Raw genomic sequence first — 50,759 nt, 5'->3', positions numbered from 1 at the left:
CCACCGCAGCCCGCGCATCCGCCTGCGTCGCCCCCGCAAACGACCCCAACACCGCACCATGCCGATGCGGCTGCACCACATCGACCCTGGCACCGCCACCCGCGGACTGCACACCGCCGATGGTCTGGGTGAGGTCCAGGTGGTCCGCGGCCTGCCGCTTCAACTCGGCTTCCAGCCGGGCGCGTTCGGGACTTCCCGGAGCGTAGGAGTGGATCGGCTCGTTGACCGGAGCCGGGACCTGCGTGACGGCGTCCATGGAACTGCCCTTCGCTGGTGGAGTGTCGGATCGGTTCGGGGTGACGAGGGAGCTGCCGCGGCGGCCGGCACTCGGGCGGCCCGCCGGGGCTCAGCTCGCCGGCAGGAACGAGCGCAGGAAGAACGCCACGTTCGCCGGGCGCTCGGCCAGGCGCCGGGTGAAGTAGCCGTACCAGTCGGTGCCGAACGGCACGTAGACCCGCACCTGCTCGCCGGCCTCGGCGAGGCGGCGCTGCTCCGGCTCGCGGATGCCGTACAGCATCTGGAACTCGTAGGAGCCGGGCACGCGTTCGTTGCGCAGCGCGAGATCGAGGGTGATCGCGATCAGCCGCGGGTCGTGGGTGGCGACCATGGGGTGCCCGCCGCCGGCCATGAGGATCTTGAGGCAGCGCACATACGCCAGGTCCACCTCCCGCCGGTCCTGGTGAGCGACCGAAGCCGGCTCGCGGTAGGCGCCCTTGACCAGGCGCACGCGCGAGCCCTCCACTGCGAGTCTGCGGCAGTCCTCCTCGGTGCGGAACAGGTACGACTGCAGCACGGCACCGGTGCCCGGGTAGTCCTTGCGCAGTTCGTCGAGGATCGCGAGCGTCGAGTCGACGGTGGTGTGGTCCTCCATGTCGAGCGTGACCGTGGTGCCGGCCTTCGCCGCGGCCGCGCAGACCGGGCGGACGTTGGCGAGTGCGAGCTCGTGCCCGTCGGGGCCGAGTGCCTGGCCGAAGGCGGACAGCTTGACGGACACCTCGACGCGCGGGCCCGCGCCCAGCGGAGCCGCCGCGGCCAGCAGCGCGAGGTACGCATCCCGGTTGGCCTCGGCCTGGGCCGGGTCGGTGATGTCCTCGCCGAGGTGGTCGATGGTGACGTCGAGGCCCGCATCGGTGAGGTCGCGGACCGCGGCGAGCGCGTCGGGGAGGCCTTCGCCGGCCACGAACCGGTCGACGACGGGGCGGGTGACCGGGGCGGTCGCGACGAAGTCGCGGAGCCGGTCGCTGCGGGATGCGGTGAGCAACATGCGGCCGAGCACGAGAACCTCCGGAAGGCGTCGCCGATCCTGGCCGGCCGGGGGGAGGCGGCGGTCGGCCGCCGGGCCCGGTCGGGGGACGCCGGTTCGGCGTCCGGAGGGACCGTACGTCCGGTGCCGGGCTGCGCGATATGGACCGCAGTCGCGTTTACGCTCTCCTTTCTTGTACATATGTATGAAGGAAGTCCGCAGGTCAACCGTCGGGTCGGCAGCGAGAGGAGGCGGGCATGGCAGGGCAGCGGGAGTACCAGCGCCTGGTCGAGGAGGTCGCGGTGCTGCTCGGCGCGCCCGCGACGCTGGAGGACCGCGACTTCGTGCTGGTCGCCTTCGCGGCCCACGAGGGCGACCTGGCCGCCGACGACGTGCGCGCCCGGTCGATCCTGAGCCGCCGGTCGGCGCCGCAGGTGAAGGCCTGGTTCGAGGGCTTCGGCATCACCCGCGCGACGGGCCCGGTGCGCATCCCCGCGGACCCGGACACGGGCGTCCGCGCGCGGCTGTGCCTGCCCGCCCGGCACCGCGGGGTGACGTACGGATACATCTGGCTGCTCGACCCGGGCGCGGACACCTGGCCCGCCGAGGACCTGGACGCCGCCTTCGCGCTGGCCGGCCGGGCCGGCGACCTGCTGGCCGAGGAGGCCCATGCGGGCGCGGAACTGGGCGACCTGCTGCGCGACCTGGTCCACGGCGTCGACGAGGCGCGGGCCGCGGCCGTGCTGGAGGCCGCGGCGGCAGGGATGGGCGGCAGCGGAGCGCTGTACGCGCTCGCCGTGCTGCACGACAGCCCGGCAGCCCTCCCGGACCCGCTCAGCGTGCACGCGATGTCCCACGTCGTGGCCGCGTATGCGGACGAGGCCGGACGCGGGGAACTGGTCGCGCTGATCCGCTCCGCGCGTCCGGCCGCGGAGACCGCGCGGCGCATCGCCAAGGGCCGCCGATCGGCCCGTGCCGGAGTCTCGTCGGACGTCCGGGACCTGGCGTCCGCAGGGCAGTTGCTGGAGCAGGCGCGCGCCGCGGCGCGGACCGCGGCGGCGTTCCCGGAGCGGGCTCCCGTGGCCGCGTGGGCGGAGCTGGGCCCGTACCGGCTACTGGCCCGGCTGCCGGCGGCGGATCCGGCCGTGGCTCCGCTGCTGGCCCCGCAGCACGCGGAACTCGCCCGCACCGCCGAGGTCTACCTCGACCACGCGGCGCACGCCACGCAGGCCGCCGGGCTGCTGGCGATCCACCGCCAGACGCTGTACTACCGGCTCTCGCGCGTCGAGGAGCTCACCGGCCTCGACCTGGGCAACGGCGAGCACCGCCTGCTGCTGCACATGGCCCTGAAGGCCGCCCGCCTCAACACGCCGCCTCCCGGCGCCGCTCCTCGGGAGCGCCGTCCCTGATCCGGTCGCCGGCCCGGTCCGCGCGCCGCCGCCGGCTTCCGGGGCGCAGCCAGGCGAACCGGCGCCGCCTGGGCGGCGGCCGGACCGGCTGCATGGCGGCGAGCTGGTCGATCAAGGTGGACATCTGGGCGCGGGTGCGGGTCGCCAGCCAGTCCTCGGCGGACCCGGTCACCGGCGGCAGTTTCGGGTCCGTGAAGCGCTCGATGCGCGCACCCATGCCGCCTTCCCGGTCGTCGAGTCCGCGGAGCAGCGCCTTGGCCTCGGCGACCTGCTCGTCCGTGGCCGGTACCGCGAAATCGTCCAGTGCCAGGGCCCGTTCGAGGTGCCAGGCGGCGTCGCCGACGGCGTTCCGGTCGGGCTGCTTGAAGTAGAGCGTGTGCGGGGAGGCGATCATGAGGCGCCACGGCTTGTTGCCGAGGATCGGGACGTCGAGGATGCCGCTGCCGAACAGCGGGGTCAGCGGTCCGCCGAACCAGTCCCCGAGAGTGCCGAACCACCGCGGCCACACCGGGAACCACAGGTTGGTCCAGCGGACGACGGCGAACGGTGCTGCGTCGTTGAGCACGCGGCTGTCGTGCCAGCGGTACGTGAACGGGTGCTTGCCGGGGCTCCGCAGGGGCGGACACGTGGGGATCTCGCCGCGGCCCACCCGCTGCCTGAACTTCTCGCGGTTGCCGGTGTAGAGGATGTCTGCGAAGTACATCGGCGTACCCACGCTGACGAAGTCGCTGATGCGCCAATTGCTGCCGTGCGCCCTTTGCCCGTACCAGAGTTCGCGTTGCGTCCGGCGGTAGGTGCGTACATGCTCCGGGTCGCAGATGCCCGCGGAAGCGTCGGTCGTGAGGACGGACGCGGCCTGGTCGAACGCGGTGAGGCCGGCCGGCTCGCCGACGGCGTGCTCGCCGGACTGGTTGTTCATCCGGCCCCACAAATAGCAGATGCCGTCGTACGCGATGTACGCACCGAGGCTGTGCGCGACGATGACGATGCGCTCGTAGCGGCGCTTGCCTGCGTACCTGGCCTCGTGCAGCCGGGTCAGCATCTCGACGAAGCCCTTCCGGATGTCCCGGCGGACCGCGTACGAACGGGGCGAGGTGTCCAGGTAGCGCACCACGTCCACGAAACTGGTCGTCACCATGTTCGGCACGATCGCGCCGAGCCGCCCGAGGGCGAACGTCAGGACGGCGGCCAGCGCGCCCGCTCCGGCGACCCCGGCGACGAGCGAGGTGAGCGTGCTGATGTCGGCCGGGTCCGCGACGAACCACCAGGTGAGCGCGCCGGCGATGATCGCCCAGAACAGCGCCCACACGAACCGCAGGCCGTTCGGCACCCGCCAAGGCAGCCGGACGAGCAGCTTCTTGAAGATCGGCCACATGTCGCCGAAGCGGTTGCCCTGCATGAGATGGGCCCAGTGGTACTCGAAGAAGTCGGTCTGCGGGCGGTTGCCCTCGGCCGGGGCCACGAAGCGCCGCGACTCGAACGAGTCGGTGACGATGTCGGCCCGCGAGTAATACGTCCGACGCCCGTCGGCACCGGGCGGCAGGCCCGCCTGCACGAATCCGGTCAGCGCGTCCAAAGGACGCTGCTCCCCCATGCCGTGGACGATGACGACCGCCTGGCGGCCGTCGCGCTTCGGCACCGCCGCCTGCGGTGCCGCCTTCGCTTTGGATGCCCTGTGCGGCCGCGGCCTGCGGCCGCCGCCCAGGCCCCCGGCCTTGCCGTTCCCCGTCATCACGGTCTCCGCTCGCTGCTCGCCGCCGCGGTCACCCCGAGATGCAGATCAATTATCTTCCGGATTCGGGAAATTCTTAACACTTTGTCCGAATCGTTGTCTGGGCGGCGACACCTTGCAGCCCTGGCGCGCACGCGATGCAGACGCGTCCGACTTTCGTGCCCAAGACGGAGAAGACGCAGCGAATCGACGTCCGGTTCCCTCGCAAATGACGTGCTTTCTCTCACAGTTGCCGCAAGCAACGCGGCCGCGGCGGAGATGCGTCAGGCGGGTGTCGGAAGCGCGGACAACACGCAGAACGGGGGACGGCAATGTCCGAGAGGGACCACTCGGCCGGGGACAACGGCGCAATCGCAGGCCCGGCCACCACCACGATCTCCGTCACGGCCACCACGGCCGCCGGCCGGGCATCCGGGACTTTCCGGGGCCTCCCGGCCTCCCGGACCTCCCGGGTCTCGCAGGCGGCCCGGGCGGCCCGGGCAGGCCGGACAGCCCGGTTCCGGGCCCGCCGGCGCACCGCCTCTGTGGTGGCCGCCCTCGCCGTCGCGCTCGTGGCGGTGAGCGGCTGCACCGGGGACGGCAAGAAGGACGGCGGCGCGTCGGCCGGATCGTCCGCAGGGGTGTCCGGTGCATCGGACTCCCAAGCGGCAGGCGCAAGTTCGGCACCGGCAGCGGCGCCTGCGACTCTTGTCATCACTCCTGCCGACGGCAGCGCCAAGGTCGCACCGGGCCTGCCCGTCATGGTGACCGCGCAGGGCGGGACGGTCGGCTCGGTGATCGTCAAGGCCGAGGACGGCAGCCTGGTCGACGGCAACATCTCCGACGACGCCGCATCGTGGCGGACCAGCGGCGCCCTGCACACCAACACGAAGTACACGGTGACCGCAACCGCGACCAACGCCGCGGGCGTGGAGACCAAGAGCACCGCAGCGTTCAGCACCGCGCAGGCCGGCAAGACGATGACCTACCAGGTCAATATCTCCGGACTGGGACGGATGGGCGTCGGGATGCCGGTCTCGGTCACCTTCGACACTCCGGTCAAGGACCGCGCCGCCGTCGAGCGCGCCCTCTCGGTGACCGCCGATCCGCCGGTCGCCGGGTCGTGGAGCTGGGTCAAGGACCGGAACCTGGCCGACGGGCAGCGCATCGACTTCCGGCCCCAGGAGTACTGGAAGCCGGGCACGAAGATCTCCTTCTTCGCCGACCTGGACGGCGTCGACACCGGCGGGGGCCGGTTCGCGATCCAGGACGTCAAGGCCGACGTCACCGTCGCCCGCTCGCTGGTGGCGACCGTGGACGTCAAGACGCACAAGATGACGGTCGTCGAGGACGGCAAGCCCGACTCGGTCATCCCGATCACCGCGGGCGAGCCGGGACGCGACACCTGGAACGGCACCATGGTCGTCATGGACCGCAACTCCAGTGTGTACATGGACTCGCGGACCGTGAACTACGGCAACGAATACCAGGGGTATTACAACTGGGCGCTTCACACGACCGCTTCGGGCACCTACGTGCACGAGAACCCCAGGGCGATCCAGTTCGCGGGCAAGCAGAACATCACGCACGGCTGCGTCGGCCTGGCCGCGGACGGCACCGCCAAGAAGTTCTACGACCGGGTCATCGTCGGCGACGTCATCAAGGTCATGAACTCCGCCTCCGCGACCGTCGAGGCCGGCAACGGCTACGGCGGCTGGAACGTGGCCTGGGACAAGTGGCAGGCAGGCAGCGCGCTCGCCGCCCGATGACCGGGACGCGGGGTCCTGCGGCCGGCTCCCCGGGCCGCAGCACCCCGACGCCCGGCCGGGCAGCCCCCCTGCCCGGCCGGGCGAACCGATCGGCTCGCCCGGCACGACCATCACGACTGGTACGCCCGGCACGACCAGCCTGACCGGCCTGACCGGCTCGATCGGCCGTTCAGAACAGTGCATCCGGTTCGGCGGTCTCCCGCGGCAGCACCGGCACGGCCGTTGCGGCTGCGAACTCGGCTTCTCCGGTGGCCGGTTGCAGCGCCCACCCGGCCAGCAGCCGGCTGTCCACCAGGACCAGCCGCGCGGACCCGGCCCCCACCGCGAGGTAGAGGTCTGACCCGATGACGCACGCCAACCGCCCGGCGATCACCGATCCCGGGACGAGCGGCGCAAGTTCGGCATCGGGGCGGATTCCGGCGTCCGGCAGGCCGTACGCGGCGGCGTGGTCGAGCGGCTCCTCGAAGCGCCGGGCCAACGAGTCCGGCCATCCGGGCAAGTCCACGGTCAGATCCCGCACTTCGCGCAGCGCGGCCAGCCGCTGTTCTGCGGTCCCCGGAGCGAACCGGGCCAGGCGCTTGACCCGGGTGGCGACCCGGTCCGGGAGTCCCAGTGCCGTGCCGAGCAGGTGCTCGGTCCGGCGCGCCGCCATCAGCGGGCCCTCGGCCAGCGCCACCGACGCCAGCGCACCCTGCTCCCACAGCCGGGCGTTGCCGCGTTCGGCGGCGGTGATGCCCACCTTCACCGTCCCGGCGCCGTGGTAGGCCAGGTAGACCATGAAGGGCCGCGGATCGTCGACCCGGGTGTCCGCGGCGATCGACGACGAGCGGTCCATCGCCTGGCAGTCCGGGCACATGCCGCCGAGCACCTTCGCCGGGAGTTCCGCACGCAGCGCGCAGGCGATCCGCCGGCCGCCGCGCCACACACCGCCGCAGAGCCGGTCCGCACCGACCGCGAACGCCAGGCGCCCGCCGCGCTCCAGCGGACTCGGCGCCGGCTCTGCGTCCGATACCGCGGACGCATCCGATGGACCGGTACGCACCCAGGCGAGCGCGGGACGGCCGTCCGCCCATCGGATCCCCCGGGGGCGCCAGGCCCCGACCTCCGTGCCGCCCACTGTCCGCCCGCCGTTCTCGCACTGTCCTCGCGCTGTTCGGACACTACGCACTCGGACCCCCGCGGTCACTCCGGTCCCCGCAGTAGCATCCCTGCCGAACCCGATCCAAGGAGTCCCCCCATGCCCAAAATCACGGCAATCGCCCTGCTCAAGGCCGCTCCCGGCGCCGAGGACAAGGTCCGTGCCCAGGCCCTGTCGCTGGTGGAGCCGTCGCGTGCCGAGCCCGGCAACATCTCGTACACCGCGTACATGAACCCGGAAGAGCCCGGTTCGTGGATCGTGTTCGAGGAGTGGGCGGACCGCGCCGCCTTCGAGGCGCACCTGGCCAGCCCGCACCTGACCGCCGCCCTGGCCGCCGGCCCGGACCTGCTGGCCGGCCCGCCCGCCGAGCACGTCTTCGAGGCCGGCGCCTGACCGGCCCGGACCGGAGCCGCCCGGGCTGCGCCCGATGCCGCGCAGCCCCGGGCGGCTGCCGCACGGGGCAGGTACTCCCGCCCGATACCATCGCAGTCCTATGAGCGCCACGATCGTCGTCAAGGACCTGTCCGCCGGCCACGGGGACCGCGTCCTCTTCTCCGCACTCGATCTCGTGGTCGCCCCGGGCGACGTGGTCGGCCTGGTCGGCGCCAACGGCGCGGGCAAGTCGACGCTGCTGCGCCTGCTGGCCGGCCTGGCCGAGCCGGAAGGCGGCTCGATCGCGCTGAGCCCGCCGACCGCGTCGGTCGGGCACCTGCCGCAGGAGCCCGAACGGCGTCCCGGCGAGACGGTCCGCGAGTTCCTCGGCCGCCGTACCGGTGTCGCGGCCGCGCAGCTGGCGTTGGACACCGCGACCGAGGGCCTGGTCGAAGGCCGCGCGGGCGCCGACGACGAGTACGCCGTCGCGCTGGAGCGCTGGCTCGACCTGGGCGGCGCGGACCTGGACGAGCGGGCCGACGAAGTGGCCGCCGACCTCGGCCTGACGGTCGGCCTCGACCAGCCGATGACCTCGCTGTCCGGCGGCCAGGCCGCCCGGGCGGGCCTGGCCTCGCTGCTGCTCAGCCGGTACGACGTCTTCCTGCTCGACGAGCCGACCAACGACCTCGACCTGGACGGCCTGGACCGGCTGGAGAAGTTCGTCACCGGCCTGCGTGCCGGGACGGTGCTGATCAGCCACGACCGCGAGTTCCTCACCCGCACGGTGACGCGCGTGGTCGAACTGGACCTGGCCCAGCAGCAGATCCGCTCGTACGGCGGCGGCTACGAGGCGTACCTGCAGGAGCGCGAGGTGGCCCGGCGCCATGCGCGCGAGGAGTACGACCAGTACGCGGACACCAAGGCCGCCCTCGAGGAGCGCGGCCGCATGCAGCGCTCGTGGATGGACAAGGGCGTCAAGAACGCGCGGCGCAAGGCCGGCGACAACGACAAGATCGGCCGCAAGATGCGGTCCGAGTCGAGCGAGAAGCAGGCCGCGAAGGCCCGGCAGACCGAGCGCATGATCGAGCGGCTGGACGTGGTCGAGGAGCCCCGCAAGGAGTGGGAGCTGCGCATGGAGATCGCCGCCGCCCCGCGGGCCGGCGCGGTGGTCGCGACGCTGCGCGGTGCGGTGGTCCGGCGCGGCGACTTCACCTTCGGGCCGGCCGAGCTGCAGGTCGACTGGGGCGACCGGATCGCCATCACCGGCCCGAACGGGGCCGGCAAGTCGACGCTGCTGGGTGCCCTGCTCGGCCGGGTGCCGCTGGACGAGGGGCAGGCCTCGCTCGGGCCGGGTGTCGTGGTCGGCGAGATCGACCAGGCCCGCGGGCTGTTCTTCGGCGAGGCCAAGCTGCTCGACGCGTTCGGTGCCGCGGTGCCGGAGATGTCCCCCGCGGACGTCCGGACGCTGCTCGCGAAGTTCGGGCTCAAGGCCGACCACGTGCTGCGCTCCGCGGCGACGCTGTCGCCCGGCGAGCGCACCCGCGCCGCGCTGGCGCTGCTGCAGGCCAGGGGCGTGAACCTGCTGGTGCTCGACGAGCCGACGAACCACCTCGACCTGCCCGCGATCGAGCAGTTGGAGTCGGCGCTGGCGTCGTACCACGGGACGCTGCTGCTGGTGACGCACGACCGGCGGATGCTGGATGCGGTGGAGACGAACCGCCGGATCACGGTGACCGCGGGCCGCATCGGCGATCATTGAGCACGCCGCACGCCGCGCACGCTCCCCCGCACTTCCGCACTTCCGCACTTCCGCCGAACCCGTACCGACAAGCGACCGAGGATCATGAACCGCCGTACCGCGAAGAAGCTGTCCAACAAGCTGGTCCTGGCCGTGCACATGGCCGACATCGAGGCGGTCCGCCTCCTGCTGCGCGCGGGGGCCGACGCGGACCGCCCGGACGCGGACGGCACCACGCCGCTGTACGCCGCCGCGGTGCGCGGCGATGCGGAGATCGCCGCGATGCTGCTGGACGCGGGCGCCGACCCCGACCGGGAAAGCGGCACCGGGGACGAGGGCCTGCCGCTGTGCGGCGCGGCCGCGTGGGGCCACGACGACGCGGTCCGCGCGCTGCTGGCCGGCGGTGCCGACCCGAATGCGCGCGAGGATGGCGGGTTCGGCCGTACCGCGATCCAGTGGACGACCACGCCCGGTTACGAGATGCCGGAGACGCGGCAAATCCTCAAGGACGCGGGCGCGTTCATCCCCCTCACGCTGCTCTGACCGCCCCGGCGGTCAGTCGCCGAGTGCGGTGACGTACACCCAGGCGCCGTCGAGGCGGACGAACGTGCTGTGCTCGTCGACCGCGCCTTCCCGGCCCGCCTCGCGGAACCGGGCCCGGAACCGCACGGTGCCCTCGCTGTGGAACGCGCCGCCGCCGCTGGTCTCCAGCACCTCCAGGCCGAGCCAGCGGGTCTTCGGGTCCAGCTCCAGGCGCTCCGGCCGGGTGTCCGGGTGCCAGGTGCGGAGCAGGTACGCGGCGTCGCCCGCCACGAAGGCGGAGTAGCGCGACCGCATCAGGCGCTCGGCGCTCGGTGCGGTCCCCTCGCCGCGGTGGAACCGCCCGCAGCAGTCGCCGTAGGCGGCATCGAGCCCGCACGGGCATGCGGCGCCGTCGGCGGGCGGCTGGATGCGCGGCGCGGCCGCCGCGTTCCCGGGCTTGCCGGACCGGGCGGGCTTTGCGGATTTCGCAGACTTGGCGGTCTTGGCGGGCTTCGCGGGGGTGTGGCGTCGGGACATACGCCCATTATCGCGTTGTCGCGTTACGGGCCGGCGGCACCCGGCGGGCCGCGCCTGCCGCTCAGTGCGCAGTCCACCCGCCGTCCACCGGCAGCACCGCACCGGTCAGGTACGAGGCGGCCGGGCCGGCCAACAGCAGTGCCGCACCGTCGAGTTCGGACGGATCGGCCCATCGGCCCGCGGGCACCTGGTGGGCCAGGAACGCCTTGACGTGCGGGTCGTCGTCCACGCCCTCGTTGAGCGGGGTGCGGAACGGTCCGGGGGCGAGCGCGTTCACGCTGATGCCGGTACCGGCCAGTTCCACGGCCAGGCTGCGGGTGAACTGGACGACGGCGCCTTTGCTGGCCGCGTAGCCGGTGCGCCCGGCGGCGCCCACCAGCCCCAGGGCGCTGGCCAAGGTGATGATGCGGCCGTATCCGCGGGCGCGCATGAGCGGGACGGCGGCCTGGCAGGCCAGGAACGTCCCGATCACGTTCACCTCCAGGCAGTGCCGCAGGGCGGCCACGTCGAGATCGCCGATCTCGCCGCGGGCCTGCACACCCGCGCTGGTCACCAGGATGTCCAGGCGCCCGTGCTCCTCGGCGACCGCGGCGAACAAGCGCTGTACGGAAGCCTCGTCGGCGACGTCGCAGGCGATCCCGGTGACCGCGGCCCCGGTCCCGGCGGCTATTTCCGCGGCCGCCTCGGCACACGCGTCGGCGCGTCGGCTCGCGACGACCACGGCAGCCCCGGCCCGGGCCAGCGCACCCGCGATGGACCGGCCCAGACCCGCCGATCCACCGGTGACGACGGCGACTTGGCCGGCCAGGTCGCCGGCCGCCCCCGTACCGTGCCCCGCCGCGGCCGCCGTCCGCGCCGCTGCCGATGCACCCGCCGGCCTGCCCGCCGATGCACCTGCTGATGCCCCTGCTGACATCGCTGCCTGCGTCATTGCCGCCCCTCCGCTACCGGATCCGCATCCGTCCCCGCCCGGCAACTTGATCATGGGCGGGTGCGCTGCGCACCTGTATTTGGCGGGAGGAGCGCCGCACGCGCCCCTGCTTCCTTGTCCTTTGCCGCTCTCCCCTGTCCCGTGCGTTCAGAGGAGCCCGTCGGCGCGCAGGATGCGGACCGCGCGGACCGTCTCGGCGCCGCGCCACTCCATGGACCCGGCCGGCGAGATGCGGGCGTACTCGACCGTCCAACCGCCGTCCTCCTGCTGCCCCGCCAGGAGGCGCTGCAGGTCGGCGGCGACCGCGGCGTCCGAGAACAGCGCACGGGCGGGGCCGCCCGGGAACGGGGCGAAGTCGAGCGGGCGCAGGTATTCGTTCTCCGTGCCGCCCTCGACGTGCACGAGGCCGTCCGCCGGGAGGTGCGCGCCGAGTCCGCGCAGCAGGTCCGCGGCTTCCGGGTAGTCGGCGTGCACGGTGTCGAGCAGCCGGACCGCGAAGGCGAACTCCAGGGCCTGCGGCGCCTTCCCGGTCTCCAGGCGAGCGGCCACCTCGGTCAGGCAGTACCGGGTGGCCCGGCCGAGCCAGGGGTGGACACGCAGCGCCGGGTCGTGCGCCGCGGCGCGGTGCGCGGTCGCGGCGACGATCGAGGTCAGCTGCAGCGACGACGCGGACGGGTCGCCCCATCCCCACCACGGCGCGCAGCCCGCAGGTTCGGTGATGGGCAGGGCGAAGGGCAGACCACCGTCCGGCCGGGTGACCCCGTCCAGCCATGCGCACAGCTCGGCAGCCTGGTGCGGGGTCGGTCCGCCGAGGTCCTCGAACGCTTCGAAGGCGTGCAGGGCCGCGCCGACCTGGCTCTCCGGCGAACGCAGGTCGCTCTCCAGGCCCCAGCCGTAGCCGCCGTCCGGATTGCGGTAGGCGTCCACGGCGCTGAGCAGCTGCCCGGGGGCGAGGGTACGGCCGAGGAAGGCGTGGAAGCGGAGCCGGTCGAGCTGGCGCGCGTGGGTGGCCATGAAGTCGGAGGCCGCGGACAGGATCTCCGCAGAGGACGCAGAGGACGCAGAGGACGGGAAGGACGCAGCGGAGCGGTCGGAGCGCGGGGCACTGTTCATGCGGTCCAGCGTGCCCCGGGGACGGCATGCAGTCTTGAACGTTCCGGCCGCGTCCGCCGGGCGTGTCAGGCCGGCCGAGACCCCGCATCAGGCTCGGAGGGTGACGCGCACGCGATGCCGGTGATGCCACGCCGCGGCCCGGGCGGGTTCGGGGCGCAGTGCGTCGCGCAGTGTGCCGTCCGGGAGTTCGGTGTGCCCTTCGCGGGCGATCAGCATCCCCAGCCGCTTGGGCGGTGCGGGGTCTCCGAGGGTGCCGCGGCCCAGTGCGGTGAGCCGGAGGTCGGCGGGCAGCCGGACGTACCCGTAGAAGACCGAGCCGGTGAGCGCCGCGAGGCCCGACATGAGCGGCAGCAGGGCGGACAGCAGGCCGAGCGGCACCGCGTGGTACGGGATCCCGGCCGAAACCGCGGTCGCCGCGATCCCGAACACCGCGGCCCCGCCCGCGAACGCCAGCGCCCCGGCACCGACCGCGCAGGCCCGCATGCGGGCGACCTGGCGGCGCGGCGTCAGGAGCCCGCCGCGCACCAGCCGGTCCTCGGCCGCGCGGACCGTGGGCGTCCTCCCCAAGGCCCGGGCCAGTTCGGGGAACGGCGCCGCGCGCCGACCGTGCAGGGCCTCCAGCACCGCGCTCTGCGCGGGACCGTCCGGCTGCAGGTCGCCACGCACGGAGAGGCATCCGTTGTACGCGCAGTCCAGGTCGCCTTGTTCGTACAGCTCGGCCACCACCGCCTCGGCCGCCCGCCGCCGCCCGCCGTGCAGGAGCGCAGTCTCCAGCAGCCCCATCGGCCGGACCTCCGGGCCGTCCCCGGGCCCGGCCAGCAGGCGCCGGCGCTTCCCGCACACGACCGCCGCCAACACGGCCAGCGCCGCGAAGTAGACGGCGGCCGCCAACACCATCGTCCCCACAGGTCTTCCCCCAGACATCCGTACTACCGGTCCATCCGCACACATCTGCCGGCCGCTGCCTGCCGCTGCTCGCCGCGTCCTGTACTTGCCGTCATGCCCAAGCCCGGCATCGGATGTACCGGCATGGACGGTTCCGCGGCACAGGTCGGTTTCGCCCTTCCGTCCACGATCCCGCGGACCTGTGACACCGGAGAGCTCCGCCCCCTCGTTCGTGTTGGATTGCGGGATGACGCAGACCACCGACCAGCCCTTGGCGCGGGTGCGCGACGCCGTACGCCGGACCGCCGAACTCACGCGCGGCCGCGTGGCGTCCGGTACCGGGCATAACGACGCGGACGACACCGAGGGCACGATCGGCACCGACGGCGCGATCGGCTTCGACCCGCTGCCGCTGCTGGCCGCCCTCGACCGGGCGGGCGCCCGGGTCGCGGCCATCGGCCAGGTCGCCGGGATCATCCACGGATCGGCCGAACTCACTGGCGACCTTGACCTGTTGTGGGACGGCAGTGCCGCGCAGGCGGCCGCCGTCGCAGCCGCACTCGCGGCGGTCGGCGGAATGCTGGTCGAGGACGACGGGACCATGGTGCCGCCCACCGCAGCGGCGATGCGGCGGCCGAAGTGGGACTACGTCACGCCCACGGCCGGCGGCGACCTGTGCACCCCGGAACTGCCCTGGGGCGCCCTGGACGTCGCGGCGTTCCTCGCCCGCGCCGAGCAGGCCGAGGGCCTGGACGGCACCACGATGCATTTCCTGCGGCGCACCGACCTCGTGGCGATGCGGCGCGCGGTCGGCCGCCCCAAAGACCTGCGCCGAGCCGACGAACTGGATCGCCTGGCGGCGGCGGAGACGGCGGAGAAGGAGGGAAAGAAAGGGAAGGCGGACTAGGACGGTCGGTCTTGCGGGGGCGGTCCGGCCTCGCCCGACTGCCAGACCCAGGCGGCGATCCCGACGCGGTTGCGGGCGGCGAGCTTGGCCTGGATGTTGGCGACGTGGGTCTTGGCCGTGCCGGCGGTGATGAACAGCGCCTCGGCGATCTCGGCGTTGGTCCGGCCGTGCGCGACGAGCCTGGCGATCTCGAGTTCGCGTTCGGTGAGCGGCCCCGGACCGTCCGCCGGGCCGGGCTGCGGAGCCGCGGCGCTCGTCTCGGGTCCGGCGGCGGCTCGCAGTTTCGCAGCAGGCCCGCCGGCCAGGCTGCTGAGCAGGCGCACAGTGATCTGCGGGCTGATGAGCGTGTCGCCGGCCATGGCCGCGCGGACCGCCTCGATGAGGAGCGCCGGGCCGGACCGCTTGAGCAGGAAGCCGCAGGCGCCGTTGCGGAGCGCGGTGTGCACGTACTCGTCCAGGTCGAAGGTGGTGACCACGACGACCCGGGTGTGCGGGGCGAGTTGCCGGGTGACCTCGAGGCCGTCGAGGCGCGGCATCCGGATGTCGGCGAGCACGACGTCGGGGGCGAGCTTGCGTGCCAGAGCGACCGTGGCCTCCCCGTCGGCGGCTTCGCCGACCACGGTCATATCGGGCTGCGAGTCGAGGATGAGCCGGAAGCCGCTGCGGATGTCGTCCTGGTCGTCGGCTATCAGGATGCGGGTGGTCACCATGTCCATCATGCCGGGCGGGATCCGCGGCCGGTGGCGCGCCCCTGACCGGGGAAGACCGCGGCGACCTGCCAACCGCCGTCCGAGGCCGGGCCTGCGGTCAACCGGCCACCCGCCGCCGCGACGCGCTCGTCGAGCCCGGCCAGGCCGCGGCCGCTGTTGCGGCGCAGCAGGCGGCCCGGGCCGGCCGGGCGCTTGGCCGGACCGTCGGATTCTCCGTCGTCCGCGGCGTCGTTCCGTACCGCCACTTCGATGCCGGGAGCCCGTCCGGCCCGGTCCGCGTCGGACTGCTGACGGACGGCCACCTCGATGCGGGCGCCGGGCCGGGCGTGCCGCCGGACGTTCGTGAGGGCCTCGACGACCACCCGGTAGGCGGCCGCCCCGGCTTCTCGGGACAGGGCGGCGGCCGCGTCAGGGTCGATGTCCAGTCGGACGGGGGCGTCGCGTTCACCGGCGTACCGCCCGACGAGGCCGGGGAGTTCGCCGACGCCGGGCGGCGCGGAGGCGCCGATCGGTGCGCCGTCCGCGGTGAACAGCATCTGCACGGTGCGGTCCATCGACGCGAGAGCGCTGAGGCCGGCCTTCTCGATGCGTTCGAGTGCCAGGATCGCGGCCTGCGGGTCCTGGGCGGCGACGAAGCGGGCGGCCTGCGCCTGGACCACGATCGCACTCACGTCGTGGGCCACGAAGTCGTGCAGGTCTTTGGCGAGTTCGAGCTGCTGGGTACGCCGGGCCTCGGCCACCGCGCGCCGGGCCCGCCGGGCCTGCCGGCGCGGGTAGGCCCCGGCTGCCGCGGCGATCGCCCCGCCGGCCGCCCAGAAGAGCACCGCACCGGCTTGGGCCATGCGCGGCTCGGTGCCGAGAAACGGCACCACCCACAGGGCGACCGCGGCGACGGCCGGCACCGCGGCCACCGCAACCTGCCGACGTGAGCCCCAGCGCGTGGTCACCGCGATGAGCAGCATCAGCACGCCGACTTCGGTGATCTTCCAGCCGCCGGTGCTCTCCATCGCCGGACGGGGACGGAAGAGGTCCGCGGCCAGGGAGACGAGGGCCGTGCCGGTGAGTGCCGCAGCGAGGAGGCGCCGTGAACGCGGCAGGCAGCCCAGCACCCCCAGGGCGACCGCTCCCGCCAACGCCGCGGGCACGGTCGTGTACGCGTCCTGGCCGCCGGCCCGGCCGACCGCAAGCACGGTGATGCCGAGGGCGAGCGCGGCGGCGGTTGCCGCGTACTCGCGTGCGCGCGCCCTGGTGGCGGTCTCGGCTGCGGTCGTCTCGGCCGGGGTGATCTCGGACATGGGACGCAAGGCTATGCGGCGGTCATCGGCTGCGGCATATGCCGTTCGGCAGAGCCGCTGCCGAAGCGGAAGCGCAGGTGAAGGGCAGGATCTGCCGATCGGCGGATGGCCGGGGCGGGGGCGGGCGGACGAGGCTTGTGCCCATCGCCGCAGCAACCGCCGCCGCCCTCCGGCACCATCCGCCGGGCGGGCTGCCGCTGCCCCACGAGCAGGAGTCGACCATGGCCATGGCCACGCAGCAGACCGCCGTCCCGGCCGCCACGGCATCCCCGGCCGCGTCCGTTCTCGGTGGCGGCGAGCCCGAGATCCGCGGGCCGCTGGTGTCGCGCCGGCTGCGGTGGACCGCGACGGCCGCGACGCTGACGCTGCTGCCGAGCGGACTGTGGCGGATCGCGATCGCGTGCGGCTGGGACTCCGGCTTCCGCGACGAGGCCCTGCACCCGTCCAACTTCCCCGGCCGCTACTCGTTCTACTTGATCGCGCTGAGCATCTTCGCCGAGTTGGTCGGGATGCTCACGCTGGGCCTGGTGCAGCGCTGGGGCGAGGTGCTGCCACGCTGGGTGCCGTGGCTGGGCGGCCGGCGGATCCCGGCGATGGCCGCGGTCATACCGGCGTCCCTGGGCGCGCTGCTGGTCACGCTGGTGACCGTGGGCGGTGCCTTCGGCTGGAACGATGCGGACAACATGGGCCACCCGGACTCTCCGCAGGGCGCGAAGTACTGGATCATGACGGCCTCGTACGCCCCGCTGATGCTGTGGGGTCCGCTGCTGGCCATCGTGACGGTCGCGTACTACCGCCGCCGCAAGCAGCACGGCTGAGCTCCGGTCGGCCTCTGCGCCCCTGCGAGGGCCGACGAATTGGCCGGTCCTGAGGGGGCGCGAAGCGGGGGCAGCGCGTGTATGACTGACGGATGACCACTGATGACGCGACCGAGCCGGGTCCCGCAGCGGCTGCCGTGCCGACCGCCGCGCTGTCCGGATTCCAGGACGAGATCTACCTGCACGGCCTGCTCGAAGAGCGGGTGCCCGGGTATCCGACGGACCTGTCGGCCTTGGAGGACGCCGCCCGCGAGGTGCTGGCGCCCGGGCCGTTCGGGTACGTCGCGGGTGCGGCCGGGACGGGTGCGACGCTGCGGGCCAACCGCGCGGCGTTCGACCGGTGGGCGATTGTGCCGCGGATGCTACGGGACGTATCGGTGCGCGATCTGTCCCGCACGGTGCTCGGCACGCGCCTTGCCGCGCCGGTCCTGACCGCGCCGGTCGGCGTGCTGTCGATCGTGCACGAAGAGGCCGAGCCGGCGGTGGCCCGCGCGGCGGCGGCGCTCGGGCTGGGCAGCGTGCTGAGCACCGCGTCGTCGACGCCGATGGAGGAAGTCGCGGCGGCTGCGGGCGACGGGCCGCGGTGGTACCAGCTGTACTGGGCGCGCGATCCGGAGGTCACCGCGAGCCTGCTGGCGCGCGCGAGGGCGGCGGGGTTCACGCATCTGGTGGTGACGCTGGATACCGGGATGCTCGGGTGGCGGCCGCGGGATCTGGACCAGGCGTATCTGCCGTTCCTGCGGTCGACCGGCATCGCGAACTACCTGACGGATCCGGCGTTCCGGGCCGGTCTGGCCAAGCCGCCGGAGGAGGATCCGTTCGGTGCCGTCGCGCACTGGGCGGGGATGTTCTCGAACCCGGCGCTGACCTGGGCCGACCTCGCGTGGCTGCGCGAGCACTGGGACGGGCCGGTGGTCCTGAAGGGCATCGTGCACGCGGACGACGCCCGCCGGGCGCGCGATGCGGGCATGGACGGCATCGTGGTGTCGAACCACGGCGGCCGCCAAGTGGACGGTGCCCTGGGGGCGTTGGCCGCACTGCCCGGCGTCGCCGATGCGGTGGGCGCGGACCTCGCGGTGCTGTTCGACAGCGGTGTCCGGACCGGCGCGGACATCGTGAAGGCGCTCGCGCTCGGCGCCGAAGCGGTCCTGGTCGGCCGTCCGTACGTGTACGGGCTGGCCCTCGGCGGTGAAGACGGCGTACGGCATGTGCTGCGCTGCCTGCTGGCCGAACTCGACCTGACACTCGCGCTTTCCGGGCATGCGAGTGTCGGCGAGCTCGGCCGCGACAGCTTGGTGCAGCAGGGTGTCTGAGCTGCGTCTGACCGGGTTGGCGGTCCGGCGCAGGTCGGTTCAGGCGAACAGGGCCAGGGTGTCGGCGAGTTGCGAGTGCAGTGGGCTCGACAGCCCGGCCGGGTCGAACCATTCGAGTGCGTCGAACTTGTGCGGTTCGCCGATGGCCACCGCCGCCGGGTCGACGCGCACCGCGAAGACGGCGGCGACCCAGTGCGAGTCCACCGGGTCGCCGCGCAGCACGTTGCGCACGCCGATGTTGCGGATCTCCAGCGGTTCCGCGACGTACTCCTCGCGGACCTCGCGCGTCACCGCCGCCTCGAACGTCTCGCCGAACTCCAGTGCGCCGGCTCCGCAGTCCCAGGTGCCCGCCTCGTCGCGGGCGCCCGGGCCGCGGCGGGCGAGCAGGATGCGCCCCGCGCCGTCGTGGCAGACGAAGACGCAGGAGACGGACGGGGTGCGGTCGCTCATGGTGGTTCCTCGGCAGGTCGAGCGGGCCGGGCACGGGCTCGGCCGGCCAGGCGGATCGGGCGGATCGGGCAGGTCGGCGTCAGAAGTGGTCGAGGAGGTCCGCGAAGGCCTGCACGTGCAGGACGCCCGCGTCGGACCGGTCGACTTCCTCGTGTTCGAGCACCCAGGTGTGCTCGTGCGGGATGAACACCGCGCGCAGACCGGCCGCCCGGGCGGGCAGGATGTCCGACTTCGGGGAGTTCCCGATCATCCAGCTGACCGCCGGGTCGAGGCCCAGCTCGGCGACGAGCGAGGTGTACACGGCGGTGTTCTTCTCCGCCACGACATGCACGCTGCGGAAGTGGTGGGCGAGGCCGGAAGCGGCGACCTTCTCGCGCTGCTCGCTGTCGTCGCCCTTGGTGACCAGGCGCAGTTCGTGGCGGGTGCCGAGGACCGCGAGGGTCTCGGCGACGCCGGGGATGAGCTCGATGTGCTCGCGCTCGATGAGCGGTGCGGCGAGCTCGGCGATGCGCTCCAGCTCGGCTCCGGTCGCGGGGCGCTCGCGCAGCTTGGCGAGGCACTCGGCGAGGCTGTCCAGGAAGACCTTGCTGCCGTACCCGTGGGTGACCGCGTTGGCACGCTCGATGTCGTCCAGGACGGACCGCACTTCGTCGCGGCCGAGGACCGGGTGGACGAGCCAGTCGAGGTAGTCGTCGATCACGCGCTCGAACAGGATGTTGTTCTCCCACAGCGTGTCGTCCGCATCGAAGAGCAGGACGAACCGCGCAGGACTCGGAGCACCGGCGGCAGGTGCCGGCAGGGGATTCGCATCGTGGGTCACGCTGCACTTTAGGCCGGGCCCGAGAAGTCGATCAAAACGTTTTCCGGACGCCGGTCCCCGTTCACCGGGACGACACCCGGGCGTGGCTGGATTGCCGGGTCGGGCGGTGCGGGTCGCGGGGGTGGGGATCGGGTGCGTGCAACGGCGGCCGGGTCCGTGTCCCCCACTGGCCACCCCGCGCCCGCACCCTCCGGCGGCTACGCGTCCGTGCGCGTCCTCGGGTCGGGCGCGTACGGCGCCGCCTGGCTCTGTGCGCGCCGGCAAGGTGAGTCCGGCAGCGGCGGCACCGGTCCGGAGCACCGCGTCGCGGTCGTGCTGCATGCGCGGCCGGTGACGGAAGCCGAGCAGCTCGCGCTGCACACGGAACTCCTCGCGGCGGCCGCCGCGGCCCGGCACCCGTGCACGGCTCCGGTCCACGATGTCGCGATGACGCCCGAGGGACACGGCCAGCTGCTGCTGGACTGGTATCCGGACGGGTCGTTCGCGTCGCCCGATCCCCTGCCCCTGGACGACGTGCTGATCGCCGGCGTGCGCGCGGCGCTGTCGCTGCGGGCCGCGCATCGGCGCGGTGTGCTGCACCTGGACGTGCGGCCGGGCGCCCTGCTGCGCGGCCGCGACGGCGAGGCGTACTTGTCCGGGCACGGCATCGCCCGGGCCGTGGAGCGTGCCGCCCCGGGCTCCGGACGGCCGTACGACCCGGCGCACGCGCCGCGGGAGCTTGCCGGCTGGGAGTCTCCCGGCCCGGCCTGCGACGTGTACCAACTGGGCGCCACTCTTTACCAGTTGCTCAGCGGCACCCCCGTGTCCCCCGCCCGTCCCGCGGCTGCCGTGCCGCGGCCGGCGAATCCGTGGCTGGCCGTCCGCGCGGCTTCGCCCGCGTCGGAGGGCCCAGCGACCGCACCGGGTGAACCGGCCGATGCGGGTACCGCCACCGGGTCGTCCGCATCCGCATCGCCGAACGCCCCCGACATCGCCGACGCGGTCGACGCCGCCTACCACGCGATCCTGCGCGGCAGTGTCCCCGCGCCGCTCGGCGTGCCGATTCCGGGGTCCCTGGTGGCACTGCTGCGCCGCATGCTGGCCCCGCATCCGGCCGACCGGCCGTCGATCGGCGAAGTGCACGGCGCCCTGTGCGCGATGGTCCCGGCGACCGCCGCGGAGCGGGTTCCGCGCCTCGATCCCGAGCCGGACGAGCCGGATCCGCTGCTGCGTCCCGATCCGCCCGAGGAGCCGTACGAGGACGAAGAGGACGACCCGGAGTACGAGGCCCGCCAGCGGCGCCGACGGCGTTGGCTGTGGGTGATGGCCGGTACGGCGGCGCTGCTGTTCGCGGCCGGGGCGTACGCCATCGTGCAGACCGGGAACGCCGGGAAGAGCCGCAAGAACCCTCCCGCGGCGAGCGGTTCGCCGAGTCCGGGGGCGGGCGGCCCGGCCCGGCTGCTGACCCCGTCCCAGGGTGCGCAGTACGCCCCGCGGGACGTGACGACGGTCGGTTTCGGGGACAGCGTGCAGGTGGCATGGCAGCCGCCCGGGGACGCCGCCGCCCAGGCCCAGGTCGCGGGCTACCTGGTCCTGGCCCAGGACCCGCAGGGGGCGGCGGTCGACCGGCGCCAGACTCCGGCCGGGACGTCGAATGCGGTCTTCACACTGCCGCGCGGCTCGGCGGCCGGACCGGTGTGCTTCACCGTGACCACGCTGGTACGCCTGCCGGACGGCGCCCTTGGCCTGGCCCCCGCGGCGCAGGTGTGCCCGGCGCGGCCTTCGGGTCTGCCGTCGGCCACGCCTTCCGGCGGCAAGGGCACAGCCTCTCCCGGGGCGAAGGCCACGCCGCCGAACGCGACCGCCACCGCCGTGCGCTGACGCCGCGCTCGAACGGCGGGGCGGGAATCCGGCCGCACGGCAAAGCAGACGGCGATGCAGACGACAGGGCGGGTGCAATAGAGCCCTCAGGCTCCATCCCACCCGCCCTCGATCTGCGGCCCCGCCCGCGGCCCCGCCGCCCGCATGCGGCGTCGGCTGCGAACTCGCTTGCTAGTAAACGAGGTTGGCGTACTCGGTCGAGCCAAACGCCGCTGCCATGTCCAGGTCGGCGACGAGCGTGCCGGTCGCCGCGTCCGGGATGACCTTGCCGATGCGCTTGGTGGCGATCTCCACGCCGCGCTCGTCGACGAAGCTGAACTTGTCCGGGCGCAGTTGGAACATGTGGTCGCCGGTGCCGTTGCTCCGGTTGCTGCCGATGATCGCGCCTTGGTGCACCTGCCACTTGGTGGCCGTCTGCTGGAGCGCACCGCCCGCGAAGCCGCCCGCGGTGCTCAGCCCGACGCTGCTCGCGAACTTCCCGGCCGACATGCTCTGGCCTTCGACCACGATGAGGTAGGTGTTCTCCGCCGACTTGCCGACCAGGCTGGACACGGCGCTGTTGAGGCCGCCGGTCCACCAGTGGCGCCGGGTGTTCAGGGTGTCGGACGCGGTGTCGAAGAAGCGGTGGGTGAGCTTCTCGTAGCGGGCTCCGCCGTCCGCGTCCTTGCCGGCCGCGCGGTTCTGGTTCATCTCGACGCGCTTCTCGGAGTCGGCCGCGCGGGCGTCCTCGCGGGCCGCGGTCTTGTTCGCGGCGTCGGCCGCCTTCTGCTCCGCCGCGGCTTCCTTGCGGGACGTGGCAGCGTCCTTGTCGGACTGCTCGGCGGCCTTCTTGGAGTCGGCCGCGGCCTCCTCGGAGGACTTGGCCTTGGCGTCGGCTTCGTCGGCCTTGGTCTGCGCCTCGTCGCGGCGCGCGGCGGCCTCGTCGGCCTTCTGCTGGGATGCGGCGCCTTCGTCCTTGGCCGTACCGGCCTTGGCGTTCTCGGCCTCGGCGTTGTTCTTGGACGTCTCGGCGTCGTTCTTGGCCTGGGCGGCGTCCTCGCGGGCCTTGGTCTCGGCGCCGCGTGAGTCGGCGGCCTGCTTGTCCGCGGCCGCGGCGTCCTTGTCGTGCGTGCCGGCCTGCTTGTCGGCGGCCTCGGCCTTGTCGGCGTGGGTCTTCGCCTCGCCCCGCTCGTTGGCCGCATTGCTGCGTTCCTGGGCGGCTTCCTCGCGGTGCTTGGCGCCGTTGGCCGGGTCCTTGTCGGCCTTGGCGTCGGCTTCGCGGGCCTTGGCCTCGTGGGCGTCGGCCTTGTCGTTGTGGGTGCGTTCGGTGTCGCGGTGGGTCTGGGCTTCCTCGCGGGACTTGGCGGCGTCGTTGCGGTGCGTCTCGGCTTCCTGGGTCTTGTCGGACGCGTTCTTGGCGTGGCCGTCGGCTTCCTGGGTCTTGTCGGTGTGCGTCTTGGCCTGGGCCTCGGCCTGCTTGTTGTGGTCCTCGGCGTTCTTGGTGTGCTGCTGGGCCGCTTCCTTGCTCTGGTCGGCGTTCTTCTGGTGGTCGGCCCGGTCGGTGTCCTCGCGCTTGGCGGTGTTCGCGGCCTCGTCGCGGTCGGTGCGGTGGTTCTCGGCCTTCTCGGTGTGGCCTTGTGCGTCCTCGCGATGCTTGGCGGCGGCTTCGTCGTGCCGGTCCGCGGTCTTGTTCGACTCGGCGGCCGAGCGCTCGTGCTGGGCGGCGTTGTTGCGCTGCTCGGCGGCCTGCTGCTCGTGACGCTGCTGGGCCTCGCGGTGTTCCGATGCCCGGTTGTTGTGGCGTTCCTGGACGCGGTCGCTCGCGGACCGCTGCTCGCCGACCTTGGGGTCGCGGGCCGGGGTGCCGTCGGGGTTGCGCGGGGCGTTGGGGGTCGGGTTGCCGTCCGCGTCGCGCGAGCCGCGGCCGTTGCGCCAGGCGCCGGTCTCCACGCGCTGCTTGAACTTGTCGCCCAGGCCCTTGCCGCCGACGCTGACCAGGGCGGCGGCCGAGGCGTTCACGAACGCCCCGGCGTCCCAGAGCTTGACGTCCTTGCCGTTGAGGTAGTTCGCGGACAGCGTCGTGGCGTACTTCGTGCCGACGTTCACCGCGTACTGGCTCGAGTACTTCAGGCTGGTCTGGCCGATCCGCTGCGCCCGCGACAGGCCGTTGGGGCCGGCCGCCCATTCGCCCTTGTAGCCGCGCATGGCCTTGCCGTTGCGGAAGGCGTTGACCGAGTTCTTGACGACGTTGCCGGGCCGTGCCAAGGCGGCAGCGAACTTGCCGCCCTGGAGGCCCTTGGTACCCGCCTTGGCGACGCCCGCCACCGACTTGCCAAGCTTGACCGCCCAGTTCGCCCGGGTGATCATGCGGACGCCGGGCAGGACGTCGAGGAGCGACATGAAGACCTCGCCGAGCCCGGTCTTGCCCTGCAGATACTGCGCGAGCGTGGAGACGAAGACGGCGGCGGCCAAGGCGAAGACGATCCACCCGAGCGGGCCGCTGACGAACAGCGCGATGACGCCCAGCACGGCGACCGCGATCTTGAGCCAGGGCACCACGGTCTCGTGGAACCAGTCGGCGACCTTCTTGTACCAGGCGAGGTTCTGGATGCCGAGGTCGGAAGCCTGGTCCAGTTGCTTGATCAGGATGCCGGCGGCTGCGTCGCGGATCCCCACGGCGTCGACGCGCAGCTTGTCCGCGGTCCCCATCGCGGTCCCGGCCGCCGTGAGCCGTCCCCCGGCGTCGTTGCGCTTGGTCCTGCTGTCGTTCACCAGGGTCTGTGCGGCGGTGAGCTGCTGGGGTGTGGCGGTGCCGGAGTTCTGGAGGGTGGCGAGGTCCTTCACGGCCGTGTCGAGGGCGGTCTGCGTGTTCTTGACGTCGGTCTGCGCCGTCTTCTTGTCGCGTGCGGCCTGGTCCGCGGTGGTGCGGGCCTGGTCCGCCTTCGACTTCGCCTTGGCGAGTTCGTCCGCATAGGTCACCAGGGCGCGGCCGGCCAGGTCGTAGGAGGCGCGCAGCTTCTCGATGTCGCCGGGCACGGGCGTGAGGTGCGCGCGGAACGCCTTCGCGGAGACGCCCAGCCACTGCTGGACGGTGGTGTCGTCCTGCATCTTCTTCGTCTGGTCGACGGCCAGCTGCGCGCGCGTGGCGAGTTGGTTGAACTCGTTGCCGAGGGACCTGACTTCGGACGGGCTGCCCGGTGTCGGGTCGGTCCCTGGTGCGAGGTTGTCCCAGATGGACGGAGCCATGCCCGTTCTCCCCTTGTGAACGTCGGACGGCGGAGCGCACCGCGCGCTGCGGCTGGCCTCGGGGCGCGGGTCCGGCAGCATGTGCCGCTGCCGGACCGGCGCCCTGGGCGTCGCGGACCGGGACGGGCGGGGACGCCCGGCGGTCCGGCGCCGGGTCAGCCGAGGCCGGAGCCCAGCTGCTGGTCGGCCTGCTCGAAGGTCTCGGCGGCCTTCTTCAGGTAGCCGCTCATGCCCTGCAGGCCTTCGATGGTCTGCGCGGCGCCGCGGTTGAACTCCTCGTAGGAGGTCTCGAACTGCTTGCTGGACTTGTCGGTGACGTAGCCGCCGTTGACCAGGGTCTTGATCAGGGTCTGCAGGATCGTGAGCTTGTCGATGATGTCCGCGTGCCCGTCGGACAGGTCGGACGCGGCCTTGCGCATGTCGTCGTAGGTGACGTTGACGTTTGCCATGGCGGATTCCTCCGTGGTCGGTGGGGACCGGGCGGTCCGGCCGCCGGGCGGCGGCCGGATGTCAGTAGTCGAAGCGGAACGTCGAGGAGATGGCGTCGAACATGTCCAGCAGCGGCTCGTGGAGGGCCACCGACGGGCTGGACGCGGAGACGACCGCGAGCCGGTCGTCGTAGCCGGGCACCCGTACGAAGGTCTGCATGGTGACCATGCGGACCTTGCGCGGACTGCCGGGCAGCGGAAGGTCCTCGACGCCTTCGCTGCGCGCGGCGGGGCCGACGCCGGGGATGTCGACGGTGGTGGTCCGCTGCCACGTGTCGGCGGCGTGGTAGGCGGTCTTCGCGGCCAGCGCCGCGGCCATCGCCCGCGGGTCGGTGTCGGTGAGTTCGCCGGTGGGCGAGCGGGTCGAGACGACCGACATGGTGACGCTCGCCGTCACCGCGGTGCCGGCGACCTGCTCGGCCAGGCAGCCGCAGTAGATCGCCCCGGAGTCCCACGCCTCGCGGCCCATTTCGCGGAGCAGCTTGAGCAACATCGGCCGGTACTGGGCGAGTCCGGGTTCGGCGCGGATGCGGTCGTTCACCGCGCGGCGGATGTTGTCGTCGCGGGACGCGGGATGGATGTCGAACTCGTACCACTCCTGGGGCACGGTGATCGAGACGCCCCGCGGGGCCGCTGTACTCGTGCCGTCCACCCGCACCGCCTCCCCGTGGAAATTCACCGCCGACCATGATTTCTAGCGGGCCACGGGGAAGCGTGCGGATTACCGGAGGTTAACGGCAGGAGAGGTCACGGTGAATTCTTTTTCCCGTTGGTCACGGCATTCTTCAGACCGATGTCGGTCTCGGTCAGGGTCTCGACCACCGAATGTCCCATTTTCGCCAGTGCGTTCATTTCGCGTTCGAGTTTCCCGCGGCCGTCCTTCCAGCCCTTCACGAACGCGTGCAGCGCATCGCTTGCCCCGGAATGTCCTAGATGGTCGTCCACGGCGTTCACCCGGCTGGGTGTGTCCACCATGGTGTCGACCATGACGTCGAGGCGCCGCGCAAAAAGATCAAGGGCCGGCAGGTCGACCCGGAGATCACCGGTCGTAAAGGGCATGGGCTGGCCTTTCGTCTACGATTCCGAGCAGTGCTTCCGATATCAGCATGACGATAGGCCGGGGGTTGCGGAATTGATATCGGGAATGTGATCGGCGGCCGTCGCGCAGGCGATGGCAGGCATTCTCCGGGCGTATTGCCCGGGCGGTTCGAAACCGGGACGGACGCGAGGGGCATATGGAGATCCGACTGAGCCTGGCAGGTGCCGACGGTGCCGCCGACGTGCTGGTGGAGGCGGAGGCCGAAGTGACGGCGGGGGTGCTGGCCGCGGAGGTGCGCCGCCAGGTGGGCCTGGCGCCGCTGGGCGGTCCGCAACTCCCCGGAGAGCCGGTGCAGTTGTACGTCGGGGGCCATCCGGTCGACGCCGCCGCGGCGATCGGCGCCTCGCCGATCCGCGACGGGGCCGTGCTCGGCTACGGCGCGCCGGCGCCGGACTCCCTTCCGGACGCTCAGGGTTCGGCGGAGATCCACGTCACCGGCGGCCCCGACGCGGGCGGTGTGCACCGCCTGGGCCCGAGCACCGCGGTGCTCGGCTCGGGCCCGGACGCGTGGATCCGGGTCGCCGACCCGGACCTGCCCGCGGAGGCGGCCGAAGTCGACGTGGCGGTCGACGGCACCGTCACCGTCCGCCCGCTGGCGTCCGGGAGCGGCATCCGGCTGGACGGCGATCCGCTGGAGGAGGCCCGGGAGTGGCCGCTGCGCGGCATCCTGGTCTGCGGCCTGAGCACGTTCGAGCGGGCCGTCCCCGGGTTCCCGGACACCGCGCTGCGGCCTGCCGAGGACGGCGCGGGCCTGGACTACAACCGTCCGCCGCGGGTGCAACCGCTGCCGCGGCGCCGCAAGTTCCAGATCCCGACGCGTCCCGAGCAGGGCGAGGCGCAGCCGCTGCCCTGGCTGATGGCGCTGACGCCGCTGCTCGGCGCGCTGGTGATGATGTACGTGATGAAGAACTCGAGGATGCTGATCCTCGCCCTGCTCAGCCCACTGTCGATGATCGGCATGTACGTCACCAACAAGCGGCACGGGAAGCGGTCGTTCCGCAAGCGCCTGGAGCGCTACCACCAGCGCAAGGCGTCCATCGAGGAACAGGTCGGGCACGCCCTGGAGTTGGAGACCCTGCAGCGGCGTGCGGCATTCCCGGACCCGGCCAAGGCCGGGCTGATCGCCACCGGCCCGCGGCAGCGGCTGTGGGAGCGCCGCCCCGGGGACGCGGACCGGCTGGTGCTGCGGGTGGGCACCGGGCGGCTGCCGTCGGCCATCGAAGTGACCGACCCGCGCCGCGAGGAGCACCGGCGTACCGACCCGCGCGAACTTGCCGACGTGCCGGTCACCGTACCGCTGGCCGCGGCCGGGGTGATGGGCGTGGTCGGGCGCGGGTCGCTGCCGCGGGCGGTCGGGCGCTGGCTGGTGGCGCAGGCCGCCGTCCTGCACAGCCCGACCGATCTGCGCGTGTGCGTGCTGACCGACCATGCCGGCGGTCCGGACTGGGAGTGGGTGCGGTGGCTGCCGCATTGCCGGCCCGGGCCGGAGAACCAGGCCGTGGCCCTGGTGGGCACCGACGCCGAGACGGTCGGGCGGCGGATCGCCGAGCTGCTCGGCGTGCTGACGGCCCGCCAGGACGCGATGCGCGCGGCGGGCGGCAATGCGCAGCCGCCGAGCCCGGACTACCTGGTGGTCATGGACGGTTCGCGCCGCCTGCGGTCGGTGCCCGGCGTCACGCAGCTGCTGCGGGACGGCCCGGCGGCCGGCATCCACGCAATATGCCTGGACGCGGACCGCCGCCTGCTGCCGCAAGAGTGCGCCGCGGTCGCCGAGGAGGACTGGTACGGGCTGCTGCGGGTGACCCGCACCGGCGCGGACACCGTCGACGGGGTGCGCCCGGACGCGGTCGGCCCCGCCTGGTGTGCCGACGTCGCCCGCGCGCTCGCCCCGATCCGCGACGCCAAGGCCGACGAGGCGGCCGGGCTGCCGGATTCCTCCCGGCTGCTGGACGTCCTCGACCTCGAACCGCCGACCGGCGACCTGATCGCGGCACGCTGGGCACTGGGCGGCCGCTCCACCGTGGCGGTGGTCGGCGAGTCGTTCGACGGGGCGTTCGGGGTGGACCTGGTGCGGGACGGCCCGCACGGGCTGGTCGCGGGGACGACCGGTTCGGGCAAGTCGGAGCTGCTGCAGACCATCGTGGCCTCGCTCGCGGTCGCCAACCGGCCCGATGCGATGACCTTCGCGCTGGTCGACTTCAAGGGCGGCGCCGCGTTCAAGGACTGCGCCCGGCTGCCGCACACCGTCGGCATGGTCACCGACCTCGAGGCCCGCCTCGTCGAAAGGGCGCTGGAGTCCCTCGCCGCGGAACTGCGGCGCCGCGAGCACATCCTCGCCGACGCCGACACCAAGGACCTGGAGGACTACCAGGTCGCGATGCGCACCAACCCGGCGCTGAAGCCGCTCCCCCGGCTGCTCATCGTCATCGACGAGTTCGCCGAGATGGTGACGCAGATGGGCGAGTACGTGACCGCGCTGGTCAACATCGCGCGCCGGGGCCGCTCGCTGGGCATCCACCTGATCCTGGCCACCCAGCGCCCCAGCGGCGCGGTGTCCCCCGAGATCCGGGCCAACACCAACCTGCGGATCGCGCTGCGGGTGACGGACTCGTCGGAGAGCGCGGACGTGATCGACGCACCGGACGCCGGGCAGATCTCCAAGTCCACGCCCGGCCGGGCATATGTGCGGCTCGGCGCGGCATCACTCCTGCCGTTCCAGTCGGCCCGCGTCGGCGGCCGCCGCCCGGGTGCCGCGACCGACCCGTCCGCGGTGCCGCCGCGGATCGTCGAACTCCCCTGGAAGGATCTGGGTTCCCCGGTTCCGCCGCCCCCGCGCGGCGCCGGCGCCGAGAGCGACGACCTGCTGACCGACCTGGCGGTCCTGGTGGACGCGGTACGCGAGGCGAACGACCGGCTCGGCATCCCGCCCCAGCACAGCCCCTGGGCACCACCGCTCCCGGAACTCCTGACCCTCGGCGAGCTGACCGCCGACGCCCCCGAGGCCGCCGCCGGGACGCTCGTACCGGCGCCGTACGCCCTGGAGGACATGCCCAGCGAGCAGCGGCGCGTGGTGCGTGCGGTCGACCTGACCACGTTCGGCCACATGCTCGCGGCGGGCGCTCCGCGCACCGGGCGCTCCCAGCTGCTGCGCACCATCGCCGGATCGCTGGCGTCCACGAACTCCTGTGCCGATGTGCACATTTACGGTGTCGACTGCGGCAACGGCGCGCTGCTCGCACTGGAGTCGCTGCCGCACTGCGGGGCGGTCGTGCGGGCCGCGGACACCGAACGGGCCGTCCGGCTCCTCGAGAAGCTGTCCGAGGAGGTCCGCACCCGGATGGCGCTGCTCGGCGAGCGCGGCTTCACCGACATCGGCGAGCAGCGCGCCCGGGTCGCCGAGGACGAGCGCATGCCGCACCTGGTGCTGCTGCTCGACCGCTGGGAGGGCTTCACCAACACTGTAGGCGACCTCAACCACGGCGAGCACACCGACACGATCCTGCGCCTGCTGCGCGAGGGCGCCAGCGCGGGGGTGCACGTCATCGTCACCGGCGACCGCTCGGTGCTGACCGGCCGCATCTCGCAACTCAGCGAGAACCGCATGGCGTTCGCGCTCAGCGACCGGAACGACTACGGCCTCGTCGGCCTGATGAGCCGCAAGGCGCCCGACGAGCTGGCCCCCGGCCGCGGCTACCGGATCGGTGCGGTGGAGTTGCACGTCTCGCTGCTCGGCGCCGATCCCGCCGGGCAGGCCCAGGCGGCCGACCTGCGCGCGATCGCCGAACGCACCCGCCTGCGGGATGCCGAAGTGCCGCGCGGACGACGTCCCTTCGGGGTGGACGTGCTGCCGCAGCGCATCGAGTACGCGGCTGCGTGGGCGCTGCGCGGCCGCGACGGTGCCGCGGTGACGCCCGGCGGGATGTGGAGCATGGTCGCGGTCGGCGGCGACACGCTCACCGCACTCGGGCCCGATCTCGCCTCCGGTACACCGGCGTTCGTCATCTCGGGACCGGCCCAGTCCGGGCGCAGTACCGCATTGGCGTCCGCGGCCCGGTCGTACCTGGCCGCCGGGACCGAGCTCATCGTGCTGGCCCCGCGCGAGTCGCCGCTGCGCGCGCTGGCCTCGGTGCCCGGGGTCGTGGCGGTGTTCGACGGGCCGGACGTGTCGGTCGAGGAGTTCCTGGCGGCCGTGGACAAGGCCGTCGGGCCGACCGTGGTGCTGGTCGACGACGCCGAACTGCTGCGCGACTGCGCGGCGGGCCCGGAGCTGACCCGGATCGCGCGCCGGTCGCTGCGCCCTGACGTGGGGCTGATCCTGGCCGGTGATGCGGACAGCATCTGCTCGGGCTTCTCGGGCTGGCAGGTGGAGGCCAAGAAGGCCCGGCGCGGCCTGGTGCTGTCGCCGCAGAACACGATGGACGGCGACCTCATCGGGGTACGCCTGCCGCGGGCGTTCGTCGGGCACCCGGTGCACCCGGGCCGGGGCGTCCTGCACCTGGGCGACAACGAGCAGGTGGTGGTGCAGGTCCCGGCGACCGGGTTGGGCTGAGGCGGAGGGCGCCGGGGCTCGCCGCCGGGGCGGCGGGTGCCGGCGCCCGCTACCTGCGCACCGCGCGCATCACCACGAACTTGCGGTCGCTCGCGACCACTTCGCAGTTGCCGAAGATGCGCTTCAGCTTCACGTGGTAGCCGAGGTGCCGGTTGCCGACCACCCACAGTTCGCCGCCCGGCCGCAGTGCGGCGCGCGACCCGGTGAACATCCGCCACGCGGTCTGGTCGGTGGTCGCCTGGTGGCTGTGGAACGGAGGGTTGTTAAGCACCAGGTCGGCAGTCCCGGACGGGAAGCCGTCCAGGCCGTCCGCGACGGTGAACTCCGCACCGCGGTCGGCCGGTTCGCCGACGTTGGCGCGGTACGTCGCGGCCGCGGACGCGACCGCCTGGTAGGACTCGTCGACGAACGTCACCCGCGCCTCCGGGTTGCCGAGCGCCGCCGCGGTGCCGACGACGCCGTTGCCGCAGCCGAGGTCCACGACATGCTCCGCACCGCTGCGCTGCGGCAGGTGGGCGAGCAGGAAGCGGGTGCCGATGTCCAGGCGCTCGGCGCAGAAGACGCCTGCGTGGTTGGTGACTTCGCGGCCGGAGACGATGCCGACGCCGTCCGGGAGGGCGTACGTGTGCGGCCACGGGTTCGGGCCGGGGGCGAGGTCCGGCGCCGCGGTCGTGAAGATCAGCCGGGCCTTCTTCTCGGCGAGCGAGGTGCGCGTCGGCCCGAGGATGCGGGTGAAGAGGTTCAGCGTCGAGGTGTGGATCTCGGCGACCATGCCCGTGCCGTAGATGCGCGTACCGGCGTGCACGGAGGGGGCGAGCCGGCGCAGCTGGTCCTCGAGCAGTGCCAGGCTCTTGGGGACCCGCACGATGAGCACGTCGATACGGGCGGGCGGCGGGTCCTGGGTGGTGCGGATGCGTACCGAATCCGGGGCGAGGCCGTTGCGCGCGAGATTCGCGACCGCGGCCTCGCGGGCCAGGTAGGAGTCGGTGATCATCGTGGGGCGGTGCGCGGCGAGCGCGGTGCTCAGGGCGCCCCAGCGGTCGCCGGAGACGACGATCTCCCCGCTGAGGTCGGCGGGCTCGCCGGCCGTGCCGTCCGGTCCCGGTTCGCCCTTGAGGTGGCGCAGCAGGTACGCGTCGGCAGCATCCCAGGCGCGCAGCTGGTCGCGCGGGTCGTCGGGGTACCTGGCGAGGTCGAAGTCGCCCCATGAGGTGGTGAACCGGTTCATTATGCGCCCAGGGTAACGGTCGCCCGGGCAGGGGAGGTCCCCTCACCCCGGAGCGCGGTCCGCCATCTTGCGTGCCGTGCGCACGGCGCGGCCGACCTCGTCGACGCGGTGCCACGCATCGGCGGCCTGCGCACGGTCGGGGCGGAAGTCCGCGTACGTGATCGCGTTGACCAGCTCGGCGAGGCCGGACAGGTCGACGGGCACGCCCGTTCCCCGCTCCGGAGGATCCTGCGCGGACAGCCCTGCCCCGAATGCGGCCACCTCTTCGGCGGTCAGCGTCGCCGGATCGGGCATGCCGGCCCGGTGCAGGTGGTCGCCGATGCGCCGCCACGCGGCGACCAGTTGGGCACCGGGGTCTCCCCGGCGTTCGCGGCGCCGGGCCACCCAGGGGCGGAGCAGCTTCCCCAGGACGACGGCGGCCGCGGCCGCGGCAAGCAGGGCGGCGGCGCCGATGCCCCAGCGCAGCAGATCCGCACCGCTCTTGCCGTCGTCCCCGTTGCGGCGATCCGCCGGGCGTGCCGCGGGTTCGTCGTGGCGCGCCTCGATGATCTGCTGGTCGGCCAGCAGGCGCCGGGCGCCGGCCCCGGGCGGCGCGGCCTGTCCGCCCGGCTGCCGGATGGCCTCGGGTGCGGTTGGCTGCGGCAGTGGGCCGGTGGCGGTCGTGCCGGTCGGGACCTGCGGGCCGGCGGGCGAGGGCTGCCGAGGCGCCGCGGGCAGACCGTCCGGCGTCGGGTGGAAGGGCACCCAGCCGACGCCGGCGAACTCGATCTCGGGCCAGGCCACCGCGTCGGCGCCGGTCACCTGCCAGCCGCCCGCCTCGGGCCTGCCGTGCCGGAATCCGACGACCACGCGGGCGGGCAGTCCGAGGGTGCGGGCCATCGCCGCGAACGCGGCGGCGAACTGCTCGGACGTCCCGCGCTTGCTCTCCATGAGGAAGAACTCGAGGTTGCGGTAAGTGTGCCCGGGCACCGCGGCCGGGTCGAACACGGCATGCCCGCGCAACCACGCCGCGAGGCGCAGGGCCTGCTGGTACGGGAAGCTGCTGCCCGCGGTGGCTTCCTGGGCGAGCCGGCGCAGCAGGTCGCGGGTCGGCGCGTCCGGCATCCGGGTGTACCGCGGGTCGTCGGCCGCGGATGCGAACTGGATGCGCTGCGGGTCGAAGACCGGGACGTGCGACTCGACCCGGTACACGTCGCCCTCGTGCAGCGGCGACCGGCCGGCGAGCGCGCCGCTGTCGGGGTCCACGGCCAGGGTGGCCGGGACCGAGAGCCCTTCGATACGGGCGGCCCGGTCCGCGGCGGGCAGCCAGACCCCGCCCAACTGCTGGACGGTCACCTGCTGGTCGAGGGAGACGAGGCGGACGCCCTCGCCGTTCGCGGTGCCGCGCTCGGGGTCTTCCGGGATCCGGCCGCCGGTCGGGCGCAGCATCGCCTCCGGCGTCCAGCTGATGCCGTCGAAGCGGCCGAGCACTGCCAACCGCCATTCCTGGTCCGCAAGTTGGGCGTTGACGTCGGGGGCGGAGCCATCGGTGCGGACCTGGAACAGCGGCCGGTCCGGGTCGGCCAGCCAGGCGCCCACCAGGTCGAGCGGGTTGCCGCCGGTGACGTACTGGGGTTCGGCGGCGGCCGCCTTCGTCCGCGGGCTGAACGGGTCGCGCTCGCCGACCCCGGTCAGGGCCGGCACGTATACCGCCGCGAGCAGGGCCTGCGCGGCTGCCAGCGGCCATGCGAGCGCGGACATGCGGTGGCGGGTGGACCGTGGAGCGGTCGGCGTCGCAGCCGGCGCCGGATCACCGGTCGGCCGGCGCGGGCCGGGACCGAACGGTGTGACGATGGCGGCCGCGGTGACTGCGGGCTCTGCGGCGAGGCCGCGGTTGCGGGTCGCGACGAAGATGCCGCACACGGCGGCGAATACCCCGGCTGCGGCGGCATTGGCGCCGGGTGCGCCCGCGCCCAGCACGACGGCGAGGCCGAGGACCGCGAACGGCGGCAGCAGTGGTACGAGTACGGTCCGGGTGCGCAGCACGAGTTCGGCCGCGGCGTAGGCGGCCAGCCACACGACCGTGAACGGCAGGATGAGCAGCGGCCCTTCGGCCGGCACGGGTGCGATCACGGTCAGCGCGAGATGCGGTGCGTCGAGGAGGTCCGTACCCAGGGTGCGCAGCAAGGCGGCATCGGGTGTCTGCTCGCGGTAGAGGAGCACCCATACGAAGACGGGCCAGGCCGCGACCGTCAGGATCAGCGAACGCCACAGTCCTGCTGGGCTGTTGCCGCCGGTCCGGGCCCGGCGGCGGGCGGCCGCGGGGCTGATCAGCACCGGCACCGCCGCCGCGGCGACGACCACCGCGGCGACCGAGCGCAGTCCATAGACGCGGTGGAAGGCCAGCCCCGCGGTGCTTGCCGCGAGGAAGACCAGGAACAGGGCAACCGCCGGTGTCGCCCGGCTCGTTCCAGGGTCGGGCTGCGGGCCGTCCGGTCGCGCGAGGTCGGCTTTCGGGATGGGCGGCGCGTCCTGCAGGCTCCCGGCGCGGTTCATCGCGCCGCCTCGCGCTGCCAGGCCGCGACGAGGGCCTGCGGGCTGTCGACGTACAGGCAGGGAATCGCCGCGGACAGTCCTGCGGGCCGGTGCCCCTCGGCGGCATTCGCGGGCGCATCCGTACCGCGGCCGGGCTGCGGTCCGGTCCGGACCAGCACGATGCGTTCGAAGCGGGCGGCCGGTCGGGCGAGGGCCTCCAGGCCGGTGAGGTCGCCGCTGCCGGTGATCACGACGAGCGTGCCGCCCGCCCGCGTGCGGTCGAGTTCGTCGAAGGCGCCGGCCAGCGAGGCCTCATCCGAGAACGCGACGAGCGCCAGCAGGTCCAGGAGTTCGTCGGGGACCACGCCGCGCCGCGAGTCGGCGAGCACCGTCCCCGCCGCGGTGAGAAGGCGCAGCGGGAACCGGGTCAGCAGCGCCGTACGGGCCACGGACGCCGCTGCCTCCACGGCGAGTTCGAAGGCATCATCGGCGTCGCCGAGCGGATCGGCCTCGTCGTCGCGCAGGCGTCCGGCCGGCGGCCCGACCTCCCCCTCGGTGGCATACGCGCTCCGCCGCGTGTCCAGCACGACCGTGGTGTGCGGCATGCTCACGTCGACCATGTGACGCACCATCAACTCGCCGGTGCGGGCGCTGGACCGCCAGTGCACGCGCCGCAGATCGTCGCCGGTGACGTACGACCGCAGCGTGTGGAACGCCTGGCTGCCGCCGTCCGCATTGGCCGAGCTCGGGCCTTCGATGTGGTGCGCCCGCCCGGACGCCAGCAGCGGGAGCGGGTGCACGCGCGGGCGCACGAGCACCGACGTGTCCGCCGCGCACCGGCGCGCACGGCGCGCGAGTCCGAAGAGGTCGGTGCGCACCGTACGCAGCGGACCGACGGCCAAGCGGCCCCGGCGGTGGGTGGGCAGCGGGTACGCCGCGGTCGAGGTCTCCCCGGGCCGCAGCGCCCCGGTCCGCACGGCCACCACGATCCCGCCGCACAGGTCTTCCATGTCCACGCCCCTGACCCCGCGGCGGCCGCGGCCGGTTGCGGTGACCACCGCTTCGGCCGCTTCGCCGCGGGCGACACGGGCCGGGACGACGGTGCGTTCGGCGCTGACGCGGCGCGCGGGCAGGACCCGGAGCACCGACAAGGCCACCGCGATCAGACCGGTGCCGCCGAGGATCGCGGCCTCGGGGTAGCCGAGCGGCCAGGCTGCCCCGAGGAGCAGCACGGACACGGCTGCGACGCGCAGGCCCGTCGCGGTGAGCGGTACCACCCGCGCGATGCGCCGCCGACGGCTTGCGGACCCGCGGCGGGCGGCTGCGCCGGACTCAGTCCGCACCGGCGGACGACCTGGTGACGCGGCCGGACTGGCCGGTGCCGGGCTGCGGTACGGGAACCCGCGCGATGACCTCGGCGACGAGGTCCGCGGCGGTGACCCCGGACAGTTCCGCCTCGGGCGAGAGCAGCAGCCGGTGCGCGAGCACCGGGCCTGCCAGGGCCTTGACGTCCTCGGGGAGGGCGTACGAGCGTCCCCGTGCGCCCGCGCGCACCCGGGCGGCCCGGACCAGGGCCACGCTCCCCCGCGGCCCGGCCCCCAGGCGCACACTCGGCAGTTCGCGGGTGGCGACCGCGACGCGCACCGCGTAGTCGACGACCGGCCCCGGCACCCGGACGCGTTCGCGCACCACCTGCGCGAACTCCGCCACGTGCCGCGCGGTCGCGATGGTCGGCAGCACGTCCGCCGACTCGGCCGCCTGCCCGCCCCCGGCGACCAGGACTTCGGACGCATAGTCGGGGTAGCCCACGGTCAGCCGCATCATGAAGCGGTCGAGCTGGGCCTCGGGCAGCGGGTAAGTGCCGGCCATCTCGACCGGGTTCTGCGTCGCGAACACCAGGAAGGGTCGCGGCACTTGGTGGGTCACGCCGTCGACGGTGACGCGGCCCTCCTCCATCACCTCCAGCAGCGCCGACTGGGTCTTGGGGGACGCCCGGTTGATCTCGTCGCCGATGACGACGTTGGCGAAGACCGGCCCGGGCAGGAACTCGAAGCGGCCCGAGTCCTGCCGGAAGACCGACACCCCGGTGATGTCGGAGGGCAGCAGGTCCGGGGTGAACTGCACCCGGTGGCAGGACCCGTCCACGGACGCGGCAAGAGCGCGCGCCAGCGTGGTCTTGCCGGTGCCCGGCACATCCACGACCAGCACATGCCCCTCCGCGAACAGGCAGATCAGCGCCAGTTCCACGACATCGCGCTTGCCCTTCACCACGCGCTCGATGTTGTCGGCCAGTGCGGTGAAGCACTCGGTGAACAACTTGAGCGCGCCGGGTGCGGTCTCCGCGCCGAACCCGGAGCGGGCACCAGGCGCGGCCTCGGGGCCGGCCGCGTCGCGTGCCGCCTCGCCGGCGTGCTGCGGGACGGTGGTCATGCTCGGGCGATCTCCTCATGTGCAGAGACAAGGGACGGAGCCGGCGGTACGCGGCTGCCGGGTGTGCAGTCCAGGCGAGGCGGCCCGCGGGCGCGAGGTCCGGCGCGAACGGGGAACCGGGGCCGGTCGATCGACCCTGGTTCCCCGCTCGCCTCAGGTCCGGCCCATGCGGATCACACCTCGCGAAGGCGCGGTGCCGCCGCGGCGGTCCCGTCGGTCCGCGGCCGCTCCGGCTCGGGCGTCGCGCCGCCGCCCGGCCGTACATCCGCGGCCTTCACGGTGCCGACCGGCTGCCGCGTCTGCGGTGCCGTGTCCATCCCCGCGCCGGCCGGGGCGTTCGGCCCGGGGGCGATGGTGTGCGGGTACGCGGTCGCCACCGGCCGCAGGTCGAGCGACGCGGTGCCGACCGGGCCGCAGCCCGCCGCGCTGCCCGCGGTGACGGTGACCTGGTGGACCTTGCCGGACTTGACCCCGTCGAGGGCGAGCGAAAGCGAACGGGTCTCCTGGGTCCGGCCGTCGACCTCGACGGTGTACCAGACCTCGGACGCCCCGTTGCGGGCCGCCGCGCTCCAGCTGATCGTGCCGCCGGTACCGCTGGTCGACGGCTTCGCGGTCACCTTGCCGACCGAGCCGGGCACCGTGCACGGGCGGACCGGGACCGAGGCCGGCGACGTCGCGGTCCCGCCCACGTAGTGCGCGACGACCTTGAAGCTGTACTCCTGGTCGCACGAGCCGCCCGAGACGGTGAACTGGAACGGTCCGTCCGAGTCGACGGTCGCGGGGCTCACCTTCATGCCGGTCGCCACGTTCGTGAGCGAGTAGCTGTGCGGCCGGGCTCCGCCCGAAGGGGCGAACGTGATCACGATGCGCCCCGGGCCCGAGGTCGCCTCCGGCTGCCCGGGCGGCGTGGTCGGCGTCGGCGACGTGGTCGGCGGCTTGCTGGTCGCGGGTGCCGACGTGGCGGGCGCGGCCGTCGTCGGCGCGGCGGTGGTCGGCACCGGCGTCGTGGGCGCCGGCGTCGTGGGTGCGGTGGTGGTCGGCGGCGCCGTGGTCGGCGCCGGGGTGGTCGGCGGCGTCGTGGGGACGGTCGCCGTCGGCGTGGGCTCCGGACCGGCGGTCGGGGTCGGGCCCGGCGGGACCGGGACGTCGGTCGGGAGCGGCGGCAGCACGATCACGGGCGGCTGCGAAGGCGCCGCGGTCGGCTGACCGCCGCTGCCACCGGCGGAACTCCCGCCTGTGGAAGCGCCGTTCCCGCCACCGTTGCCATTGCCCCCGCCGTTGCCCCCGCTGTTGCCATTGCCCCCGCTGTTGCCGCCGGCGGGGCCGCCGCCGGAACCGCCCGCGGAACCCCCGCCGACGGATGCCGGGGCAGGCGGTTCGGCACCGCCGCCGGCACTGCTGTCGCCGGTCCCGCTCGTCCCCGTGCCGGTGCCGTCGGGTCCCCCGCCGACCGGTGCGTCCGGTGCGTACTTGCCGACCGGGTGGGCGGCACCGGTGGCGTCCACCACGGTCGCGGCGGAGCTGTTCTGGTCGTTGACCCACAGCATGCCGTCGCGGACGAACGACTCCAGCGGTCCGGGCTTGCCGGTGACCTTGATCTGCGGGTCGAACTGGGCCTTGGCGGTGTCGTAGACGATGAGGTTGCCGTGCCCGCGGTCCGGGATGTAGACCCGGGCGCCGAGCACCTGAGGCGGTGCGTACGAACCGGCGCGGCCGCCGATGCCGAGCGGCACCGCGGTGACCGAGCCGTGGTCCAGGTCGACCAGGACCAGGGTCCCGGTGTCGCTCGCGAGGACCGGCACCAGCGAGCCGGGCGTGGTCTCCGGGGCGAGCAGCAGGTCGTGGTCGGCGCGGCCGAGGGTGTCGGGCAGCCGGATGGTCAGCGTCGGGCCGCCCGCAGCGACCACGGTCAGCACGCCCGCGCGCGGGTCGGTGACCACCGGGCGGTCGCCGGCGAGCGTCAGGCGCAGGGCACTGCCGGGCTCGGAGACCCGGATCGGGACGCCGGGCTGCGCGCCGCGCACCGGGACGACCTGGCCCTTGCCGGGCAGCGGCACCCACAGCGTGCCGCGCGAGTCGGCCTGGGCCCGGCCGAGCGGCTTGTCGCCGAGGTCGACCGGCCCGGAAAGCGGGACGAGGTCCACCGGGTTGATGGGCCGGATGCTGCCCTGCGCCTCGTCGACCAGCCAGGTGCTGCCGCCGCCTGCCACCAGCCGCAGGCCGGGCGTGCCGTAGTCGTAGCGGTACGGGACGGACAACTGGCCGGGGTCGATCCGCGAGACCACGCCGGTCTGCTGGTCGACGACGAAGACGTTCGCGCCGTCCTCGGCCACCTGCAGCGGGTGCCCTTCGGTGCCCGGGAGTTGGATGCGGCCGTCGGTGCGGCCGGTGGGCCCGTTCACGTGCGAGGCCGTGCCGTTGCCGGAACTGGGCAGCCAGGCACCGAGGTTGCCGGGCTTGGGCAGGGATCCGGAGGCACCGAGGCCGACCACGACCGAGGCCGCGACGAGGACGCCGGCCAGGGTCACGGCGACGGTTCCGGTCAGCCGGTCGGGGCGGCGCACCAGCCTGCGCAGGCGTCCCGGCGCGGCGGCAGTGCCGTCCCCGCCCGTCCCCGCAGAAGCCGGCGAGTCCGCGGACACCCGGGCCGAACCGGAACCGGAACCGGCAGCCGATGCCGCCGCTCCGGCCGCGGCCCGCTTGCCGGCGTCCGCCTCGACCGGGACTTTCGCCCGGTCGCGCTTGCCCCGGCGCAGCGTGCGCTTACGGGGCTCCTCAGAGGGCTCTTCGTCACCAAGTCGGTGCGGCCGCAGTCCGGTTCGGTTTCCGTCCATGATTTCGAACGCTACCTGCGCGATCGGCGGCTGCCGCGGGCCGAGACGAGTGGCCGCGGAGCTTTCCTCGGCGCGTCCACCGGTGTTCACCGTGCCGTCACCGGCCGAACGACACGCATGCCACACAAGGGATATAACGGATAGTCAGCTGATCGGCAGACCGTTCCGATCGCGCGGGGCGCACGGCGCCGACCTGCGCAGTCTGGGCCCTGCACCCGGGACGGGGGTCCGCGCCGGGCGCGCGCCGGGTCCGGCCCCGGCCCGACGGGGACACGCGCACATGCCGCCGGTGCGACATTCGGGGCCCAACATCGGCAGAATGCCCGGGTACCCCAGTGTGAAGGTGGTTCAGCTCCGTGGTGACGTCCACACCCTCTGTCAACAAGAGGATCGCCGAGGAACTCGGCGTACGCGAAGGGCAGGTGCAGGCCGCAGTCGAACTCCTGGACGGCGGCGCGACCGTGCCGTTCATCGCGCGCTACCGCAAGGAGGTGACCGGCACCCTCGACGACACGCAGCTGCGCAACCTCGAGGAGCGGCTGCGCTACCTGCGGGAGCTGGAGGACCGCCGGGCGGCGATCCTCGAATCGGTCGAGGCGCAGGGCAAGCTCGACGACGCGTTGCGCGAGCAGATCCTGGCCGCCGACTCGAAGGCGCGGCTGGAGGACATCTACCTTCCGTACAAGCCGAAGCGGCGCACCAAGGCGCAGATCGCGCGCGAGGCGGGCCTCGAACCGCTCGCCGACCTGCTGCTCGGCGACCCCGGCCAGGACCCGCAGGGGGCCGCGGCCGGTTACGTGGACGCCGACAAGGGCGTCGCCGATGCGGCGGCCGCCCTGGAAGGCGCCCGGTCGATCCTGGTCGAGCGGTTCTCCGAGGACGCCGACCTGGTCGGCGAGCTGCGCGAGCGGATGTGGACGCGGGGCCGGCTGGCCGCCAAGGTCCGCGAGGGCCGCGAGGAGGCCGGTGCGAAGTTCTCGGACTACTTCGACTTCTCCGAGCCGCTGACCCGGCTCCCCTCGCACCGCATCCTGGCGATGTTCCGGGGCGAGAAGGAGGAGATGCTCACCCTCACCCTGGAGCCGGACGACGAGCCGGCCGACCCGGCCGCCGGGCCGACCGACTACGAGCGGCGCATCGCGCAGCGGTTCGGCATCGCCGACCGCGGGCGGCCCGCGGACAAGTGGCTCGGCGACACCGTGCGGTGGGCCTGGCGCACCCGGTTCCTGGTGCACCTGGGCATCGACCTGCGCGGCCGGCTGCGGCAGGCCGCCGAGGACGAGGCGGTGCGGGTGTTCGCGGCGAACCTGCGCGACCTGCTGCTCGCCGCGCCGGCCGGGACCCGGAGCACGATGGGTCTGGACCCCGGCCTGCGCACCGGCGTCAAGGTCGCGGTGGTGGACGCCACCGGCAAGGTGGTGGCCACCGACACGATCTATCCGCACGAACCGCGGCGCCGCTGGGACGAGTCGATCGACACGCTCGCCCGCCTCGCCAAGGCGCACAACGTCGAGCTGGTCGCGATCGGCAACGGCACCGCATCACGCGAGACGGACAAGCTGGCCGGCGACCTGATGAAGCGGCACGCCGAGCTGGACCTCACCAAGATCGTCGTGTCCGAGGCGGGCGCGTCGGTCTATTCGGCGTCCGCCTATGCCTCGCAGGAACTCCCGGATCTGGACGTGTCGCTGCGCGGCGCGGTGTCCATCGCGCGCCGCCTGCAGGACCCGCTGGCCGAGCTGGTCAAGATCGACCCGAAGTCGATCGGGGTCGGCCAGTACCAGCACGACCTGTCCGAACTCCAGCTGTCCCGTTCGCTGGACGCGGTGGTCGAGGACTGCGTGAACGCGGTCGGCGTGGACGTGAACACCGCATCGGTGCCGCTGCTCACCCGGGTGTCGGGCATCGGCGGCGGCCTGGCCGAGAACATCGTGCTGCACCGCGATGCGAACGGCCCGTTCAAGAACCGCAAGCAGCTCAAGGACGTGGCCCGGCTCGGCCCGAAGGCGTTCGAGCAGTGCGCGGGCTTCCTGCGCATCCCGAACGGCGACGACCCGCTGGACGCGTCCAGCGTGCACCCCGAGGCCTATCCGGTGGTGCGGCGCATCGCGGCCGCGGTGGGCGGCGACGTGACCGCGGTGATGGGCAAGGGCGCCGTGCTGCGGGGGCTGAGCCCCAAGGAGTTCGTGGACGAGAAGTTCGGTCTGCCGACCGTCACGGACATCCTGGCCGAGCTGGAGAAGCCGGGCCGCGACCCGCGCCCGGCGTTCAAGACGGCGACCTTCAAGGAGGGCGTCGAGCAGCTCACCGACCTCAAGCCCGGCATGCTCCTCGAGGGCGTGGTCACCAACGTCGCGGCGTTCGGTGCGTTCGTGGACGTCGGCGTGCACCAGGACGGCCTGGTGCACGTCTCGGCGATGTCCGACCAGTTCGTGAAGGACCCGCGCGATGTGGTGAAGCCCGGCGACATCGTGCGGGTGAAGGTGCTGGACGTGGACATCCCGCGCAAGCGCATCTCGCTGACGCTGCGCCTGGAGGACGAAGCAGCCGGGGCCGGTTCGGGCTCGGGCGGGGCGGACGGCCGGCGTACCGCGCCGGGCCCGCGCCGTCCGCAGCAGGGCGACCAGCGCGGCGGCCGCCAGGGCCAGGGCGGCTCCGGCGGTTCCGGTGGCCAGGGCGGTCAGGGCGGCCGGGGCAATCGCGGCGGCCGGGACGACCGGGGCGAGCGCGGCCGCAACGACCGGGGCGGGAACGACCGCGGCGCGAGCCGCGGCAACTCCCCTGCGGGCAGTGGTGCGTTGGCCGATGCGCTGCGGCGTGCCGGTCTTGTGGAGGGTGACGGCGGCCCCTCGCGCGGCCGCCGGTAGTACCGGCCGGGCAGCGCGACACGCGGCTGCCGGCTTGTCGGATAAGTGAGGCGGGCGGCGGGGTGGGGGGTTTGGTGGGGGGGGGGGGGGGGCGGGGGCCCGCCCCGCCTGCTGTGTGTCACCGGAACTCCACCACCGTGGTGGGGTGCGAGGTGGCCGAGGTGTGTGCGCGCCCGGCGACTGCTGCCGCATGCGCGGAGACGTACCGCTGACGGTCCCGTCCTCGGTTGGCCGAGCAGGACGTGTTCTGACACTTCCAGCCCCAAGTACTCACGGGGACACCTCCGTGTGCGTCGAACGGTGTACCTCTTCCTCACTCGATCGAGGAGGTCGAGATACCGCACACAACATCAGCGGGGGTTGCCGGGTGTCGGCCGCCGGGTCCGTCGTCATGAAATCCGGACCGAATCACGACGGAACTGCGAAATTCGCAACCATTCCGTAAGCGACTATGCCAAGAATATCACGCAATGCATTCGCTTGATTACGCTCCGCACAACCCGCGGATTCGTTCACTCGATCGACGGAACCCGGGGGCCTATCCTGCCCCCGGGCTCCTGGTGTGCCACCGATTCGTGCCGCCCGATACGTTTAAGGGCGCAGGTCATCCGTGAAGTCGCCGTGTCTTCCCGTTGGACCATTCCCGCAGGGAGAGCGGGAAGCGGGAATCGAACCCGCATCCGACGATGACCGCCCGCACCCGGTCGACCCGGGCCGCCGGTGGCGAATACTCAAACTGGGCAGGACGTTGAAGTTGATCGCGGCTGCCTCTGCCGATTTGGGCTACCCCGGCAGGAGTGCCGGGGGAGGGATTCGAACCCCCACTTGACCGCGTCGTCACGACGAGTCTCAGATTGAGCGTGGGTGGCCGGTCCGCCCCTGCGCGGGGCGGGGTGCCCGGCCGGACCCGCCGGATTGCCGTCCGGCGGGGGCTTCGGAGACTACCCGAGCAGGTAGTCGAACACCACGGCGCCGGGGTTGCGGTCCTGCACCTCCGCGCTGTTCGCCTCTTCCCTGGCGAACTTCACGGCGTGCTGCAACTTCTCGACCCGGTCGACGAGTTCGTTGATCCGCCGGGCAGGCAGCGCGCCGGAGAACTTCACGGTCGTCCAGTAGCCGACCGGGACGTCCTCGAAGTACATCTCGACCTGGGCCGGGTGCTCGGCGGTGGCCTCGGCCTTGACGTGGTTGCGCGGCACCTTCTTGGTGCGCACGGTGCGGACCGGATCGGTGCGCCAGGCGTCCGTCGAGGCGTCCAGCGACCACGTCTCGGCGGCGTCGAGCACGGGGAGCTTGCGCACGAACGTGTGCAGGTCGACGAGTTGCTTCTCGAGGAAGAGCAGGTAGCTCACCGGGACGTCACGCAGCAGCGGCGTGCCGGCCACCACCACGTCGGCCCGGGCCTCGCAGTTCGCCCAGTCCTTGGTCGCGGTCACGTCGAAGAGCCGGGTCAGGGTCGCCGCCGTGCTGCGCAGCACGTCCTCGGCCCGCACCTGGACCCGGGTCGACTCGGGCGGGAGCTGCTCGCCCTCTTCGTCCTTGGCCTGGTAGGTCCGTGAAATGCCGGACAGCAGAGGGGACTTCTGCAAGTCCTGATGCGCCTGGGTGAGCTCCTGGAAGGACTTGCTCTTGACGCCCTTCTCCACCGCGATGATCTGGTTCAGCTTCGTCACCCGGCACACCCTAGGGGCGACCCTGCGCTCATCTCAACGCAATATCGTCTTGTCAGAATCGGCGTATTCACCTACGGACCCGTTCCCCCTTCGGGTCGTACAGAACTCCGGCTGCCACTTCGGCGCCGCAGCGCTCTCCCGACAGCCCGATCTCGATCCGGGTGCCGGCCTTGGCCAGGGCAACGGGCAAGTAGGCGTAGGCGATGGAGCGTTCGACGGTGTGGCCGTAGCCCGCAGACGTCACGCGGCCGACCACGGCGCCGTCCGCCAGCACGGGTTCGCTGCCCAGGCACACCGCGCGCGGGTCGTCCAGCAGCAGGCACGACAGCCGGCGCGTGATCCCGGATTCCCGGGCCTGCACAAGGGCTTCGCGTCCGAGGAATCCGCCGGGCTTCTCGTCTTCGCCCAGGCGTACGCAGAAGCCCAGGCCCGCCTCGTACGGGTTCACCTCCGGGGTGAGGTCGCTCCCCCACACCCGGTAGCCCTTCTCCAGGCGCAGCGACTCGATGGCCCGGTACCCGCCCGGAGTGACGCCGGGAAGCTCGGCCAGCGTGCGCCACAGGGCGGCGCCGTATTCGGCGGAGCACGAGAGCTCCCAGCCCAGTTCGCCCACGAAGGTCACGCGTGCCGCGCGTACCGGGACGTCCCCGACGGTGATCTCGCGCGAGGTCAGGTACGGCTGCGCGGCATCGTCGACGGCGTCCGGGGTGAGCGGTGCCAGCACGTCGCGGGCCCGCGGGCCCCACAGGGCGAAGCACGCGTAGGCGCCGGTGACGTCGGCGATCCGGACCGACCCGTCCCGCGGGGCGTGCTTGCGCAGCCACGCCAGGTCGCGCGTCCCGAATGCGGTGCCGGTGAACACCATGAAGGCGTCCTCGGCGGTCCGGGTGACGGTGATGTCGGACTCGATGCCGCCCCGGGCGTTCAGCATCTGCGTGTAGGTGATGTCCCCGATGCCGCGCGCGACGCGGTTGGCGCAGAGCCATTCGAGCAGCGCCGCCGCGCCGGGGCCGGTCACCTCGATCTTGGCGAACGAGGACTCGTCGAACAGCCCGGCCGAGGTGCGGGTCGCGGTGTGCTCCGCCGCGACGGCGGACGTGTGGTCCCGCCCGGCCCAACCCCGCGGGCGCATGGCCTCGGACGCGCTCGGATCCGCACGCTGATCCGCAGTCTGATCCGCGTTCCCCGCATACCAGTTCACCCTCTCCCAGCCCGCCTTCTCGCCGAACACCGCGCCATGCGCCGCATGCCACGCGTATGCCGGCGAGACCCGCAGCGGACGTCCCGCGCGGCGCTCTCGCCCGGGGAAGGGGATGTCGTAGTAGCTCTCGTAGTTCTCGACGGTCCGCTTGAGGGTGTAGCCGGGCGACCGGTAGTGCGCGGCGAACCTGCGGATGTCCATGTGGTGCACGTCGAGGCCGGGCTCGCCGTCCAGGATCCAGTCGGCCATGAGCCGGCCGATGCCGCCGGCACCCGCGATGCCGTGCGCGCAGAAGCCGGCCGCCACGAAGAACCCGCCGACCTCGGTCTCGCCGAGGCAGAACTCGTTGTCGGGGGTGAACGCCTCAGGGCCGTTGACGAGCCGCCGCAGGCCGGTGTCGGCGAGGGCCGGGACGCGCCGCACCGCGTTCTCGGTGATCTCCTCGAAGCGCGGCCAATCCTCGGGCAGGAGACGCCCGTTGAAGTCCGGCGGCACCGCGTCGCGGGCACCGCGGCCCAGCGACCAGGAGGCGGAGCGGCGTTCGTAGCCGCCCATCAGCAGGCCGTCGACCTCCTCGCGGAAGTAGACGAGGTTGTCGGGGTCGCGCAGGGTCGGCAGCCGGGGGCCTCCGCGCTCCCGCATCGGCTCGGTGACCACGTACTGGTGCGACATCGGGACGAGCGGCACGCGGACCCCGGCCATACGGGCGATCTCCGCAGCGAACATGCCGCCGCAGTCGACCACGATCTCCGTCTCGACGTCGCCGCGGTCGGTGCGGACCCGGGTGACGCGCCCGTCCGCGGTGTCGATGCCGAGCACCCGGGTGTGCGTGGCGATCGCGACGCCGCCGCCCCGGGCGCCGGCCGCGAGGGCATACGTGAGCTGCGACGGGTCGACGTAGCCGTCGGTGGGCAGGTAGGCGGCACCCAGGACCCCGGAGACGTCCGCCAGGGGGAACAGGCCGAGCACTTCGGCCGGGGATATCTCGACGAGCGGCAGGCCCATGGTCTGCGCCCAGCCGATCTGGCGGCGGATCTCCGTCATGCGGTCGGGCGTGCAGGCGAGTCTGATGCCGCCGCATTCGACGAAGCCGGGCGGGTTGTCGCCCTGCTGGAGTTCGCGGTACAGCTCGGCCGAGTACATGTTCATGCGGGTCAGCGTCGGGTCGGCGCGCAGCTGCCCGACCAGGCCGGCCGAATGGAACGTCGAGCCGCTGGTGAGTTCGGCGCGGTCGACGAGCAGCACGTCGCGTTCGCCGCGGCGGGCCAGATGGTAGGCGACGCTGGTGCCCCCCACGCCGCCGCCGATGACCACGATGCGGGCCCGGGAGGGTAGTTCGCGGCCGCCCGGGCCGGCAGCCGGTTCGGCTCTGGTGGCGTCCGCACCGGACACGTCGGCAGCAGTCGCAGTCACGTCGGCAGGGCTCACGTCGCGGTTCCTTCCGTTGCGTGCGCGGTCCACACGACGACGCTGGTGCGGTCGCCGCGGAAGAGGTCGTCGGCATGCTCGACCGGGACGCCGGCCGCGTCGTAGGCGACCCGCTCGATGGCGAGCAGCGGGGTTCCGTAAGGGACTTCGAGGAGTGCGGCGATCTCGTCGTCGGCCGCCACCGGTTCGATGCGCTCGACGGCGTGCTGCGGGGCCCGCCCGTACCGGGTGCGGAGCAGCTCGTAGACCGAGCCGCCGAGCGCCTGTTCGGCGAGATCGGGGAACAGTTCGGCGGGGAACCGGGAGCGTTCCAGGGCGATGGGCTCGCCGTCGGCCAGGCGGACGCGGGTGATGTGCACGGCGAGTGCGTCCGGGTCGATGCGCAGGGCCGCAGCGGCCCGCGGGTCGGCCGGGGCGAGGACGACCGCGAGGATCCGGGCGCCGGCTTCGAGGCCTTGGCGGCGGATGTAGTCGGCCAGGCCGCCGAACGACCCGAGGTCGCGCTCGACCTTCGGGGCGGCCACGAAGGTCCCGCCGCCGCGGCCGGGCCGCCGCACCACGAACCCGGAGCGCTCCAGGTCGTGCAGCGCGAGGCGCAGCGTGGAGCGGGAGACGCCCAACCGGTCGGCGAGTTCGCGTTCCGACGGAAGCCGGTCGCCGGGGCGGTATCCGCCGGCCCGGATGGTGTCGGCGACACCGCGCCAGGCGCGTCCGCGCAGCGACGCCTCGGCGGGGTGCGGGGGCAGGTCGTCCTGGTCGACGGGCATACCGCTGTTCCTATCATCGGAACAGCACTAAAGGACATACCAATTGGTGCATCGGTCGGACCAAAGTTCCCCGCAGCGGCCTCTTGACGCCACCGGCGCGGACTCGCAGACTTCCACAGCACCGCACGTCAAGCTCTGCCCTCGCGCCTCTTCGACTGCCTTGCCCGCTGCCCTGTTTCGAATGGGTTAAGGGCAACCCATTGCGTAGTGCCGACCCCTGCCGACCCGCTGGGACACACCGTGACGGCTGCCACCGACGACACTGGCCTCTTCGCCGACCTGCTGGTGCGGGCCGGCCTCGACCCCGGCCCGGCCCCGTCCTTCACGCCGCTGACGGGCGGCCTCAGCCATCGCGTGCTCCGCGTGGACGGCGCCGCCGGGCGGTGCATCCTGCGCATCCTGGACCCCGGGGTGAGCGCCGCGGGCCTGGGCGTCCCCGGCCGCCAGGAGATCGCCAACACCGCCGCCGCGGCCCGCTCCGGGGTCGGCCCGCGCGTGCTGGGCGCGCTCGACGAACCGGCCGTCCTGGTCCTGGAATTCGTCGAGGGCCGGACTCTGGAGGCACGCGATATCGCGGACCCGGGCACGCTGGTGCGCATCGCCGCGGCCTGCCGCCGCCTGCATGCCCGCACGCCCCGCTTCGGCAACGGCTTCGACATCTTCCGCAAGGCCGAGGAACTGCTCGGGCGCTGCCTGCGGCACGGGCTGCCGGTCCCGCCGGACTACCCGGTCCGGCTGGCCGACCTGGACCGCATCGAGGCGGCGCTGGCCGCGGCCGCGCTGCCGCCGGTGCCCTGCCACAACGACCTGCTGCCCGCCAACTTCATCGACGACGGCCGCCGCGTCCGCATCGTCGACTACCAGCTCTCCGGCATGAACGACCCGGCTTTCGAGCTGGGCGACATCGCCGCCGAGGCGCAGCTGGCCCCGGACGCGGTGGAGGCGCTGACCGCCGCGTACTTCGGCGCCGAGTCGAGTCCCCGGCACACGGCCCGGGTCCGGCTCAACCGCATCGCCTCGGATTTCGCCTGGACCCTGTGGTTCTCGGTCCACCACGGACTGCTCGCCGACACCGCCGCGACTCCCGCGTTCGACTACGGGGCCGAGGCGGCGGACAAGTGGGCACGGGCCGTACACGCCCTGGACGCCGCCGACTTCGGGCGGCTCCTGGACCGTGCGGCGGGACGCAACGCACCACCGGCCGGACCTGCCGGGGCCCGGCCGACCGCCCCCTGACCACCCCTAGGAGGTGCCATGGCGACGACTGTGCCCGAGGATGCTCCGCAGGCCGCGCCCGACCCGCACGACGCGGATGCGGAACGGCTGGCCCAGCTCGGCTACAAGCAGGAGCTGTCCCGGACCTGGAGCGGGTTCTCCAACTTCGCGATCTCGTTCTCCATCATCTCGATCCTGGCCGGCTGCTTCACCACCTTCGGGCAGGCCTGGAACAACGGCGGGCCGATCGCCATCGCCTGGGGCTGGCCGATCATCTCGGCGTTCATCCTGATCATCGGCTTCTGCATGGCGGAGCTGGTGTCGGCGTACCCGACCGCGGGCGGCATCTACTGGTGGGCCGCGACGCTCGGGAAGCCGATCCACGGCTGGTTCACCGGGTGGCTCAACCTGGTCGGCCTGATCGCGGTGACCGCATCGGTCGACTACGGCTGCGCGACGTTCCTCAACATCCTCATCAAGATGTACTCGCCCGGCTGGGACGGCGACCTGAACACGGTCTTCCTGCTGTTCCTGGGCATCCTGGCGCTGCACGCGCTGATCAACATCTTCGGGCACGGCCTGATCGCGATGCTGCAGAACATCTCGGTGTGGTGGCACGTCGCCGGTGTGCTGGTGGTCGTGCTGGTCCTGGTCTTCGGCCCGGACGCGCACCAGGACGCCAAGTTCGTCTTCACCGAGCAGATCAACAACTCCGGCTTCGGGGACGGCTGGTACTGGTTCTTCGTGCTGCCGCTCGGCTTCCTGCTGACGCAGTACACGATCACCGGCTTCGACGCGTGCGCACACGTCTCCGAGGAGACCAAGGGCGCCTCGGTCAGCGCCGCCAAGGGCCTGTGGAAGTCCATCTTCTACTCCGCGATCGGCGGCTGGATCCTGCTCCTGGCCTTCCTGTTCGCGGCCAACGACGTCGAGGCGATCAGCGGGGGCGCGGGCGCCATCGACGTCCTGCTCACCACCGCGCTGAGCGCCAAGCTGGCCAAGCTGGTCATCCTCATCTCGGTGGTCGGCCAGTTCCTGTGCGGCATGAGCTGCGTCACCAGCCTGTCCCGGATGGGGTACGCGTTCAGCCGGGACGGCGGCGTCCCCGGTTCGAAGATCTGGTCCAAGGTCGACGCCAACCGCACCCCGGTCAACGCGGTGATCGGCGGCTGCGTGGTGGCCGCACTCATCACGCTGCCCGCGCTCTACAAGAGCCCGACCGGCGCCCCGACCGCGTTCTACGCGGTGACCTCGGTCGCGGTGATCGGCCTGTACCTGGCGTTCCTCATCCCGATCTGGCTGCGCCTGAAGCAGGGCGACGCGTTCCAGACCGGGCCGTGGAACCTGGGCGCGAAGTACAAGTGGATGTGCTGGGTCGCGGTGATCGAGATCGCGGTGATCTCGGTCTACTTCATCATGCCGTTCTCCCCCGCGGCGGTGCCGTTCAACGACGACTTCACCTGGACCGCGGTCAACTACGCGCCGATCGCGGTGGGCAGCGTGCTGATCGGCATCAGCGTGTGGTGGTACCTGGGCGCCCGGCACTGGTTCACCGGGCCGCGCCGCAACATCGACGAGCAGCCGGCGGGCACGGAGAAGCCGGTTCCCGCGGAGTGACCCCGCGGCCGGGCCGGGGCGCTTGGCACGCCCCCGGCCCGGCCGCCGGCCGTGATGCCCCAACAGGGCCAAGGCCAGTGCGG

Annotated in this window: 36 protein-coding genes and 1 pseudogene; 13 read left to right on the top strand and 24 right to left on the bottom strand. The window is 73.1% G+C overall.

Annotated elements, in window-relative coordinates; genetic code table 11:
- Together LZ495_RS13065 and LZ495_RS13060 are read right to left on the bottom strand one after the other, a co-directional pair.
- Nucleotides 1-256, bottom strand: a pseudogene (locus LZ495_RS13065) (L-glutamate gamma-semialdehyde dehydrogenase); the annotation flags it as partial.
- Nucleotides 257-346: 90 nt separating this feature from the next.
- Nucleotides 347-1,276 (bottom strand): proline dehydrogenase family protein, encoded by a 930-nt coding sequence (locus LZ495_RS13060; RefSeq protein WP_235052298.1) that lies wholly within the window; start codon nucleotides 1,274-1,276, stop codon nucleotides 347-349.
- 224 nt (nucleotides 1,277-1,500) lie between these two features.
- Between LZ495_RS13060 and LZ495_RS13055 the strand changes: the two genes are divergently transcribed.
- Nucleotides 1,501-2,652 carry a PucR family transcriptional regulator gene (locus LZ495_RS13055; protein WP_235052297.1) on the top strand — a complete coding sequence of 384 codons (1,152 nt, stop codon included), beginning with the start codon at nucleotides 1,501-1,503 and terminating at the stop codon, nucleotides 2,650-2,652.
- Here LZ495_RS13055 and LZ495_RS13050 read toward each other — a convergent pair.
- Nucleotides 2,606-4,384, bottom strand: coding sequence for a hypothetical protein (locus LZ495_RS13050; RefSeq protein WP_235052296.1), 1,779 nt, complete (start codon nucleotides 4,382-4,384; stop codon nucleotides 2,606-2,608). The genes LZ495_RS13055 and LZ495_RS13050 overlap by 47 nt on opposite strands.
- A gap of 311 nt (nucleotides 4,385-4,695) precedes the next feature.
- On the opposite strand from LZ495_RS13050, the gene LZ495_RS13045 reads away from it, so the two are divergent.
- Nucleotides 4,696-6,132, top strand: a complete 1,437-nt coding sequence (locus LZ495_RS13045) for a L,D-transpeptidase (protein WP_235052295.1) — start codon at nucleotides 4,696-4,698, stop codon at nucleotides 6,130-6,132.
- Nucleotides 6,133-6,301: 169 nt separating this feature from the next.
- On the opposite strand, the gene LZ495_RS13040 is transcribed toward LZ495_RS13045, so the two are convergent.
- On the bottom strand, nucleotides 6,302-7,174 hold the full coding sequence (locus tag LZ495_RS13040) for a DUF2797 domain-containing protein (protein WP_235052294.1): 873 nt from the start codon (nucleotides 7,172-7,174) through the stop codon (nucleotides 6,302-6,304).
- 195 nt (nucleotides 7,175-7,369) lie between these two features.
- Here LZ495_RS13040 and LZ495_RS13035 point away from each other — a divergent pair, with 195 nt between their 5' ends.
- From LZ495_RS13035 to LZ495_RS13025, 3 genes are all read left to right on the top strand, one after another.
- Complete coding sequence (locus tag LZ495_RS13035; protein WP_235052293.1) at nucleotides 7,370-7,663, top strand: putative quinol monooxygenase; 294 nt, start codon at nucleotides 7,370-7,372, stop codon at nucleotides 7,661-7,663.
- Nucleotides 7,664-7,763: 100 nt separating this feature from the next.
- The gene (locus LZ495_RS13030; protein ID WP_235052292.1) at nucleotides 7,764-9,401 is read left to right on the top strand and encodes an ABC-F family ATP-binding cassette domain-containing protein; all 1,638 of its coding nucleotides are present in this window, start codon (nucleotides 7,764-7,766) and stop codon (nucleotides 9,399-9,401) included.
- An 84-nt stretch (nucleotides 9,402-9,485) separates the two neighbouring features.
- A complete protein-coding gene (locus tag LZ495_RS13025; RefSeq protein ID WP_235052291.1) occupies nucleotides 9,486-9,923 on the top strand; it encodes an ankyrin repeat domain-containing protein in 438 nt (145 codons plus the stop codon).
- Between the two features lie 12 nt (nucleotides 9,924-9,935).
- Here the strand turns inward: LZ495_RS13025 and LZ495_RS13020 are convergent, their stop codons facing one another.
- The 4 genes from LZ495_RS13020 to LZ495_RS13005 all read right to left on the bottom strand — a co-directional run bounded on the left by LZ495_RS13020 (nucleotide 9,936) and on the right by LZ495_RS13005 (nucleotide 13,380).
- Nucleotides 9,936-10,439 carry a YchJ family protein gene (locus tag LZ495_RS13020; protein WP_235052290.1) on the bottom strand — a complete coding sequence of 168 codons (504 nt, stop codon included), beginning with the start codon at nucleotides 10,437-10,439 and terminating at the stop codon, nucleotides 9,936-9,938.
- A 61-nt stretch (nucleotides 10,440-10,500) separates the two neighbouring features.
- Complete coding sequence (locus tag LZ495_RS13015; protein ID WP_235052289.1) at nucleotides 10,501-11,370, bottom strand: SDR family NAD(P)-dependent oxidoreductase; 870 nt, start codon at nucleotides 11,368-11,370, stop codon at nucleotides 10,501-10,503.
- A 147-nt stretch (nucleotides 11,371-11,517) separates the two neighbouring features.
- Nucleotides 11,518-12,483, bottom strand: a complete 966-nt coding sequence (locus LZ495_RS13010; RefSeq protein ID WP_235052288.1) for a hypothetical protein — start codon at nucleotides 12,481-12,483, stop codon at nucleotides 11,518-11,520.
- A gap of 87 nt (nucleotides 12,484-12,570) precedes the next feature.
- Nucleotides 12,571-13,380, bottom strand: coding sequence for a TIGR04222 domain-containing membrane protein (locus LZ495_RS13005; RefSeq protein ID WP_235052322.1), 810 nt, complete (start codon nucleotides 13,378-13,380; stop codon nucleotides 12,571-12,573).
- 235 nt (nucleotides 13,381-13,615) lie between these two features.
- Here LZ495_RS13005 and LZ495_RS13000 point away from each other — a divergent pair, with 235 nt between their 5' ends.
- The gene (locus LZ495_RS13000; RefSeq protein ID WP_235052287.1) at nucleotides 13,616-14,275 is read left to right on the top strand and encodes a hypothetical protein; all 660 of its coding nucleotides are present in this window, start codon (nucleotides 13,616-13,618) and stop codon (nucleotides 14,273-14,275) included.
- Here the strand turns inward: LZ495_RS13000 and LZ495_RS12995 are convergent.
- Nucleotides 14,272-14,991 carry a response regulator gene (locus LZ495_RS12995; RefSeq protein WP_235052321.1) on the bottom strand — a complete coding sequence of 240 codons (720 nt, stop codon included), beginning with the start codon at nucleotides 14,989-14,991 and terminating at the stop codon, nucleotides 14,272-14,274. The genes LZ495_RS13000 and LZ495_RS12995 overlap by 4 nt on opposite strands.
- The gene (locus LZ495_RS12990; protein ID WP_235052286.1) at nucleotides 14,991-16,280 is read right to left on the bottom strand and encodes a sensor histidine kinase; all 1,290 of its coding nucleotides are present in this window, start codon (nucleotides 16,278-16,280) and stop codon (nucleotides 14,991-14,993) included. Before LZ495_RS12990 ends, LZ495_RS12995 begins: the two co-directional genes overlap by 1 nt.
- Before the next feature lie 137 nt (nucleotides 16,281-16,417).
- Between LZ495_RS12990 and LZ495_RS12985 the strand changes: the two genes are divergently transcribed.
- Together LZ495_RS12985 and LZ495_RS12980 are read left to right on the top strand one after the other, a co-directional pair.
- Nucleotides 16,418-17,098 (top strand): hypothetical protein, encoded by a 681-nt coding sequence (locus LZ495_RS12985; protein ID WP_235052285.1) that lies wholly within the window; start codon nucleotides 16,418-16,420, stop codon nucleotides 17,096-17,098.
- Between the two features lie 92 nt (nucleotides 17,099-17,190).
- A complete protein-coding gene (locus LZ495_RS12980; RefSeq protein WP_235052284.1) occupies nucleotides 17,191-18,411 on the top strand; it encodes an alpha-hydroxy-acid oxidizing protein in 1,221 nt (406 codons plus the stop codon).
- Nucleotides 18,412-18,450: 39 nt separating this feature from the next.
- Here the strand turns inward: LZ495_RS12980 and LZ495_RS12975 are convergent, their stop codons facing one another.
- Together LZ495_RS12975 and LZ495_RS12970 are read right to left on the bottom strand one after the other, a co-directional pair.
- Nucleotides 18,451-18,861, bottom strand: coding sequence for an NUDIX domain-containing protein (locus tag LZ495_RS12975; protein ID WP_235052283.1), 411 nt, complete (start codon nucleotides 18,859-18,861; stop codon nucleotides 18,451-18,453).
- Between the two features lie 79 nt (nucleotides 18,862-18,940).
- A complete protein-coding gene (locus LZ495_RS12970; RefSeq protein WP_235052282.1) occupies nucleotides 18,941-19,681 on the bottom strand; it encodes an HAD family hydrolase in 741 nt (246 codons plus the stop codon).
- Nucleotides 19,682-19,837: 156 nt separating this feature from the next.
- Between LZ495_RS12970 and LZ495_RS12965 the strand changes: the two genes are divergently transcribed.
- Nucleotides 19,838-21,541, top strand: coding sequence for a protein kinase family protein (locus LZ495_RS12965; protein ID WP_235052281.1), 1,704 nt, complete (start codon nucleotides 19,838-19,840; stop codon nucleotides 21,539-21,541).
- A 171-nt stretch (nucleotides 21,542-21,712) separates the two neighbouring features.
- Here LZ495_RS12965 and LZ495_RS12960 read toward each other — a convergent pair whose 3' ends face one another.
- From LZ495_RS12960 to LZ495_RS12945, 4 genes are all read right to left on the bottom strand, one after another.
- Nucleotides 21,713-24,766, bottom strand: a complete 3,054-nt coding sequence (locus tag LZ495_RS12960) for a hypothetical protein (protein WP_235052280.1) — start codon at nucleotides 24,764-24,766, stop codon at nucleotides 21,713-21,715.
- A gap of 155 nt (nucleotides 24,767-24,921) precedes the next feature.
- A complete protein-coding gene (locus tag LZ495_RS12955) occupies nucleotides 24,922-25,215 on the bottom strand; it encodes a WXG100 family type VII secretion target (protein WP_235052279.1) in 294 nt (97 codons plus the stop codon).
- 61 nt (nucleotides 25,216-25,276) lie between these two features.
- Nucleotides 25,277-25,933: a hypothetical protein gene (locus tag LZ495_RS12950; protein ID WP_235052278.1), complete on the bottom strand. Its 657-nt coding sequence runs from the start codon at nucleotides 25,931-25,933 to the stop codon at nucleotides 25,277-25,279.
- Between the two features lie 68 nt (nucleotides 25,934-26,001).
- Nucleotides 26,002-26,313, bottom strand: a complete 312-nt coding sequence (locus LZ495_RS12945) for a hypothetical protein (RefSeq protein ID WP_235052277.1) — start codon at nucleotides 26,311-26,313, stop codon at nucleotides 26,002-26,004.
- 176 nt (nucleotides 26,314-26,489) lie between these two features.
- On the opposite strand from LZ495_RS12945, the gene LZ495_RS12940 reads away from it, so the two are divergent.
- Complete coding sequence (locus LZ495_RS12940) at nucleotides 26,490-30,902, top strand: type VII secretion EssC family protein (protein WP_235052276.1); 4,413 nt, start codon at nucleotides 26,490-26,492, stop codon at nucleotides 30,900-30,902.
- A gap of 49 nt (nucleotides 30,903-30,951) precedes the next feature.
- Here the strand turns inward: LZ495_RS12940 and LZ495_RS12935 are convergent, their stop codons facing one another.
- The 5 genes from LZ495_RS12935 to LZ495_RS12915 all read right to left on the bottom strand — a co-directional run bounded on the left by LZ495_RS12935 (nucleotide 30,952) and on the right by LZ495_RS12915 (nucleotide 39,908).
- Entirely contained in the window at nucleotides 30,952-32,130 is a 1,179-nt protein-coding gene (locus tag LZ495_RS12935; protein WP_235052275.1) for a methyltransferase, read from the bottom strand.
- Between the two features lie 42 nt (nucleotides 32,131-32,172).
- Entirely contained in the window at nucleotides 32,173-34,665 is a 2,493-nt protein-coding gene (locus tag LZ495_RS12930; RefSeq protein WP_235052274.1) for a transglutaminase TgpA family protein, read from the bottom strand.
- Nucleotides 34,662-35,882, bottom strand: coding sequence for a DUF58 domain-containing protein (locus LZ495_RS12925; RefSeq protein WP_235052273.1), 1,221 nt, complete (start codon nucleotides 35,880-35,882; stop codon nucleotides 34,662-34,664). The genes LZ495_RS12930 and LZ495_RS12925 overlap by 4 nt, the downstream gene beginning before the upstream one ends.
- A 94-nt stretch (nucleotides 35,883-35,976) precedes the next feature.
- Nucleotides 35,977-37,074 (bottom strand): AAA family ATPase, encoded by a 1,098-nt coding sequence (locus LZ495_RS12920; protein WP_235052272.1) that lies wholly within the window; start codon nucleotides 37,072-37,074, stop codon nucleotides 35,977-35,979.
- A gap of 173 nt (nucleotides 37,075-37,247) precedes the next feature.
- A complete protein-coding gene (locus tag LZ495_RS12915; RefSeq protein ID WP_235052271.1) occupies nucleotides 37,248-39,908 on the bottom strand; it encodes an NHL repeat-containing protein in 2,661 nt (886 codons plus the stop codon).
- 359 nt (nucleotides 39,909-40,267) lie between these two features.
- Here LZ495_RS12915 and LZ495_RS12910 point away from each other — a divergent pair, with 359 nt between their 5' ends.
- Nucleotides 40,268-42,775 (top strand): Tex family protein, encoded by a 2,508-nt coding sequence (locus LZ495_RS12910; RefSeq protein ID WP_235052270.1) that lies wholly within the window; start codon nucleotides 40,268-40,270, stop codon nucleotides 42,773-42,775.
- Between the two features lie 941 nt (nucleotides 42,776-43,716).
- Here the strand turns inward: LZ495_RS12910 and LZ495_RS12905 are convergent.
- From LZ495_RS12905 to LZ495_RS12895, 3 genes are all read right to left on the bottom strand, one after another.
- Nucleotides 43,717-44,448 (bottom strand): DUF7873 family protein, encoded by a 732-nt coding sequence (locus LZ495_RS12905; RefSeq protein WP_235052269.1) that lies wholly within the window; start codon nucleotides 44,446-44,448, stop codon nucleotides 43,717-43,719.
- A gap of 67 nt (nucleotides 44,449-44,515) precedes the next feature.
- On the bottom strand, nucleotides 44,516-47,077 hold the full coding sequence (locus tag LZ495_RS44795) for a GcvT family protein (protein WP_235052268.1): 2,562 nt from the start codon (nucleotides 47,075-47,077) through the stop codon (nucleotides 44,516-44,518).
- Entirely contained in the window at nucleotides 47,074-47,844 is a 771-nt protein-coding gene (locus LZ495_RS12895; protein ID WP_235052267.1) for a GntR family transcriptional regulator, read from the bottom strand. The genes LZ495_RS44795 and LZ495_RS12895 overlap by 4 nt, the downstream gene beginning before the upstream one ends.
- A 240-nt stretch (nucleotides 47,845-48,084) precedes the next feature.
- Here LZ495_RS12895 and LZ495_RS12890 point away from each other — a divergent pair, with 240 nt between their 5' ends.
- A complete protein-coding gene (locus LZ495_RS12890) occupies nucleotides 48,085-49,080 on the top strand; it encodes a choline/ethanolamine kinase family protein (RefSeq protein ID WP_235052266.1) in 996 nt (331 codons plus the stop codon).
- Between the two features lie 18 nt (nucleotides 49,081-49,098).
- Nucleotides 49,099-50,676, top strand: a complete 1,578-nt coding sequence (locus tag LZ495_RS12885) for an amino acid permease (protein ID WP_235052265.1) — start codon at nucleotides 49,099-49,101, stop codon at nucleotides 50,674-50,676.
- Nucleotides 50,677-50,759 lie beyond the last annotated feature (83 nt).

This window comes from Yinghuangia soli (assembly GCF_021502675.1).
GTDB classification, from domain to species: Bacteria; Actinomycetota; Actinomycetes; order Streptomycetales; family Streptomycetaceae; genus Yinghuangia; species Yinghuangia soli.
Note: the sequence above shows the minus strand (reverse complement) of the source record. Positions and strands in the feature narration are given on the sequence as shown.

Excerpts from the sequence above, each read along its gene's own strand:
- LZ495_RS13055 (WP_235052297.1), top strand. The coding sequence starts at position 1,501 with ATGGCAGGGCAGCGGGAGTACCAGCGCCTGGTCGAGGAGGTCGCGGTG.
- LZ495_RS13050 (WP_235052296.1), bottom strand. The coding sequence starts at position 4,384 with ATGACGGGGAACGGCAAGGCCGGGGGCCTGGGCGGCGGCCGCAGGCCG.
- LZ495_RS13045 (WP_235052295.1), top strand. The coding sequence starts at position 4,696 with ATGTCCGAGAGGGACCACTCGGCCGGGGACAACGGCGCAATCGCAGGC.
- LZ495_RS13035 (WP_235052293.1), top strand. The coding sequence starts at position 7,370 with ATGCCCAAAATCACGGCAATCGCCCTGCTCAAGGCCGCTCCCGGCGCC.
- LZ495_RS13030 (WP_235052292.1), top strand. The coding sequence starts at position 7,764 with ATGAGCGCCACGATCGTCGTCAAGGACCTGTCCGCCGGCCACGGGGAC.
- LZ495_RS13025 (WP_235052291.1), top strand. The coding sequence starts at position 9,486 with ATGAACCGCCGTACCGCGAAGAAGCTGTCCAACAAGCTGGTCCTGGCC.
- LZ495_RS13020 (WP_235052290.1), bottom strand. The coding sequence starts at position 10,439 with ATGTCCCGACGCCACACCCCCGCGAAGCCCGCCAAGACCGCCAAGTCT.
- LZ495_RS13015 (WP_235052289.1), bottom strand. The coding sequence starts at position 11,370 with ATGACGCAGGCAGCGATGTCAGCAGGGGCATCAGCAGGTGCATCGGCG.
- LZ495_RS13010 (WP_235052288.1), bottom strand. The coding sequence starts at position 12,483 with ATGAACAGTGCCCCGCGCTCCGACCGCTCCGCTGCGTCCTTCCCGTCC.
- LZ495_RS13005 (WP_235052322.1), bottom strand. The coding sequence starts at position 13,380 with ATGGTGTTGGCGGCCGCCGTCTACTTCGCGGCGCTGGCCGTGTTGGCG.
- LZ495_RS13000 (WP_235052287.1), top strand. The coding sequence starts at position 13,616 with ATGACGCAGACCACCGACCAGCCCTTGGCGCGGGTGCGCGACGCCGTA.
- LZ495_RS12995 (WP_235052321.1), bottom strand. The coding sequence starts at position 14,991 with ATGGACATGGTGACCACCCGCATCCTGATAGCCGACGACCAGGACGAC.
- LZ495_RS12990 (WP_235052286.1), bottom strand. The coding sequence starts at position 16,280 with ATGTCCGAGATCACCCCGGCCGAGACGACCGCAGCCGAGACCGCCACC.
- LZ495_RS12980 (WP_235052284.1), top strand. The coding sequence starts at position 17,191 with ATGACCACTGATGACGCGACCGAGCCGGGTCCCGCAGCGGCTGCCGTG.
- LZ495_RS12975 (WP_235052283.1), bottom strand. The coding sequence starts at position 18,861 with ATGAGCGACCGCACCCCGTCCGTCTCCTGCGTCTTCGTCTGCCACGAC.
- LZ495_RS12960 (WP_235052280.1), bottom strand. The coding sequence starts at position 24,766 with ATGGCTCCGTCCATCTGGGACAACCTCGCACCAGGGACCGACCCGACA.
- LZ495_RS12955 (WP_235052279.1), bottom strand. The coding sequence starts at position 25,215 with ATGGCAAACGTCAACGTCACCTACGACGACATGCGCAAGGCCGCGTCC.
- LZ495_RS12945 (WP_235052277.1), bottom strand. The coding sequence starts at position 26,313 with ATGCCCTTTACGACCGGTGATCTCCGGGTCGACCTGCCGGCCCTTGAT.
- LZ495_RS12940 (WP_235052276.1), top strand. The coding sequence starts at position 26,490 with ATGGAGATCCGACTGAGCCTGGCAGGTGCCGACGGTGCCGCCGACGTG.
- LZ495_RS12935 (WP_235052275.1), bottom strand. The coding sequence starts at position 32,130 with ATGAACCGGTTCACCACCTCATGGGGCGACTTCGACCTCGCCAGGTAC.
- LZ495_RS12930 (WP_235052274.1), bottom strand. The coding sequence starts at position 34,665 with ATGAACCGCGCCGGGAGCCTGCAGGACGCGCCGCCCATCCCGAAAGCC.
- LZ495_RS12920 (WP_235052272.1), bottom strand. The coding sequence starts at position 37,074 with ATGACCACCGTCCCGCAGCACGCCGGCGAGGCGGCACGCGACGCGGCC.
- LZ495_RS12915 (WP_235052271.1), bottom strand. The coding sequence starts at position 39,908 with ATGGACGGAAACCGAACCGGACTGCGGCCGCACCGACTTGGTGACGAA.
- LZ495_RS12895 (WP_235052267.1), bottom strand. The coding sequence starts at position 47,844 with ATGCCCGTCGACCAGGACGACCTGCCCCCGCACCCCGCCGAGGCGTCG.
- LZ495_RS12885 (WP_235052265.1), top strand. The coding sequence starts at position 49,099 with ATGGCGACGACTGTGCCCGAGGATGCTCCGCAGGCCGCGCCCGACCCG.